This window comes from Deltaproteobacteria bacterium (assembly GCA_019310525.1).
In the GTDB taxonomy this organism is placed as follows: Bacteria; Desulfobacterota; DSM-4660; order Desulfatiglandales; family HGW-15; genus JAFDEE01.
In genome coordinates this window covers 1-48,460 of record JAFDEE010000035.1, presented here as the reverse complement: position 1 = coordinate 48,460, position 48,460 = coordinate 1, and the positions used below count along the sequence as shown (strand labels likewise).

At 54.0% G+C, this 48,460-nt stretch carries 45 protein-coding genes and 1 other RNA gene; 26 read left to right on the top strand and 20 right to left on the bottom strand.

The genetic code is table 11. The annotated features are described in order from the left end of the window. Positions 1 to 834 precede the first annotated feature (834 nt). Positions 835 to 1,503, bottom strand: coding sequence for a GntR family transcriptional regulator (locus JRF57_08490; protein MBW2303733.1), 669 nt, complete (start codon positions 1,501 to 1,503; stop codon positions 835 to 837). Positions 1,504 to 2,106: 603 nt separating this feature from the next. On the opposite strand from JRF57_08490, the gene pepD reads away from it, so the two are divergent. The 9 genes from pepD (at position 2,107) to JRF57_08445 (ending at position 12,461) form a co-directional block, all read left to right on the top strand. Continuing rightward, positions 2,107 to 3,576, top strand: a complete 1,470-nt coding sequence (gene pepD / locus JRF57_08485) for a beta-Ala-His dipeptidase (GenBank protein MBW2303732.1) — start codon at positions 2,107 to 2,109, stop codon at positions 3,574 to 3,576. A 15-nt stretch (positions 3,577 to 3,591) separates the two neighbouring features. Continuing rightward, a complete protein-coding gene (locus JRF57_08480) occupies positions 3,592 to 4,293 on the top strand; it encodes an aspartate/glutamate racemase family protein (GenBank protein ID MBW2303731.1) in 702 nt (233 codons plus the stop codon). A 292-nt stretch (positions 4,294 to 4,585) separates the two neighbouring features. Then, positions 4,586 to 5,650, top strand: coding sequence for a hypothetical protein (locus JRF57_08475; GenBank protein MBW2303730.1), 1,065 nt, complete (start codon positions 4,586 to 4,588; stop codon positions 5,648 to 5,650). Positions 5,651 to 5,725: 75 nt separating this feature from the next. Beyond that, positions 5,726 to 7,315 (top strand): ABC transporter substrate-binding protein, encoded by a 1,590-nt coding sequence (locus JRF57_08470; protein ID MBW2303729.1) that lies wholly within the window; start codon positions 5,726 to 5,728, stop codon positions 7,313 to 7,315. Between the two features lie 99 nt (positions 7,316 to 7,414). Beyond that, positions 7,415 to 8,434, top strand: coding sequence for an ABC transporter permease (locus tag JRF57_08465; GenBank protein MBW2303728.1), 1,020 nt, complete (start codon positions 7,415 to 7,417; stop codon positions 8,432 to 8,434). A gap of 6 nt (positions 8,435 to 8,440) precedes the next feature. Further along, positions 8,441 to 9,316, top strand: coding sequence for an ABC transporter permease (locus tag JRF57_08460; protein MBW2303727.1), 876 nt, complete (start codon positions 8,441 to 8,443; stop codon positions 9,314 to 9,316). 328 nt (positions 9,317 to 9,644) lie between these two features. Then, a complete protein-coding gene (locus JRF57_08455) occupies positions 9,645 to 10,622 on the top strand; it encodes an ABC transporter ATP-binding protein (protein ID MBW2303726.1) in 978 nt (325 codons plus the stop codon). Beyond that, the gene (locus tag JRF57_08450; GenBank protein ID MBW2303725.1) at positions 10,615 to 11,583 is read left to right on the top strand and encodes a dipeptide ABC transporter ATP-binding protein; all 969 of its coding nucleotides are present in this window, start codon (positions 10,615 to 10,617) and stop codon (positions 11,581 to 11,583) included. The genes JRF57_08455 and JRF57_08450 overlap by 8 nt, the downstream gene beginning before the upstream one ends. Positions 11,584 to 11,681: 98 nt before the next feature. Beyond that, positions 11,682 to 12,461, top strand: a complete 780-nt coding sequence (locus tag JRF57_08445; protein MBW2303724.1) for a hydantoin racemase — start codon at positions 11,682 to 11,684, stop codon at positions 12,459 to 12,461. A gap of 35 nt (positions 12,462 to 12,496) precedes the next feature. Here the strand turns inward: JRF57_08445 and JRF57_08440 are convergent, their stop codons facing one another. Together JRF57_08440 and JRF57_08435 are read right to left on the bottom strand one after the other, a co-directional pair. Beyond that, a complete protein-coding gene (locus JRF57_08440) occupies positions 12,497 to 12,847 on the bottom strand; it encodes a DsrE family protein (GenBank protein MBW2303723.1) in 351 nt (116 codons plus the stop codon). A gap of 36 nt (positions 12,848 to 12,883) precedes the next feature. Further along, positions 12,884 to 13,885: a 3'(2'),5'-bisphosphate nucleotidase gene (locus JRF57_08435; GenBank protein ID MBW2303722.1), complete on the bottom strand. Its 1,002-nt coding sequence runs from the start codon at positions 13,883 to 13,885 to the stop codon at positions 12,884 to 12,886. A 795-nt stretch (positions 13,886 to 14,680) separates the two neighbouring features. Here JRF57_08435 and JRF57_08430 point away from each other — a divergent pair. The 3 genes from JRF57_08430 to asnS all read left to right on the top strand — a co-directional run bounded on the left by JRF57_08430 (position 14,681) and on the right by asnS (position 18,075). Further along, the gene (locus JRF57_08430) at positions 14,681 to 15,448 is read left to right on the top strand and encodes an AAA family ATPase (protein MBW2303721.1); all 768 of its coding nucleotides are present in this window, start codon (positions 14,681 to 14,683) and stop codon (positions 15,446 to 15,448) included. Between the two features lie 148 nt (positions 15,449 to 15,596). Next, positions 15,597 to 16,682 (top strand): 3-phosphoserine/phosphohydroxythreonine transaminase, encoded by a 1,086-nt coding sequence (gene serC, locus JRF57_08425; GenBank protein MBW2303720.1) that lies wholly within the window; start codon positions 15,597 to 15,599, stop codon positions 16,680 to 16,682. Between the two features lies 1 nt (position 16,683). Beyond that, the gene (gene asnS, locus JRF57_08420; protein ID MBW2303719.1) at positions 16,684 to 18,075 is read left to right on the top strand and encodes an asparagine--tRNA ligase; all 1,392 of its coding nucleotides are present in this window, start codon (positions 16,684 to 16,686) and stop codon (positions 18,073 to 18,075) included. Between the two features lie 29 nt (positions 18,076 to 18,104). Here asnS and JRF57_08415 read toward each other — a convergent pair whose 3' ends face one another. Together JRF57_08415 and JRF57_08410 are read right to left on the bottom strand one after the other, a co-directional pair. Beyond that, positions 18,105 to 18,473 (bottom strand): hypothetical protein, encoded by a 369-nt coding sequence (locus JRF57_08415; protein MBW2303718.1) that lies wholly within the window; start codon positions 18,471 to 18,473, stop codon positions 18,105 to 18,107. A gap of 891 nt (positions 18,474 to 19,364) precedes the next feature. After that, on the bottom strand, positions 19,365 to 21,101 hold the full coding sequence (locus tag JRF57_08410) for an aldehyde ferredoxin oxidoreductase (protein ID MBW2303717.1): 1,737 nt from the start codon (positions 21,099 to 21,101) through the stop codon (positions 19,365 to 19,367). 242 nt (positions 21,102 to 21,343) lie between these two features. Here JRF57_08410 and JRF57_08405 point away from each other — a divergent pair, with 242 nt between their 5' ends. Genes JRF57_08405 through JRF57_08390 form a run of 4 tightly spaced genes read left to right on the top strand, consistent with a single transcriptional unit; the run spans position 21,344 to position 23,576 of the window. After that, a complete protein-coding gene (locus tag JRF57_08405) occupies positions 21,344 to 21,583 on the top strand; it encodes a MoaD/ThiS family protein (GenBank protein MBW2303716.1) in 240 nt (79 codons plus the stop codon). Position 21,584: 1 nt separating this feature from the next. After that, the gene (locus tag JRF57_08400; GenBank protein ID MBW2303715.1) at positions 21,585 to 21,911 is read left to right on the top strand and encodes a MoaD/ThiS family protein; all 327 of its coding nucleotides are present in this window, start codon (positions 21,585 to 21,587) and stop codon (positions 21,909 to 21,911) included. A 5-nt stretch (positions 21,912 to 21,916) separates the two neighbouring features. Continuing rightward, positions 21,917 to 22,828 carry a HesA/MoeB/ThiF family protein gene (locus JRF57_08395; GenBank protein ID MBW2303714.1) on the top strand — a complete coding sequence of 304 codons (912 nt, stop codon included), beginning with the start codon at positions 21,917 to 21,919 and terminating at the stop codon, positions 22,826 to 22,828. Beyond that, positions 22,797 to 23,576 carry a 2-phosphosulfolactate phosphatase gene (locus JRF57_08390; GenBank protein ID MBW2303713.1) on the top strand — a complete coding sequence of 260 codons (780 nt, stop codon included), beginning with the start codon at positions 22,797 to 22,799 and terminating at the stop codon, positions 23,574 to 23,576. The genes JRF57_08395 and JRF57_08390 overlap by 32 nt, the downstream gene beginning before the upstream one ends. Here JRF57_08390 and JRF57_08385 read toward each other — a convergent pair. From JRF57_08385 to JRF57_08375, 3 genes are read right to left on the bottom strand one after another with little or no spacing between them, the layout of a single operon-like run. Beyond that, positions 23,551 to 24,927 (bottom strand): sigma-54-dependent Fis family transcriptional regulator, encoded by a 1,377-nt coding sequence (locus tag JRF57_08385; protein MBW2303712.1) that lies wholly within the window; start codon positions 24,925 to 24,927, stop codon positions 23,551 to 23,553. The genes JRF57_08390 and JRF57_08385 overlap by 26 nt on opposite strands. A gap of 12 nt (positions 24,928 to 24,939) precedes the next feature. Further along, on the bottom strand, positions 24,940 to 26,487 hold the full coding sequence (locus tag JRF57_08380; protein ID MBW2303711.1) for a HAMP domain-containing protein: 1,548 nt from the start codon (positions 26,485 to 26,487) through the stop codon (positions 24,940 to 24,942). Positions 26,488 to 26,493: 6 nt separating this feature from the next. Further along, positions 26,494 to 27,264, bottom strand: coding sequence for a prepilin peptidase (locus JRF57_08375; GenBank protein ID MBW2303710.1), 771 nt, complete (start codon positions 27,262 to 27,264; stop codon positions 26,494 to 26,496). Positions 27,265 to 27,574: 310 nt separating this feature from the next. Here JRF57_08375 and JRF57_08370 point away from each other — a divergent pair, with 310 nt between their 5' ends. Continuing rightward, the gene (locus JRF57_08370; GenBank protein ID MBW2303709.1) at positions 27,575 to 28,165 is read left to right on the top strand and encodes a threonylcarbamoyl-AMP synthase; all 591 of its coding nucleotides are present in this window, start codon (positions 27,575 to 27,577) and stop codon (positions 28,163 to 28,165) included. 86 nt (positions 28,166 to 28,251) lie between these two features. On the opposite strand, the gene sppA is transcribed toward JRF57_08370, so the two are convergent. From sppA to JRF57_08355, 3 genes are all read right to left on the bottom strand, one after another. After that, complete coding sequence (gene sppA / locus JRF57_08365) at positions 28,252 to 29,151, bottom strand: signal peptide peptidase SppA (GenBank protein ID MBW2303708.1); 900 nt, start codon at positions 29,149 to 29,151, stop codon at positions 28,252 to 28,254. 69 nt (positions 29,152 to 29,220) lie between these two features. Next, positions 29,221 to 31,164 carry a 30S ribosomal protein S1 gene (locus tag JRF57_08360; GenBank protein ID MBW2303707.1) on the bottom strand — a complete coding sequence of 648 codons (1,944 nt, stop codon included), beginning with the start codon at positions 31,162 to 31,164 and terminating at the stop codon, positions 29,221 to 29,223. Between the two features lie 137 nt (positions 31,165 to 31,301). Then, entirely contained in the window at positions 31,302 to 31,982 is a 681-nt protein-coding gene (locus JRF57_08355) for a (d)CMP kinase (protein MBW2303706.1), read from the bottom strand. A 705-nt stretch (positions 31,983 to 32,687) separates the two neighbouring features. Between JRF57_08355 and JRF57_08350 the strand changes: the two genes are divergently transcribed. The 3 genes from JRF57_08350 (at position 32,688) to pgeF (ending at position 34,137) form a co-directional block, all read left to right on the top strand. Further along, positions 32,688 to 32,963, top strand: coding sequence for an integration host factor subunit beta (locus JRF57_08350; protein MBW2303705.1), 276 nt, complete (start codon positions 32,688 to 32,690; stop codon positions 32,961 to 32,963). Positions 32,964 to 32,984: 21 nt separating this feature from the next. Further along, positions 32,985 to 33,245: signal recognition particle sRNA large type (gene ffs, locus JRF57_08345), an RNA gene on the top strand. Positions 33,246 to 33,390: 145 nt separating this feature from the next. Further along, positions 33,391 to 34,137, top strand: coding sequence for a peptidoglycan editing factor PgeF (gene pgeF / locus JRF57_08340; GenBank protein ID MBW2303704.1), 747 nt, complete (start codon positions 33,391 to 33,393; stop codon positions 34,135 to 34,137). Positions 34,138 to 34,585: 448 nt separating this feature from the next. Here pgeF and JRF57_08335 read toward each other — a convergent pair whose 3' ends face one another. The 5 genes from JRF57_08335 to JRF57_08315 all read right to left on the bottom strand — a co-directional run bounded on the left by JRF57_08335 (position 34,586) and on the right by JRF57_08315 (position 40,397). Then, positions 34,586 to 35,890 (bottom strand): TRAP transporter large permease, encoded by a 1,305-nt coding sequence (locus tag JRF57_08335; GenBank protein MBW2303703.1) that lies wholly within the window; start codon positions 35,888 to 35,890, stop codon positions 34,586 to 34,588. After that, complete coding sequence (locus JRF57_08330) at positions 35,887 to 36,393, bottom strand: TRAP transporter small permease (GenBank protein ID MBW2303702.1); 507 nt, start codon at positions 36,391 to 36,393, stop codon at positions 35,887 to 35,889. Before JRF57_08330 ends, JRF57_08335 begins: the two co-directional genes overlap by 4 nt. A 79-nt stretch (positions 36,394 to 36,472) precedes the next feature. Beyond that, positions 36,473 to 37,504, bottom strand: coding sequence for a TRAP transporter substrate-binding protein (locus tag JRF57_08325; protein ID MBW2303701.1), 1,032 nt, complete (start codon positions 37,502 to 37,504; stop codon positions 36,473 to 36,475). An 885-nt stretch (positions 37,505 to 38,389) separates the two neighbouring features. After that, positions 38,390 to 39,109, bottom strand: coding sequence for a FadR family transcriptional regulator (locus JRF57_08320; protein ID MBW2303700.1), 720 nt, complete (start codon positions 39,107 to 39,109; stop codon positions 38,390 to 38,392). A 100-nt stretch (positions 39,110 to 39,209) separates the two neighbouring features. Then, positions 39,210 to 40,397 carry a reductive dehalogenase gene (locus JRF57_08315; protein MBW2303699.1) on the bottom strand — a complete coding sequence of 396 codons (1,188 nt, stop codon included), beginning with the start codon at positions 40,395 to 40,397 and terminating at the stop codon, positions 39,210 to 39,212. Positions 40,398 to 40,643: 246 nt separating this feature from the next. Between JRF57_08315 and JRF57_08310 the strand changes: the two genes are divergently transcribed. From JRF57_08310 to recJ, 5 genes are read left to right on the top strand one after another with little or no spacing between them, the layout of a single operon-like run. Next, positions 40,644 to 40,808 carry a zinc ribbon domain-containing protein gene (locus tag JRF57_08310; protein MBW2303698.1) on the top strand — a complete coding sequence of 55 codons (165 nt, stop codon included), beginning with the start codon at positions 40,644 to 40,646 and terminating at the stop codon, positions 40,806 to 40,808. Between the two features lie 5 nt (positions 40,809 to 40,813). After that, a complete protein-coding gene (locus tag JRF57_08305) occupies positions 40,814 to 41,110 on the top strand; it encodes a hypothetical protein (protein ID MBW2303697.1) in 297 nt (98 codons plus the stop codon). Next, positions 41,098 to 41,469 (top strand): 6-carboxytetrahydropterin synthase QueD, encoded by a 372-nt coding sequence (gene queD, locus JRF57_08300; GenBank protein ID MBW2303696.1) that lies wholly within the window; start codon positions 41,098 to 41,100, stop codon positions 41,467 to 41,469. The genes JRF57_08305 and queD overlap by 13 nt, the downstream gene beginning before the upstream one ends. 25 nt (positions 41,470 to 41,494) lie before the next feature. Next, a complete protein-coding gene (gene kdsB / locus JRF57_08295) occupies positions 41,495 to 42,238 on the top strand; it encodes a 3-deoxy-manno-octulosonate cytidylyltransferase (protein MBW2303695.1) in 744 nt (247 codons plus the stop codon). Between the two features lie 7 nt (positions 42,239 to 42,245). Next, positions 42,246 to 43,988, top strand: a complete 1,743-nt coding sequence (gene recJ, locus JRF57_08290; protein MBW2303694.1) for a single-stranded-DNA-specific exonuclease RecJ — start codon at positions 42,246 to 42,248, stop codon at positions 43,986 to 43,988. Positions 43,989 to 44,059: 71 nt separating this feature from the next. Here the strand turns inward: recJ and JRF57_08285 are convergent, their stop codons facing one another. Genes JRF57_08285 through hflK form a run of 3 tightly spaced genes read right to left on the bottom strand, consistent with a single transcriptional unit; the run spans position 44,060 to position 46,562 of the window. Next, positions 44,060 to 44,542: an amino acid-binding protein gene (locus tag JRF57_08285; GenBank protein MBW2303693.1), complete on the bottom strand. Its 483-nt coding sequence runs from the start codon at positions 44,540 to 44,542 to the stop codon at positions 44,060 to 44,062. A gap of 41 nt (positions 44,543 to 44,583) precedes the next feature. Next, positions 44,584 to 45,525 carry a protease modulator HflC gene (hflC, locus tag JRF57_08280; GenBank protein MBW2303692.1) on the bottom strand — a complete coding sequence of 314 codons (942 nt, stop codon included), beginning with the start codon at positions 45,523 to 45,525 and terminating at the stop codon, positions 44,584 to 44,586. Next, entirely contained in the window at positions 45,522 to 46,562 is a 1,041-nt protein-coding gene (gene hflK, locus JRF57_08275) for an FtsH protease activity modulator HflK (GenBank protein ID MBW2303691.1), read from the bottom strand. The genes hflC and hflK overlap by 4 nt, the downstream gene beginning before the upstream one ends. A gap of 490 nt (positions 46,563 to 47,052) precedes the next feature. On the opposite strand from hflK, the gene JRF57_08270 reads away from it, so the two are divergent. Next, complete coding sequence (locus JRF57_08270; protein MBW2303690.1) at positions 47,053 to 47,361, top strand: DUF721 domain-containing protein; 309 nt, start codon at positions 47,053 to 47,055, stop codon at positions 47,359 to 47,361. Positions 47,362 to 47,412: 51 nt separating this feature from the next. On the opposite strand, the gene JRF57_08265 is transcribed toward JRF57_08270, so the two are convergent. Beyond that, positions 47,413 to 48,144 (bottom strand): methyltransferase, encoded by a 732-nt coding sequence (locus JRF57_08265; protein ID MBW2303689.1) that lies wholly within the window; start codon positions 48,142 to 48,144, stop codon positions 47,413 to 47,415. Positions 48,145 to 48,460 lie beyond the last annotated feature (316 nt).

Here is a 48,460-nt window from a genome sequence, read left to right as displayed (position 1 = left end):
CATTCCCGCTATAATTCTGGCAGGGAGAGCGAAAGAGCCAAAATAGGCAGTGCTTGCCCGCCAGAATTATAGCGGGAATGTTAGCTTAGTGTCCATCCATAAATAGGCAATTTTGTTCAAGGTCAAGGAAGGCGAAGATTTTAACCACAGGAATACATTAAAGTATTTCGAGGATTAAAATCTGAGCCTGACGCAGAGATTGGGGAAAAGGGCCATTTATGGATGGACACTAGCTTAGATCGAAGGGGCATGGAGATCTTTTCCTCGTTCCCGAGTCTCACGGCCTGGTTATTTCAAGGGGTTAGGGACGGGGGAGTTCTGCCCCCTCCGCCGATCTCCCGCTTTTACAAGCGGGAGCCGGGGTTTCCCCCATCCCTAACCCCCTGAAATAACGAAGGCCTCCCAACAGGTCACTTCCGAAAAGATCTCCACGCCCCTTCTCCCGGTGGTGCGGACGATGGTTCTATGTAAAACTCTTAGGCCCTTCGACTCGTTGCCCCCCTTGAATTTACTTGAGGCGGGGGCTCGGGGATCTTTTCCGGGAGCCTCCGAACGAAAGAAAAGGCGCCAGCGGCCCTTCAGAAGCCAGTATTGAACCCAAATCAAACTACTATCGGCTGAAGCTGGATAACTTTATGGGCCAAGGGGTCAAGTGAAAATCATTTCCCCTTAAATTCCGATTTCTCACTCGAACCCTGGACCCCTTGGATCCTTGAACCCTATTATAAAACAATCGAGCTAAAGTCTTCGCCTGAAGGCCCAAGGTTCTCCCATTCCCGGAATGGGACATTAAAAAGCCACCCACAAATTTTCATAAGGAGCCTTATTTGCTTTCTACTCGCCCCGGATTCGGTGCTGCTCCCGCAACTTCTGCACGTATTGCAGCAAGAGCCCCCTTCCCGTCTCCAGGTGGCGTCTGGCGACAAACTCCGCCAGGGCGGCGTTCTTGGCCTTGATGGCCTCGATGATTTCAGGATGCTGGAGGAGCGTCTGTTGGAGCTGGTCCGGGATCATGGGAGAAAGGGTATAACGCCCCAGCAGGATGGACAGGTGGCGGAAGTTGTTCCAGATCTGTAAGACATACGGATTGCCGGAAGACTCTGCAATCGTCCGGTGGAACTGGTGGTTCAACTGGTGCACCAAGTCGTAGTTCTTGGTGGCCGCTGCCCTTTCGATCATGAATTGGTATTCCTCGAGCCGCTGGACCTGCTCGGATGTGATTTTGGAACAGGCAAGCCGGCTCGCGACTCCCTCGACCATGATCAGCACATCGTATATATTGTAGATATCCTCGACAGTCAGTTCTTTGACCCTGGCTCCCTGGTGAGCGGTGATCTCGACAAGGCATTCCTGCTCCAATTCCTTCAGGGCCTCACGGACAGGGGTTCTGCTAACATTGAACCTTCTGCAAAGTTCTATTTCCTTTAAACGTTCCCCACCGCGATACTCTCCCCTGACAATGGCTTCCCTCAACCTCACCACCACGTTATCCTTCAGGCCCATCTTTTGAAACCGCCTCCCTTCCTGTTTCCACCCCCGGCAAAACGGATGAAAGACCCGGGTTGTGAAGATACCGGATCTCTTTCAGATTCCTTGACCTTGATCAAAATTGAACGTTTTTTCAACTCGAATCTAGAGGGGCCAAGGGTTTAGGGTTCAAAGGAAAACCATTTTACCTCAAATCCTTTTTTCTCTCTCGACCCCCTGAACACCTTGGATCCTTGAACCATGTTAAAAAAAGGTCGAATTGAAGCCTTCGCCTGAAGGCCGAAGATTCCTCCCATTCCCCGAAAAGGAGAATAACAAGGAGGCGAAAATTTGTATACAAAAAATATGATAACATAATTCCCAAAGCAATGCGATTGCCATGAACGGCGATTTCTTCATCAGCCTGCATCACAAAACTCTTTGAATTTCTTGGTTATTTTACCATGCGCCTTCCTTGCAACCATTTCATAAAAAAGCCTTGACAAGGTTAGACTCCTTATATAGCATGTATACAATATTAGGCCGGGTACCGTAGGCAGGTCCCTTTTGGGGCGATCCCCCGGACTCTATCCTGTCAAGTGCATTCCTTCGTATTTTCTTAAACGAGAGACTCCAGCCATGGAAACCATTCTCAAAGGTCTTGAACCGCAAGCCTTTTGGCGCCATTTCTACCGCATTTCCCGGATCCCCCGTTGTTCTGGAGGAGAAGAGAAGGTCCGCGAATATGTCATGAAACAGGCCTCCAGATTGGGATTGCATCACCGGATGGATCAGGCCGGCAACCTGGTAGTGTTGAAACCCCCGGTGGGCCCGGCCAAGGACTCTCCTGTAGTTGTCCTACAAAGCCATCTGGACATGGTCTGCGAAAAGGAACCGGGTCTTGCCTTTGACTTCAAAACGGATCCTATAGAATGGATGCGGGAGGGAAACTGGCTCAAGGCCAAGGGTACCACCCTTGGTGCAGACAACGGTGTGGGCGTGGCCGTCTCACTGGCCCTGATGGAAACGGCAGATCATCCACACGGGCCCTTGGAATGCCTGTTCACTGTAGGGGAGGAAACCGGACTTATCGGTGCCCAGGGAATCTCTCCGGACCTGATCTCCGGAAGAATCCTCATCAATCTGGATTGCGAGGATATCCGAACCTTTTACATAGGAAGCGCGGGCAGCAGGTCCACGTTTATCAACCTTGTCCCGGAATGGGAGGAGGCCCCTCCCGGGCTGCTTGGGATCAAACTGATCGTGGAAGGACTGAAAGGGGGTCATTCCGGGCTGGACATCCACAGGGGCCGAGCCAACGCCATCAAACTGCTGGGAAGGGGCCTTCACGCCATCCGGTACGGTGATGCAACCGAATTTCGACTGGGGGCCATTCAGGGAGGATTCTCCCTGAACGCCATTCCCCGCCGGGCCGAAGCGGAAGGGGGGATCCCGGTGAGCGGCTTGGAGAGCATAAAAAGTGCTGTTTCTGCAATTACCGAAATCCTGCAAACCGAGTATCAACAGGCCGAGCCGGACTTAGGGATCAGGATTGAAACGGGCGGTGCCCTTGATGGGAAAAAGGTTTTCACCCTGAATTTTGAAGAGAAGCTCATCAATCTCATCATGGCAATTCCTCAAGGTGCTGTTTCCTGGGATCCCCAAAATCCGGAAATGGTCACAACCTCCACCAACCTGGGGGCGATCGGTATGTCCGGGGAGCGGTTGACCCTGGGGACCAAACAGCGAAGCTTCGTGGATTCGGAAATGGAGGCTCTCAGCGACACGGTTCGGGCCTGCGCTACTCTGGCCGGTGGGGAGACGGAAACGGGTGTCGGTTATCCCGGATGGAAACCCCGGCCTGATTCCCCCCTCCTTCAACGGGCGAAGAAGATTTACTCCAGGGTCTTCGGGCGGGAGCCGACCGTTGCATCAATCCATGCCGGACTGGAGTGTGGAGTGCTTTGCAGCAAATTCAAGGGACTGGACGCCATCAGTCTGGGGGCTACGATCCGAAACGCCCATTCCCCGGAAGAATCCCTTGAGATCACATCGGTCCTGGAACTCTGGTCCTTTTTAACCTCCCTTCTCCGGGACCTGGGGGAGTGAGAAAGGAAGGGCCCCGTGAAAATAAGGGTAATCATTCCAGTCTCCACGAAAAAGTGGAACCAAAGCGTGGAGGCCGCGGCCCGGCGCTGGCTCAGGCCGAAAATAGAGGTCGAAATCCGCAACCTTGCTCACGGTCCCGAGGCGATCCAGTCTGAATATGACGAGGCCAGGGGGGCCGCCCATGTCCTGCCTCTGGTGAAAGGGGCGGAGGAAGAAGGTTTCCAGGCCGTGATCATCTGGTGCTTCTCGGACCCCGGCCTGGCCGGTTCCCGTGAGATCGCCCGGATCCCGGTCCTCGGCATCGGCGAAACTTCCCAAGTGTTCGCCCTGACCCTGGCCGAGAAGATTGGGATTCTCACGACCCTGGATCAATCGGTCAATCGCATCCGACGCAAGATCGCCGCACGGGGCTTGGGTGACCGCATCCCGGTGATCCGGCCCTTGAATCTTCCGGTACTTGAATACGACCAGATTTCCAAGGTCGAGGAGCGGGTGCTGGAACGGGCCTTAGACATGCTGGGAAAAGACGGAATCGAGGCAATGATCCTGGGTTGCGGCGCCCTGCCGGACATGCGGGCGAAGCTCGAGGACCGCCTGGGGATTCCCGTGATCGATCCCGGCCCGGTGACCCTTAAGCAGGCGGAACTGATGCTGGATCTTGGTTACCGGCACAGCAAGCGAGCCTTCATGGAACCCCTGCCGGTCCCGGAACGCTGATGCCTCCAGGATTCCCGCACCTCCCGATCCAGGATACCCTGAACACGAGACCTTTGAAAAATGTTCAATTTTGTTCAGAGTCAAGCCTCGGGCCCGGAGGGATTACAACTCGGAGGCAACGGTAAACAGGGTTCCGGATGTTCTCAGGAGCGCCTGCTTGAAGAATAAATCCTATTTTGGGCATTAACAGGGTGATGAAAAACGTAGCGAGCGCAGCTTGTCACGCCGTAGCCGTGAGAGAGGCGGAAAATCGGGCAAAAGTGGGCGTTTTTTCAAAGGAAGGAGGTTATTGATGGAATTAACCCTTGGAACTGAAGTTAGGGACGAATACCTGAGCTGGGAAGTGGAGGCCGGGGCCCGGAAGCTCGTGGAGCAGATAATGCTGGTAAAACCCGGTGAGAACGTAGTCATCACCGCCGATACCAGTACGGACATGAGGGTGGTTCAGGCCACGGCCAGGGCCGCCATGGCCACCGGGGCCGTCCCGGTTGTCATCGTCCATCCCACCCAGAGCGAAGGATACCAGGAGCCACCGGCCCCGGTGGCAGGGGCCATCGCCCGGGCGGATGTCTGGATCGAATTCGCCGTCGGGCTGATCTTCCTGTCCAACGCTTACTCGAAGGCCATTGAGAACGGCGCCCGGTATATCTGCCTGACCGGCATGGACGCCGTCATGCTGGTGAATACCATTTACCGGGTGGATATCCACAAACTGATCGCCCTCGGGGAGCGATTGAAGGAGATGATCATGTCGGCTGACAAGGTGGAAATCTACAGCCCGGCCGGTACCGAGCTTACGGCCTATAACAAGGGCCGAAAGGCACGCCAATCGGGAAAACTGGCCGATACACCCGGCGAACCCGTCATGCTGGGAGGACAGGTATCCTGGTGCCCGATGGAGGAAACGATCAACGGCAGGCTCGCCTTCGACGGGGCCCTCTATCCTCCGACAGATCTGGGAATCCTCCGGGAGCCCGTCCATTTGACCCTGGAGGAGGGGGTGGTCACCAAGGTGGAGGGCGGTCCGGAGGCCAGGCGTTTTGAAAAGTGGCTGGCGGGATTCAATGACCCCAACATGTACAGGTTGGCCCATTACTCCCTTGGCTTCAATCCCGGCGTGACCAAGGTTACCGGCCGGATCGTGGAGGACGAGAGGGTCTTCGGCTGCATCGAGATGGGTATCGGATCCCAGGGGGCCCAGATCATGGGGAAGACTTGGAAGGCCGCCGCCCACACCGACGGCATTGTTCTCAACCCGACCATCGTCTTCGATGGCAAGACCATCGAAGAAGAAGGCCGTTATGTCCATCCGGACCTCGTTGACGCCTGCCGTGCACTTGGAGTGGCGGGTTATTAAGAGGTGCCCCGGGCCGACCTCGGCCCGGGAGCGGGGCCCATGATTCAGGAACCGATACAAAAGAGGAGGGGGAAAATGCGTTTTTCAATCAAATCGACGGCTCTAGCCCTGACCCTCACGATTCTCTTGGGAGTCGGGGTGGCAATCCCATCGGTCAAGGCGAAAGATACCCTAAGGGTAGCCTTTATAACCGATGCCCGAACCTTCGATCCCGCGACCATAACCCGCGACTACACAGGGTATGCGGCCGTTGGAGCGATGTATGATTTTCTGGTCCAGTACGAAAGAGTCCCTCAGCCCGACGGCACCGTCAAGGTAGACACCACCAAGGTGGTGCCCATGCTTGCCGAGCGATGGGAACACAACGCAGACATGTCCGAATGGACCTTTTATCTCCGGAAAGACGCAGTCTTTCATTCCGGAAACCCGGTCAATGCCCAGGCGGTGAAATACACCTTCACCAGGTACCGGAAAACGAAACTGGCGGCAAAGACCGTGCTGTGGCTGGCAAAAATCACCGAGAAGGGAATGGAGGTCCTGGATGAGCACACCATCCGCTTCAAGCTGGAAGGGCCCAACCCCCTTTTGCTGGACTACCTGCAGATGCTGAACCTGGGGATACAGGACCCCAAAACGGTCGAGGCCCATGGCGGAGTAATGGAGGGGAAGATAAACGAGTGGGTGGCCAGAAACGATTGCGGATCAGGGCCCTTCAAACTGGTATCATACAAGCCGGGGGTGGAGATAGTCTTCGAGCGTTTCGAAAGGTACTGGGGGCCCAAGCCGAAGATAAAGAAGGTGATTTACCAGATCATTCCCGAAGAATCGACCAGGGCGATGTTGCTGGAGCGGGGAAAAACAGACATCATGTGGTGGATCCCCTCCAAGGACTACGCGCTGCTGTCAAAGAAGAAAAACCTGAAGGTCATCGGCCGACCGACCATCAAGATCAACTACATCGACATGAACCGCAACCATCCCCCCTTCAACAACCCTCTGGTCCGAAAGGCCCTGGCCTACTCCTTCCCCTATAAGTCGGTCATCAACAACGTCCTTTACGGCAGGGCCATCCAGATGACCAGCCCAGCTTCCCAGGGGAGCCCCGGGCACACGTCCGAATTTTTCCATTACAAGCAGGATCTGAAAAAGGCCAAGGAACTGTTGGCCAAGGCCGGATACAAGGACGGCCTTTCCTTCTCCTTCCAGATCGGAGAGGGCCGAATCCCCAACAACAAGGAAGTGGCCGTGACTTGGCAGGCGGAATTGTCCAAGATTGGGGTGAAAATGGATATCAATGTTCTGCCCCAGGCGGTGTTCCTCGACAAGCTCAAGAACGGGAAAGTCCCTATATTCATGGTCGCATGGACCTCCTTCGTGACAGATCCCTGGTACCAATTCGGGTTCCTGCTGGGTTCCAAGAGCTTCTGCAACTATGCCAGGATCAAGGATCCCCAACTGGACGCATGGATCGAGCAGGCCTCGACCATGGTGGACAAGAAAGCCCGGTACGCCCTGGCCAGGAAAGTACAAAAGTACGTGATCGACAATGACCTCTGGATCTTCATGTTCCAGCCCATAGCCGACACGGCCATGAACAAACGGGTCAAGGGTTTCTGTCTGAATCCGGACGATCAGTTCCACGTTCGAACCATTTATTTCGAGTAGAAACCGAAGGATGCGGAGCACCTTCCCCCCCTCCCCCGGGGTGGAAGGTGCTCTTTAATAGTAAGGATTTCGCTGTTAGAAACGGGTTCCAATCGATTCATGAGCCTGGGTCGATATATCCTGCGGCGCCTGGTATATACCGTTCCCACGGTATTCGGCGCGCTGCTGCTCATGTTCATCGTGACACGGGTATTGCCGGGTGACCCCGTACTGATGATTCTCGGCCCGGCCCATTCCTCTCCAGAGAACGTTGAAGCCTTGAGCCGGATGATGGGCCTGGACCGTCCCCTCCCGATCCAATTCTTGACCTACGTGGGACATGTGCTCAGAGGCGATCTGGGGTACTCCTGGCGGGCAGGGAGCCCGGTGAGCAAGGAACTCCTGCGCCGCTTTCCTGCGACCTTCGAACTGACCACCTTCGCCTTTCTGCTGATGGTGGTCATCAGTCTGCCCCTCGGCATCATCGCAGGTTACTACCGGAACCGATTACCTGACCACATGATCAGCATCTTTACAGTAATCGGTGTATCCATGCCCATCTTTTGGTTCGGGCTTCTGCTGATCTACTTCTTCTTTTACCTCCTCAACCTGGCCCCGCCCCCCATGGGGAGGCTTTCACCCGAATTAGGCTATCCCCCGACCGTAACAGGCCTGCTGCTGATCGACACCCTGTTGGCCGGGGATCTAAAGGCCTTCCTGGGCGCGTTGAAGCAACTGATTCTACCAGGGCTCACCCTTTCCTTTTTCAACTGGGCAATCATTGTTCGGACCCTCAAGGCCGACCTGATCGAAACCCTCGAGGAAGACTATATCCGGACGGCCAAGGCTATGGGTGTCGGTCTGAGATCTGTTCTCTTCCGCCACGCCCTCCGAAATGCCCTTCTTCCGACCGTGACCATGGCCGGGGCCATTTACGGAGGTCTCCTAGGCGGATCCGTCTTGACGGAGGTGATCTTCGCCTGGCCGGGAGTGGGATCCTTCGCCGTGGAATCGATCCAATACCTGGACTATGCGGGACTTCAGGGATTTATCCTCTTCTACGTGCTCATCTTCGCAGTGATCAACCTGATCGTGGATATCTCATATCGATTGATCGATCCCAGAGTACAATTGGAGTAATGGGCCATGAAACCGAGTGAAGAAAGTCCGATAGATACCAATTCTCTCCGCTATAAATTTCGCCTGTTCATGAAGAACAAGCCGGCAATCGCAGGTTTGGCGATCCTGGCCGTGGTCTTCGTTCTGGTCCTCTTCGGAGAAGCCCTGGCCCCCCACGATCCCCTGGGGACCTGCTTCAAGGAAAAACTCATGGGCCCTACCCTGTCCCATCCCTTTGGGACCGACAATTACGGCCGGGACATCATGAGCCGGATATTCGCCGGTGCGCGCTATACCCTGCTTTCCGCCCTGGTGGCAGTGATGGTCGGGATCCTCGCGGGTACGCCGCTGGGACTCGTTTCGGGCTACTTCGGACGGGGAATCGACATGGTCTTCATGCGGGTGGCCGACGTGCTGCTGGCGTTTCCTCCCCTGATCCTCGCCATGGCGATCGTTTCGGGATTGGGACCTTCCCTGCTCAACGCAGCCCTGGCCATCGGTATCTCCTACATCCCCATCTTCGCCCGGATGGCCCGCAGCCGGGCTATCCAGGTGAAGCGCATGGATTACATACAAGCGGCCTATGCCCTGGGTTCCGGGCATCTCAGGATCATCCTGACCGATGTGCTGCCCAACTGCATGACTCCCCTGATCGTCCAGGGAACCATCTATACTGGTTACGGAGTCCTATGGGTGGCCAGTCTGAGCTTCATCGGCCTTGGCGCCAAGTTACCCACCCCCGAATGGGGCCTTATGATCGCCGAGGGGAGGCAATACATCATAAACGGCCAATGGTGGACCACCGTCTTCCCGGGTCTGTTCATCATGTTGGGGGTTGCCGGCTGTACCTTGATCGGCGACGGGTTAAGGGAGGTGTTCAATCCCAAGCTGCGATTGAAGTGAAGGATTCAACGCTCCGATGTCGGGAAAACGACAAATACCTGGATCTTGCAAGCGTCGAGTTTGCCGAAGATGCGAGGCATCGACCGCGCAGCTATACTCTCCTACCGCGAGCGGTCGATAAAGAAGCAGATCCCGGGTAAAATCGACGCTCCCGAAGGGTAAACAATCTTGAAATATTACTCTTTATTCTGTTCTCACCCATCGGGCAGAACTTCCATCCCCCTCTGGTTATGACCTAACAGGGGGAATTTCAATGAATTTTTTAACGGGTTCAAGATTGTTTATGCAAGATTCAGGAATTACATTATTTTCTTCTTCTCTTTAAAAAATGGTTGAGCCACTTCTGGAAGTAAAAAATCTACATACCCGATTCAATACCGATGAGGGAACGGCCCTCGCGGTGAAGGGGCTGGACTTGACCATCCAAGAGGGTGAAACCTTCGGGTTGGTTGGGGAGTCCGGGTGCGGCAAGAGCGTAACCGCTCTTTCCGTGATCCGGCTCATTCCGGATCCTCCCGGGCGCATCCTGAAGGGCCGTGTCCTGTTCAGGGGCCAGGATTTGCTTCGGCTGAGTGAAGCGAAAATGCGAAGGATCCGGGGGCGTTCCATTTCCATGATTTTCCAGGAGCCTATGACCTCCCTGAACCCGGTTTTCACGATCGGCGCCCAGATGACGGAAATCATCAGGATTCACCGGGGGGTCTCGAAGGCCGAGGCAAAGGAAACGGCCCTGGAGATGCTAATTAAGGTCGGCATACCGGACCCTTCCAGAAAATTCGGGGAATACCCCCACCAGATCAGCGGGGGCATGCGCCAGAGGGTCATGATCGCCATGGCCCTCTCCAGTCGTCCCTCCCTCCTTATTGCCGACGAACCCACCACAGCCCTGGACGTGACCATACAGGCCCAGATCCTCGACCTGCTCATTGAGCTCAAGGAGGAGATGGGCGCAGCTGTTCTCCTGATTACCCACGATCTTGGAGTTATTGCCGAAATGGCCAGCCGGGTGGCGGTGATGTACACGGGCCAAGTAGTGGAGGAAGCGAAGGTCAAGGCCCTTTTCAGAAATCCTTTTCATCCTTATACCCAAGGGTTGATGGCCTCCATTCCCAGTATCACGAAGCCAATCCAAAAGGACAAGCACCTGGAGGTCATCCCGGGCCTGGTCCCCAGCCTTTTTCACCTTCCGGAAGGCTGCACTTTCCGGGAACGGTGTCCCCGGGCCTTAAAAAAATGCCGTGAGGAGCCGCCCCCCCTGATCCGAATCCAGGAAGGCCATGGAGTGCGATGTTGGCTCTATGAATAGAGATGCGTTACTGAAGATAGAAGAACTGAAAAAATACTTCCCCATAGGCGGAGGATTTTTCAGGAAGCCGAAACACTTCGTAAAGGCCGTAGACGGTGTATCTCTCACCATCCGCCGAGGAGAGACCTTCGGACTGGTGGGAGAGTCCGGGTGCGGCAAGACCACCATCGGCCGCTGCATCCTCAGGCTCGAGGAACCCACCGGTGGACGGATCCTCTTCGAGGGTCGAGATATAGCGGGGTTGAATCGCTCGGAAATGCGAACGATTCGTCGGGATATGCAAATCATCTTCCAGGACCCTTACTCATCCCTGAACCCCAGGAAAACCGTGGGCAGGATCATCGGCGAGGCTTTCGCTGTACATGGACTTTACTCCAGGGATGAGAGAAAAAAAAGAAGGGAGGAATTAGCAGCCCTCGTGGGCCTTCGGCCCGAGCACGTTTATCGCTACCCCCACGAGTTTTCCGGTGGACAGCGTCAGAGGGTCTGTGTGGCCCGGGCCCTGGCCTTGAGCCCCAAACTGATCATCGCCGACGAACCGGTTTCAGCCCTTGACGTTTCCATCCAGGCCCAAATCCTCAATCTTCTCTTAGATCTTCAGTCGCGCTTCTCCCTCACCTACCTCTTCATCTCCCATGACTTGAGCGTGGTCCGCCACATCTGCGATCGGGTGGCCGTCATGTACCTCGGTCGGATCGTGGAACTGGCCGACCGAAACGCCCTGTTCACCCGCCCCGGGCACCCCTATACCCGAGCGCTACTCTCCGCTGTTCCAAAACCCGACCCATTCGTCCCCAGAAAGCCCCGCGGGATCAGGGGCGAGGTGCCCAGCCAGGTAAACCCGCCCGGCGGGTGTGCCTTTCATCCGCGTTGTTCCGATGCCCTCCCACAATGTTCGGAAATCCGGCCTGAGCTGATCGAGATCGAGCCGGGGCACTGGGCGGCATGCCACAGGGTATAAGGGGGAGTATCCACAGATTCAAGATTGTTTATGCAAAATTTGGGTTCGAAGGCCTCTATGAATCTACTACGAAGGAGCCGTGAAAGGAGGCGTAAAGCATGCCTAAGAGTGTGTTATGGATCAGGGCGGTCGGGACAGACGAACTCGACACGACCATCAAGGAATTTCTTGACAGAGAAAAGGCCCGGGATGTGGAGATCAAAACCGTCTCCCTCAGCCGGGGACCCCTCCACCTAGAATACCGCTTCTATGAAGCCCTGGTATTGCCAGACGTCCTGCATTGGATCAAGCGGGCGGATCAGGAAGGATATGATGGGGCGGTGGTCGGTTGTTACTATGACGTGGGGCTTTTAGAAGGCAGGGAGATCGCCGAAAGGCTGGTCATGACCGGTCCGGCCGAGGCCTCCATGCACATCGGCGCCACCTTGGGGCATTCATTTTCGATTATTCTCGGCCGCCGCAAATGGATCCCCCGGATGCTGGAAGTAGTGCATCGTTACGGCTTTACAACAAAGCTCTGCTCTCTGAAGGCCATAGATTTCGGTGCTCCCGACCTGCAAAGCGACCCTGAAGAAACCCAGCGCCGCTTCAAGGAAGCGGCGCTGGAAGCGATTGAGAGGGACGGTGCCGAGGTCATCCTACTGGGTTGCACCATGGGATTCGGCTTCTACCGGGCACTTCAGGCCGACCTTGGCGTTCCTGTGATCGATCCCTTGCTCGCTCCCTTGAAGTACCTGGAACTCCTGATGGACTTGAAGGCCCGGTTCAAATGGGGTCCTAGCAGGATAGGCCTCTACCAACCCCCCCAAAAGGAGGAAATCGAAGGATGGGATCTGGAGGGGCAGTACGGGTGGAAGGACGGCCGCAACGGGAGCTAGCCGACCCCCGTCCCCTCACGAAGTCTTGAGGCCCTCTAAAAATTGAAGACCTTGGACTCAGCGGCCAAATCGATCAGGTGCGGACCGCCGTCCAGGACCATGTTGGAGAAAAACTTGGACTCGTCAACCTGACGAGCCTTTGCGCAGGGGATTCAAACTCCGATGGGGACCTCGTTTTCCACTAGGTAGGGGAAATAGTCGTTGGGGCAGTCACCGGTGAGGGTCTTGATATTCATATCCCTCTCAGAGTCTGCCCACATAACTCCCCCATCGATAAAAAACAGATTGACCCGATGTCCCTTTGAATGGGCGATCTTTGCGAACTGAAAACACCGGGTCGCCTTTTCATTGTCATCATGACTCAGGACAAACAAGAAATCGGCCATTTTACCCCTCCCCTCTCAAAAAGTTACTGATCAATCTTATTCCTTCTGCCCCGGCAACCCTTCCAGGGCCTCCAGCACGGTATCGTGAAGTCTGCCGTTGCTTGCCAAAATTCCCCTGTTTTTCTCCAGCTTCTTACCCCTGGAAAAGTCCAGCCGAAGACCGTCCAAATCGGTCACCTTCCCGCCAGCCTCCTCCACGATAACAGCACCTGCAGCATGATCCCAAATATTCTCTGCATATTCCTTCCCTACCGGCACCCGGAGATAGATAGTGGCCTCCCCTCTGGCCACAAGGCCGTATTTCCCCTGGCCGTCCATCCGGAGGGGCTCCCTGGTGACTCCGAGCATTTTTGCGAGCCGGGCGCTGTCTTTATGGGAAGAATGTTCCGATTCGAAGGACTCGGCAAAGAGGGCCCCAGAGGGCCGCTCCTCCAGTGATACAGTGATCCGTTGCTCTCTCTCCTCATCCAGGGGACGCATAAAGGCCCCTTCCCCCTTGGCTGCAAAGAAAAGGCACCCCTGTCCAGGATGCCCCCCCGGGTTATCGAGAACCAACGGAAGATTCGGACATCCCAACACCCCTAGGGTGACTTCCCCGTCTTCCACGAGAGCCAGCGCCACCGCATACTGGGCACCTCTTAAAAACCCTTTCGTTCCATCCACGGGGTCCAGGACCCAGAATCGTCCGGAAGGCCCACCCGAGGCATTTCCTCGATCGATGGCCGCCAGGATCTCTTCCTCATCCAGTTCCGGAACGATTCGACGCACGTGTTGGATAACGGATTCCTTGAGGGCCCCGTTCTCCCTCCTGAGAAGTTGATCCGAACTTTCCTCTCCCATCAGGGGATCAGCCGGGAACGCCATACTCAGATGGTGGGACACCAGGGCCTGTCCCCCGAAATCGGCTACCGTTACCGGGGATCCATCCGTTTTGTTTACTTTTTGCCGGGACATGTGTTCCGATTGGACGTTGCGGCAAAGTCTGCAGGCTTTCAGGACGGCCCGGACGGCCACTTCCCGTTCAAGTTCACGGCTCATGGTCTCAGCTCCAATCTATTAAAGTTCCGAATGCTTGGTGTGCTTCACGTTTCAGGGAGGATCAATCCGGCGAAACGAGGCTCAGGTCGAATCTTCGAGATCCCGAAACTCTCCAGGAGAGAGAGCCCCCGGCACATTGCTTACTCAGAGCCCCTCTCCTTGTCAAGTTAAATCAGGTGCCCCGAGTTCCCTAAGGCGGCCTCAGGTCCATGGAATGCGATCGCGATTTTCATGTAATCTTATTTTCCTCTTGATGAATTACAATGAATTCCTTTATAAGGAAGCTTCGTACCGAGCCCTTTCAAGTGGCCATACCGGAATCAAAACAATCCGGCTTCGATTCAGGCCTCGTCCCACTCCATGTCGAGGCAGGTCGTGGCCTGTTTCCGGCCGGTTTCCCGGCTTGAGCCAGACCGTAGAGAGAGACCTTTGAAAAATGTTCCATTTTGTTCAAGGCCAAGGAAGGCGAAAATTTTAACCATCCCGCTTTAGAATGCCAAGCGGGACAGGCATCCATACATTGGAGTATTTCGAGGATTAAAATTTGTTCGCCCGGTAGCGACGACACCCCACCCAACGGGTGGGTCCCCGGTTTGAGCCTGACCTGTCTGCCGTGCCTGCCTGTCCCCTTGGAACGGCAGTAGGCCCGGCACAGGCAGGCGCGGAGATTGGGCAAAAGGGAGCGTTTTTCAAAGGTCTCAGAGATTGAGGGAAAGGGCCATTTATGGATGGACACGGGTTGACATTATAGGATTCTTTCACTTGTCCATTCTCAGAAGCGCTTTGGGGGAGACCATGAAAATCGCTATCAGCGGCAAGGGGGGTGTGGGGAAAACCACCTTTGCCAGTTTCCTGATCAAGGCATTGGCTGACAGGGGCACGAAGGTGTTGGCCATTGACGCGGACCCGGACGCCAATCTCGCCCAGGCCCTGGGTTTTCAGGGCCGGGAAGATATCGTACCTATCTCCGAGATGAAGGCATTGATCGAGGAAAGGACGGAGGCCAAGGTCGGATCCATGGGCTCCTTTTTCAAACTAAATCCCAAGGTGGACGACCTGCCAGAGAAACTTTCGATCAGGATCAACGGCATACGACTGATGGTCCTGGGAGGAGTAAAAAAGGGCGGTGCTGGATGTATATGTCCTGAGAGCACACTCCTTAAGAGTCTGGTTCGCCACTTGGTCCTTGCCCGGGATGAGGCCGTAGTCCTGGACATGGAGGCAGGGCTGGAGCACTTGGGCCGTGGCACGGCCATGGCGGTGGATAGGCTGATCGTCGTTGTCGAACCGGGGAGGCGCAGCATCGAGACGGCAAATCATATTCGGTCCCTGGCCGGGGACATCGGGCTGAAGAAGGTGAGCCTGGTAGGAAACAAGATACGGAAGGATGAAGACCGGGACTTTTTGCTCCGGCACATGCCGGGCTTCGAGTTTATCGGATTCATCCCCTTCGGAGAAGGCATCATCGAGGCCGACCTCCAGGGCCGTCCGCCCTTTGAAAAGGAGAGCAGCACACTGGCGGTGGTAAACGAGATGATCGAAAAACTGGAGCAGGATGGATAAAAACGCCCCCTGCCCTTTTAAGGTCTTCTCCGTGATTCCGTGTAATCTTTTCTGATCCGAAAAAACGGCGTAACCCCCGAATCGAGTGCGTGGTCTTGATCGGGCTTTTTTCAGATGAAACAAAAAAACCTTCAAGGAGGACATATCCATGGGAAAGAGAATTCACAATTTTAACGCCGGACCCGCTGCACTCCCTTTACCAGTCCTTGAGGAGATCCAGGAAGAATTTCTCGATTTCAAGGGCTCGGGAATGTCCATCACAGAGATCAGCCACAGGTCGAAATGGTTCGATGATGTCATAAATGACGCCGTTGAACGAACCAAGAGACTGCTCGGGCTGGGAGAAGATTTTCACGTGCTCTTCATCCAGGGGGGTGCCAGCTTACAGTTTTGTATGATTCCCATGAATCTGGCCCTGGAAGGGAGGCCCGTGGACTACATAGATACGGGAACCTGGTCCACCAAGGCCATCAAGGAGGCAAGAATCCAGGGGAAGGACGTCCGGGTGATCGCCTCCTCGGAAGATAAAAACTTCTCCTATATCCCGAAGGAGTACCGGGTGGACGAAGATGCCGCCTATCTCCATTTTACTTCCAACAACACCATCAAGGGGACCCAGTGGAGCACCTTTCCTGAGGCGGGAGACGTACCCCTGATTTGCGACATGTCCTCCGATATCATGAGCCGTCCCTTCGACGCCAAGCCTTTCGGCCTGATCTATGCCGGGGCCCAGAAGAACATCGGTCCTGCGGGCACCGCTCTGGTTATTATCCGAAAGGACATGCTTGAAAGGGTCCCTGAGGGGATCCCCACCATGTTGAAATACACCACCTTCTCCGAAAAAAACTCCATGTACAATACGCCTTCCTGTTTTACGATCTACGTCATCGACCTGGTCCTGAAATGGCTGGAGGAGACCATCGGCGGCCTGGCCGAGATGGAACGGGTCAACCGGGAGAAAGGGAAGCTCATATATGACTTCATCGACAAGTCCGATTTTTACAGGGGCACGGCGGAACCCGACAGCCGGTCCCTGATGAACGTAACATTCCGGTGCCCCACCGAAGAGCTGGAAACCAAGTTCGTTGCCGAGGCCCTGAAAGAAGGCCTCGGGGGGCTTAAAGGGCATCGATCCGTCGGGGGTTGCCGGGCGTCCATCTATAACGCCACGGGCATCGATGCAGTGAAGGCCCTTGTCGATTTCATGGGCGAATTCGAAAGGAGAGAGGGTTAACTTGAGAAGGGAAAAAATCGCCGCAATTTTGGCCTCGGATAGGGTCGACTTCAGGGCCACCGTGATGGGCTGGGTCAGGACCAAGCGAGACTCCAAGGGCGGATTCACGTTTATCGAGTTGAATGACGGCTCATGCCTGAGCAATCTCCAGATTATTGCGGACGAAAAATTGCCAAATTACACGGGAGAAGTTCTCAAGCTCAATACGGGATGTTCCATCCGGGTTACGGGGATGCTCGTGGCCTCTCCCGGTAAGGGGCAAAAGGTGGAAATGCGGGCTGAAGAGATCCAGGTTCTGGGTTGGGCGGACCCCGCTAAATACCCCCTTCAGAAAAAACGGCACTCTTTTGAGTTCCTGCGCACTATTGCACACCTTAGGCCCCGCACCAATACCTTCGGGGCCGTGGCCAGGGTTCGAAATACGATGAGCATGGCCATCCACACCTTTTTCCAGGAGCGGGATTTTCTTTATATCCACACTCCCATCATTACAGGGAGCGATTGCGAAGGGGCCGGGGAGATGTTCAAGGTGACGACATTTGACCTCCGGGATGTGCCTTGCAGGGACGGGGAAGTGGATTTTCAACAGGATTTTTTTTCCGCCCCGGCGAATCTGACCGTAAGCGGGCAGCTCGAAGCGGAGGTCTACGCCCTGGCCTTGGGAGATGTCTATACCTTCGGCCCCACCTTCAGGGCGGAAAACTCAAACACCTCGCGGCACCTCGCGGAGTTCTGGATGGTGGAGCCTGAAATGGCCTTTTGCGAACTGGATGGAAACATCGAGCTGGCCGTTTCTCTCCTGAAGCACATCTTCCGTGACGTGCTTGAACGGTGCCCAGAAGACATGGCCTTTTTCAACCGCTTCATCGATCCTACCACCCTTGAAACCCTTGAAGGAATCGTTGCCAAGGATTTCGATGTCATTACTTACACCGAGGCCGTGGATCTCCTGGGCAAGGCCAAGGTGAAATTCGAGTTTCCTGTCTTCTGGGGATGCGACTTACAATCGGAACACGAGAGGTATCTCTGCGAAAAGGTTTTCAACCGCCCCATCGTTCTCATCGACTATCCGAAGGAGATCAAGGCCTTTTACATGAAACTCAACCCGGACGGCAAGACCGTCCGGGCCATGGACGTCCTGGTGCCAAAGATCGGTGAGATTATCGGTGGGAGCCAGAGGGAGGATGATTACGATACGCTTCTTGAAAGAATAAAGGAAGCAGGGCTGAACCCTGATGATTACTGGTGGTACCTGGACCTGAGGAAGTTCGGCACCGCCCCCCATTCCGGCTTCGGTCTGGGTTTCGAGCGGTTGATCCAGTTCGTGACAGGGATGGCCAATATCCGGGACGTAATCCCCTTTCCCAGGACCCCCGGCAACGTGAGTTTTTAAAAGATCCAACCGCTGAAGGACCGGATCTTTTAATGAAACCGCCGTTCCCCTCCGCCCTCAAGGATGGAAAGCCCGATCAGGTAGTGCCCCTTGAAACGGCCTTCCTCTTCCTTGGTGATATGCCTGATCTCCGTATCCAGGTAAAGTGTGGGTCGTCCACTGTTCCCGGTGTAATACTTGAGCGGGAGTACGTCTCCCACCTTCAACGCTCCTAGAATTTCTGAATTCTCCTTCACGAGAACACACATAGATCCCGGAACGGTATTCCAGATTCGGAACTGGTGAAGGCACTGCAGCCCCTGGATCGAGAACTCTACACTTTCAAATTTTTCTTCCTCATCAGTCCCGGCCCTGAATCCGTTTGGAGGGGATTTTCGTTCGGCGACATCCGTTTTCATTCACGCCTTCTCCCTGAGTAATGATGTGACCCCGGATGGATCCATCATGGTATCGCGACAGAATGGGGTTATGGTAAATTTTTGCAAGAATTATACCAATTACCAAAAACGCAAAACATCCTTTCCTTAATTCACCCTCCCGTGTTCCCCTTTCATCTTCTCTCTCAACATGAAAAACGAAACGGTCCCTTAATTCCCTGCCGTTCAGGGGCAGTGGGCAGCAAACACAGTGAAAGGGAAGTACTTTCAAAATGGAACCGGTTCTCTTCACCGTGCCTGGGGACCCTTTCGAGATCCAGCGGAAACGTCAAAATATTGACTCGACATGTATTTTTTTTCATACATGTCGAGTCCTTTTCCCTGAAGTTATTGTAACGTTTCTTACCTTCGTAAAAGCCGTGCCACCAGAAGTAGTCCGGTGTCATCATGGTTGCTCCCATGCGGGATCGACGCCCTTCATGGTGTCACATTTGCGGGGCTCTACTTCCAGGCGCTCGTCAAACACTTGGTCCGATCCATCAAGCCCTTGGCTCAAGCTCTTAGAACAGCAAGCCTTACCCCTGGACCCCTTGAATCCTTGAACCCTACTCAAAAAACCGATCGAACTAGTGCCCATCCATAAATAGGCAATTTTGTTCAAGGTCAAGGAAGGCGAAGATTTTAACCGCCCCGCTTGGGATACTAAGCGGGACAGGCAGGCGCAGAGATTGGGGAAAAGGGGCATTTATGGATGGGCACGAACTAAAGTCTTCGCCTGAAGGCCCAAGGTTCTCCCCTTCCCAGAATGGCACATTAAAGCATACTGACAGCGCCCGATGGGTGAAGGGAAAAGGGATGTTCCCGCCAGACACCCGGCGGGCGAGCCGCGCCAAACACATGCATAATTTGGGATTATTTCATAAAGTCATAAACGGCGTCCAGGTCCTGATCCGGGACATCAAAAACGTCGTTGTGAGGGGGCAATTTTTCCGTCTTGAAGAATTCCGGCAACCGGTCATCGGCCGACGTGAACCCTGCCCGGGCGTTGAAATCCCTTTCCATGGCCAGGACCTTCTTCCCTAGCCCCAGGAAATCGTCTCCACTCATTGTCAGCCCATACTTTGCATTAATCATGTCAACGATGGCGTTGTAAGCGTCGGGGTTCTCCGAAACGGGAAAGGCCACGAATACGCAGAGGCCGGCCGAGTCGACAGCCGCCGTCACGATCTGGAGATCCCTGGAGAGGGCCATCTGCCCTTCAGGTTTCAAAGGATCCACGTCCCCGCCGACCTTCATGACATTAGGCCCGATGGTGTAACCGGCCGTGTGATCCGCGCCCATGGTCGAAGTGGCGTAGGTCACGCCGATCCCCTTGATGGCCCGGGGATCATAGGCCGGGAGGGCCTGTCCCTTCACCACGGGAACCCGCCTCACCCCGAACGCCTTTCCAACCACGGCCGCCCCGGAGCCCAGTATGCGACCAAGGGGGCTCCCCTTTCCTATCTCGGCCAGCAATTCCTCGGCACCGGCCGCATCCCCGAAGGCCTTGATTCCCGCCTCCATGGCCACGGCCACGGCATTTCCCGTCTCGATGGTATCAAGTCCAATATCATCACATGCTCGGTCGATCCGCGCGATCGCATCCAGGTCGTCGATGCCGCAGTTGGGCCCCCATGCCCAAACCGTCTCGTATTCAGGCCACTTGGATACATAATTGCCTTCCTTATCATTAAAGATGCCCGAACAACGGATGACGCACCCGGTCATACAGCCGTGGCTCGTGTCACCATTCCGCTCAGTTGTGATCTTATTCAGGCTCTCACCTCCGACCTTATCGGCCCCTTCAAAGCGTCCTGAGCTGAAATTGCGTGTGGGAAGGCCACCTGCCTCGTTGATGATGTTTATAAGAATATCAGTCCCATAGTTGGTGAGCCCCTGGCTGGTCACCGGGTGTTCCTGGAGAGCCTTGGCGAACCGTTTCGCCGCGGCCTTGAAAGACTCGACGTCTGCGATGGGTGCCTGTGCGCCCTCCGATGGGTCAATGACGATCGCCTTGAGACCTTTCGAACCCATCACGGCTCCCATCCCGCCCCGGCCCGCATGCCTCGTCGGGCGCAGTTCCCGGTCCGTGAACGCCACAGTGGCGGCACTCAGCCTCCACTCCCCGGCCTGTCCGATGCTTACATACCCCGCCTGGTCACCGTATGTCTGCCTGAGCCTTTCCACTGTTTCGTAATTTCCAAGTCCCTTCAAGTCATCGGCCGGCGTCAACTCCGCCTTGTCTTTGGAGACATAAAGTTTGTAAAGACTTTCCTTTTCAGGGAGACCTTCTACCACGATCGCTGCGATGCCGAGCCGGGCGAGGTAGAGGCCCGCCTGACCGCCGGAGTTGGATTCTTTGATGGTTCCCGTCAAGGGGCTCTTGGCTCCCACCGAGATCCTCCCGGAATTGGCGCAATTGGTTCCACCAAGAAGACCCGGAGCCAGGACCAGCTTGTTACCTGGCCCGATGGCCGTACAGGTGGGATCCACTTCATTAGCGACGATGGCCGATGTTAAACCTCTTCCTCCAAGCCCCTGGTATTTTTCGGGTACGTCTTCGTATCGTGCGGAAAGATCGGACATGTTGACTCTCAGGATCTTAAACATGGCGGCCTCCTTTCAGAAAAATAAATGGAGATGAACAATAGCGGATTCAAGACATGATGCCACACCCGGGGTGCCCGGAGCAAGCAAAAACACAAAGAACTCAAGCAGTTATATCATTATTGACATATCTTTTTCCCCCTCTGTTGACTTGGGGAACCCTTTTAGGAAATAATCATTTTTAACGGGGCCGCCTGTTTAAACACGGACTTTCCGGCCCCGCCCTATTCCGGGGAGGCTAGGCAATGGCACTGAGGATTTTCTTGAGTTCTTCTCTTCGTAAATTCGTGCCAAGCTACGATCCCGATACGGGATTGGATTTGACTGTAGAGAAGGGCGCGAGCGTGGCTGAGGTTTGCGGAATACTGGGGATTCCCGCTGACTCCGTCAAAGTCATCATGGTGGACGGACGGAGCAAATCCCTGGACCACACCTTGACCGGGAATGAAAGGGTAGCCCTTTTTCCCCCTGTAGGAGGGGGTTAGGATGAAGGAACAGGCATCACCCGATCTGCTTGAAATCCGGGTCTTCGGCTCCCTTAGACGGCACCTGGAAAGGCAGGATTTCCCCTTTGAGCTGGAACGAAGCCTCTCTTCAGCGGGCGGGATCGCCCGGGACATCGCCCGAAGCCTCGGTCTGCCTCCCGGCGAAATCGAGGCCGTCTTCCGTAACGGACGGGTGATCAATATTCACGACCGGGTCTTTCCAGGGGACAGGGTGGCCTTTTTCCCGAAAGGGACCCCGGGGCCCTATCGGGTCTTTCTCGGGATGATCAGGGAGAACATCAAACGGGCCGGAAAGGAGAAATCCTAAGAGAAATGGAAAAGGGGAATAGTAAACGGCGAACAGAAGACATCCGGCGTCTTCTTGAGGAGCGGGCCCGTGGAATCATACATCCGGGGGGCAGGGAAATCAAGGTCATCGGAGAACAGGATGCGCTGGATATCGCAGAAAAGTGCGGTCTCGGAATCCCAGGGGTTTTCCTCGCGGCCCTCGAACAGAGGATCTGCCCCCGCAGGTATATTCGAAACCTGGAAAGCCTTTCCGTCAAGGACCAGTGGATCCTAGCCCGCAGCCGTGCGGCCGTCATCGGGGCAGGGGGTCTTGGCGGCCAGGTCATCCTGATCCTCGCCAGGATCGGGGTCGGAAATCTGGTGGTAGCGGATGGGGATCGCTTTGATGAAACCAATCTGAACCGCCAGGCCCTCTGTACGGTGGAAGCCTTAGGTCGGTTCAAGTCCCAGGTAGCCGAGGAGGTGGTTCAAAAAGTGAATCCCGGGGTGACCGTCATCCCCCACCAGACTCGACTGGACGCCTCCACTGCCCCGGAGATCCTTCGGGGATCGGATGTGGTGGTGGATGCCCTGGACACGATCAGCGACCGATTTATCCTGGAACGGGCGGCCAGGGAACTCGGCATTCCCCTGGTACATGGGGCCGTGGCGGGGTTCGAGGGGCGGCTGATGACCATCTTCCCTGAAGATTCCGGGATGGCCTCATTGTACGGGGTCGAGGATGGAGGGGAAGAGGGCAGGACCACCCCGGAGGCCCTTTTAGGTGTCCCGGCGCCCACCCCCGCCCTCCTTGCCACGCTTCAGGCCATGGAAACCATAAAAATCCTGCTCGGAAGAGGCCCCTTGATGAGAAACAGAATGCTATACGCAGACCTGGATGGCGGCAGTTTGGAGACGTTCTCCTTTGATGAAGAAAACCGGGATACGAGGTCCTGAATCGGTGGTAAAAAGGATGAAGGTCATCAGGAAACGTTTCGCGGAGGGGGCGGGGGAGGCTGAAGGCACAGTTGTGATTATCGACGTCTTCAGGGCCTTTTCCTGCGAACCCCTCTTTTTTCATTTCGGGGCCGAAAGAGTCTTCCTTGAAGCCCGACCTCGGGAGGCGATGCGGTTGAAAAGGGAGCACCCTGACTGGATCCTGGTAGGCGAGCAGAACGAAGTTCCTTTACCCGGCGCGGACCTTGGCAATTCCCCCTCGGAAGTGATTCTAAAAGGAGAGTCCTTTTTCCGTGGCCGGACCGTGCTTCACAGGACGACGGCCGGTGTGAGAGGGGTCTTCGCAGCCATCGACACGGCCGATGAGGTACTCCTTGGAAGTTACCTGACGGCTGCGGCCACTGCGGGGTATATCCACGAAATATCTCCCGGGGTCGTAACCCTCGTAGCCATGGGAGACCGGGCCGAGAGACCGGCCCCGGAGGATGACGCCTGTGCCGACTACATTGAACACCTGCTCACGGGACGCTCATATGACCCTCTTCAGGCCATCAAGGACATCCTCTATCAGCCTACCGCCCAGAAATTCATCCTTGGTACCCGGTCCTATCTGCCCCGGGAAGACCCGACCATCTGCCTCCAAAGGGATCTTTTCGATTTCGCACTGACCGCTCGCAGGGCGGATGAAAGGATTCGGGTCTTCCCGGTCAAAGGGAGAGGAATCAAGCGTCCAGCTTGTATTCTTTGATCTTCGCGTGGAGTATCGGCCGGCTGATTTCCAGGATCTTGGCCGCCCGGGAGCGGTTTCCTCCCGTCAGTTCCAAGGCCCTGCGTATGAGGTTTCGCTCCAGGACGCGGGAAGCCTTCTTGATGGACAGGGTCTGCTCCGGGTCTTCCGCCACTGGATATCCCTCGCCCGAGGTGATGGAGGAAGGTAGGTCATCCGGGGTGATCCACCGGCCCTTTGCAAGCAATACCGCTCGTTCCGTCACATTTTCCAACTCCCTGACGTTTCCCGGCCAGGAATATCCCATAAGAATGGGCATGGTCTGGGAAGAGGGCCCCTGGATATTCTTCCCGAGTTTCTTATTGAAAACATCGATGAAGTAACCGAAGAGCAAGGGAATATCACCACGCCTCTCCCTGAGTGGAGGCAGGTGGATGGTGAGGACATTGATCCTGTAAAAGAGATCCTCCCGAAACCGACCTTCCTTTACCTCTCTTTGTAGGTCCCTGGCCGTGGCCGCGATGACCCTGACATCCACCTTCTTTGAACGGGAGGAACCGAGAGGCATAATTTCCTGATCCTGGAGGACCCTGAGCAGCTTGACTTGAAGGGAAAGGGGCATATCCCCGATCTCGTCGAGAAAAAGGGTCCCGCCGTCCGCTTCTTCGAACCGGCCCGGCTTGTCCCGGACGGCGTCTGTGAAGGCCCCTTTCTTATACCCGAAGAGTTCGCTTTCCAGGAGAGTCTCCGGGATCCCTGCGCAATTGATGCTCACAAGGGAACGATCCGCCCTGGGACTGCTCGAATGGATGGCCTTGGCTATCAATTCCTTTCCGGTTCCGCTCTCCCCTGTGATGAGTACTGTGGTCTTGTGGTCGGAAACCTTGCGGACCAGTTCGAAGACCTCGGCCATGGCCTCGCTTCTCGCAATTATATTATTGAAAGAGTATTTCTTCTCGATCTCATGGATCCTGGTCTTGAGCTCCCGGTTCTCTTCTTTGAGCCTTTCTCGTTCCTCGGCCTTTTTCAAGGTGAGAAGCACTTCGTCCTGTTTGAAGGGTTTGGAGATATAATCATAGGCCCCTGACTTCATGGCCTCGATGGCGGTATCAATGGTCCCGTAAGCGGACATCATGATGTAGGTCTTTTCCGGGAACATCTCCCTGGCCTTCTCCAGGAAAGCCATTCCGTCCATTTTCGGCATCTTCAGGTCGCAAAGGACAAAATCGAAATCCATCCGCTCCATCCTTCGAATACCCTCAAGGCCGTCCGCGGCGGTCTCGGCCGCGTACCCGGCCTTGCTCAACATCGTTCTGAGCATGTGGCGCATGTTCTTTTCATCGTCGATTATGAGTACGCGTTTCTCTCCCATGCCCTTTCCCGTCTATTTCCCCTCGTGAAGGGGAATGGTGATCCTGATTCTCGTTCCCTCGCCCGGTCTGCTTTCCGCCTCCATGGTGCCCCCGAGCCCCTCGATGATGCTATAGGATACGGATAATCCCAGCCCCGTCCCCTTTCCCGGCTCTTTGGTAGTAAAAAAGGGATCGAAGATCCGGGAGAGATCTTCCGGGCCGATCCCAGGACCCGTGTCCTGAAAGACCAGCTCAATGGCACCATCCCTGCATTCGCTCCTGATCGTGAGGGACCCTGAATCTTCTCGTTCCCCGCCGGGATTTCCTTCAGCCATGGCGTCCGCGGCATTCATGATAACGTTGAGGAAGACTTGCTGCAACTGGTTGGAATCCGCGAAAACACGGTCTTTCCTGGCCTCGAGGTGGAGGTGGACCGTGACCTCCGACATCATGGGTTGGGGGGCGAGGATATCCAGGGTCTTCCGCAGAGAATCATGGACGGACACCACTTCCGGCTCCCCCTCCGACGGCCTGGAAAAATCCAGGAGTTTCCGGATGATGCCGTTGATCCTCGTGATCTCTTCTTCCATACGCTCCAGGTAGTCTTTCTTCTCTTCCTCGCTTACTTCTCCCTTCTCCAGCAATTCGATGTATCCGAGCACGATTCCAATAGGATTCCCGATCTCGTGGGCGATTCCGGCCGCCAGTTTTCCAACGGATGCAAACTTCTCGGAGCGGATGATTTCCTGTTGCGCCTGCCGCAGTTCTCTATTGGCCTTTTCCAGGGATTCCACATGCTGCTCGAGCTGGAGCTTGTTCTCCTCCAAACGCTTAATCATGTTGTTCAGGGCCTTGGACAATTCCCCGATTTCATTTCCGCTCTCATCTTCAATGGGTGGGATCCACTCGCCCTTCCCATATTCGGAAGTAATCTTGAGAAGTTTCCTGATCGGCCGGAGAACGATGCGGGAAAGGAGATATCCGCCCACCAGGAGGAGAATGAAACTGTCAAGAAGAACATACATGAGAATGACCCGCTGAGACGCCCTGAGCTGCCGGTACAGAGGCTCGAGGGATGATCTCAGGTGCAGGAACCCGAAAGGCTCCCGCGACAATGGAAATGGGGCGGTTATGGTAATGAATCTGGGAGCATGCCAGATAACCCCCCAGGTCTTCTCTTCAAAACGAAAGGAGGGGCCGTTCTTAGGAAAAGATTGGAAATCAGGAAGGGGCAGGTCCTGCCTCCTGATTCCGGGAGAGATTACACGACATATCTCTTTACCGTCGGAATCGAAAATAACAAAAGCAGCCTCACCCAGATCTTCGAGCAATTCCCTCGTCTCGCTTTCGAAGGATTCCTCTAGAGGCTCTCTAACTGCTCTTCCGTTTTCGTGCAGCCAGCGGGTCAAACGTTGCTCTATGGCATGGAAAACTATTCTGGAGGATTGGACCCTGGCCTGGATGAGGTCCCTTTCAGCGAACTTCACCATGACCACGTTGATCAGGAGCATGGCGGCCAGGATGAGAAAGATCAACTCGACAAGTATTCCGGTCCTCAGGCTGTAGAAGGATTTTCCCATAATCCATTAATTCCCTGACAGCATCCCGAGATACCAGATGAGGAGGGCTTCCCCGAAATAGAGATACATCAGGGAGCCGAGAGCGAGGAAGGGACCGAAGGGAATCCTGCTCCGCAACCCTTTACCCGATACAAGGAGCGAAAGCCCTCCAATAAGGATTCCGGCAAGGGAGGAGGTGAGAATAACGAAAGGGAGACTCCGCCATCCCAGCCAGGCTCCTATCATGGCCAGCAGTTTTACATCTCCACCTCCCATGCCTTCTTTTCCTGTGAGTTTTTTGAACAGCAAGGCAATGAGAAAAAGAAAACCTCCCCCCCCGATGACTCCGATAAGGGAATCCGACCAAGTCGTCCCGGTCCATCCCGGCAGGGAAGCCAGGAAACCTGCGGCTATACCCGGAAGGGAGATGATATCCGGGATGATCTTGTGGTGTAGATCAATAAAACTGATCACCACAAGGGATGATGAAAAGATCAGGAGGGTGCCGTAAGAAAAGCTCGGGCCGTAGCGGAGAAAAAGGGACAGGCTCAGGAGCCCTGTCACGAGTTCCACCACGGGATAGTGGATCGGGATGGGAGCACGGCAGGATCGACATTTCCCGCGGAGTAAGATATAACTCAGGACGGGAATATTGTCGTAGAATCGGATCCTATGGCCGCACTGCGGGCAACTGGAGGGCGGACGAACGATGGACCTTTCGCGGGGCAGGCGAAAGATGCATACATTCAAAAAGCTTCCCAGGACAAGGCCGAACAAGAAAGAGAATAGAGGAGCCATAGGACCCTGCACCATTTCATCCCCCAGCCTTACAATCGATTGAGAGGGGTTATTGATATCCGCAATCTTGCAAGCGTCGAGTTTACCAAATCAGCTTCGTTATAAGCCTTTGCAGTAGGCGGTTATTGTTACGCAACCGCAAGTTCAAGGAAGGCGAAAATTTCAACCACAGGAATACATTTAGTATTTTGAGGATTGAAATTTAAGCCTGACGCAGAAATTGGGCAAAAGGGGGCGTTTTTCAAAGGTCTCGTATCTTCGGCTAAATCGACTCTTGCAAGATTCTAGTGATATGATTATAAAGGGCATCATGATTTTATCCATCAACCCAGACAATCCCCAGAAACGCCTTATCAACCGGGTCTGTGAGGTTCTGGACCAAGGGGGGCTGATCGCCTATCCTACGGATACTTTTTACGGGATAGGGTGTGACATACGGAATACGAAGGGGATCCAGCTTATCCACCGATTGAAAAACCGCCCCCTCAAAAAGCCCTTCTCCTTTATCTGTGACAGCCTCAAGGAAATCAGCCGGTATGCCCAGGTGACCAATTATGCATACAAAACGATGAAAAAATTTCTTCCCGGCCCATACACCTTTATCCTGGAGGCCACCAAGCTCGTTCCCAAAATCATGCAAACCAAAAGAAAGACGGTAGGCATACGGGTCCCGGACAACAGGATCTGCTTGGCCATTGTGGGGGCTCTCGGACGGCCCATCATCAGCACCAGTGCCGGATACGACGATCCTTACGAAATCCAGGAAATTTACGGCCGGAACCTCCAGATAGTGGTCGATGGGGGTGGAGTCTACCCAAATGCTTCCAGCGTGATTTCCCTGATCGGAGATTATCCCGAAGTTATTCGTGTGGGGAAGGGTGATGTAAGCAGTTTTTTATGAAAATTTTTCCTTGTCTCAGGATGGACCTTTGATCCCGTCTTTCGTTCACCCCTTCTTCAAAAAGCGGGCCCTTGAAAAAGCCTCCATTAATAGGAAAGGGCGAACCTGTTGAATTCAATGCGGGAGCTAAAAGCATTCCGTATCGCCTGCTCAACTAGCTTGGAGGTGTCTTCCAGGAAAACCTCCCACAGCTTCTTCCGGGGCTTCCTTGGATATACGAGACTCACCTCACCTTTGATGCCGCACTCCCTTTTCGCCAACTCTACGGCATCCCTGAAGTTTCCAAGAGCATCCACAAGGCCCAGGGCCTTGGCCTTCTCTCCTGACAGGACACGCCCATCCGCGATCTCCCTGATCTTCTTCTTGGAAATCCCCCTGCCTTCAGCCACTGCAGTCACGAACTGCTCCTGAATCTCGGCAATGAGTCCTTGCAAGAGGGCTTTCTCCCTCTCGGTAAGCTTTCTGTGGGGAGAGCCTATATCCTTGAATTCCCCACTCTTGATCACCTCCATCCCCACCCCGAACTTCTCCAGAAGTTCCTTGACATTCAGGAACTCCATGATGACCCCGATGCTTCCCGTCAGAGTGCCGGGATTGGCCACGATCTTGTCGGCGGCCGATGCCACGTAGTATCCCCCCGAGGCCGCCATGCTACCCATGGAGGCGATGACCTTCTTGGTCTTTCTTGTTCTCCTGACCTCACGGTAGATCTCCTGGGAGGGAGCGACTCCTCCTCCTGGAGAATTGATCCTGAGTATTATGGCTTTGATCTGTTTCTCTTTCCTGAATTCGATGAGTTGGGTGAGGACAGGCTCTGGATCAAGGATAGCCCCTTGGATAGGAATCACTCCGATCTTGGGACCGAAGGAAAGTGCGGCCGGGGGACCGCTGAATCTCATGACGAGGATCATGACTCCGCCCAAGAAAAGGGTCACAAACCCCAGGATCAAAAGGGCGATAAGAACGGGGTGTCTCTTTTCTGCCATGATATTTCCAGGACTCTCAGGGATTCAAAGGACCGAATGTCTTCCTTGCAAAACAGATGAATCCGGAGATTACTCCTCGGCGTTTTCTTCTGTTTCTTTTTCTTTGGAATCCTCGGGTGTTTCGGTCTGGGCGGTTTCTTCTTCCTCGTCAATAGTGTCGGAGGTCTCTGGTTCCACGCCTTTCTCCTCCCCGCCCTTTTCCTTCTCGACCTGGTTCTGAAGGTCCATCATTCCCTTTCTCAGGAGTTCTCCCAGATTGGAAGTGGCCCCGTTGCGGTGGTCCATATAGCTCCTGTAAATTTCCTTCTCTTCGCTTTCCTCCAGTTTCCTGATGGAGAGGCCGATCTTCTTGTCCTTCCTCGAGACATTGATCACCTTGGCCTGAATCACGTCATCCACATTGAACCGGCTCAATGGATTGCCGCCCTTTTCTCTGGCAAGTTCCGAGACATGAATCAGCCCTTCAATCCCTTCCTCCAGTTCTACGAAAATCCCGAAATCGGTGATATTCGTGACCGTTCCAGTGACCCGGGTGCCGGGTCTGTATTTCTCAGGGACCTCGTCCCAGGGATCCGGAGTAAGCTGCTTAATCCCCAAAGAAAACCGTTCATTCTCCTTGTCGATATTGAGCACTACGGCCTGGACCTCCTGGCCCTTCTTGTAAAGCTCGGAAGGATGTTTGATCCTCTTGGTCCAGGAAATATCCGAGATGTGGACAAGGCCGTCGATCCCTTCGTCGATCCCGATGAAGATCCCAAAGTCCGTGATGTTTTTGATCCTTCCCTCGATGGTGGTCCCTACAGGATAACGCTCGCCTATAACATCCCATGGATTCGGCTCACACTGCTTAAGCCCGAGTGAGATCCTCTTCTTTCCGGCGTCAATGTTCAGTACCATTGCATCCGTGACATCTCCCACTTTAAGGACCTGGGAGGGATGCCTGATCTTTCTGGTCCAGGACATCTCGGACACATGTATCAGACCTTCGATACCCTCTTCGACTTCCACGAAGGCACCGTAATCGGCCAAGCTGACCACACGGCCCCGAATTCGGGTTCCAATGGGATATTTTTCTTCCGCCGTGGTCCAGGGATCCGGTTTGAGTTGCTTGAGACCGAGGGAGACCCTCTCAGTCTCCGGATCGAAATTCAGAACCTTGACCGTGATCTTGTCCCCTATCTGGTACATCTCAGAGGGATGGCCCACTCGGCCCCAGGACATGTCAGTGATATGAAGGAGACCGTCAATGCCTCCTAAATCGATAAAAAGGCCATATTCAGTGATGTTCTTGACGGTTCCGTCCAGGATAGCACCATTCTCGATCTTCTTGAGAGTTTTCTCCCTTAAAATGGCCCGTTCGGCCTCCAGAATGGCCCTTCGGGAAAGAACGATATTGGACCGCCGCTTGTTGTATTTCAGGATCTTGAAATCGTGGACCGTTCCGATATAGGAATCGAAATCCCGGATGGGTTTAAGGTTAATCTGAGACCCGGGCAAGAAGGCCGGTATGCCGATATCCACTGACATGCCGCCCTTTACGCGTGCAGTAATTTTTCCCCGGATAGTGCCGCCTTTCTCATAGATTTCCTGTATCTCATCCCAAATCTTGATCTTGGCGGCCTTTTCCTTTGAGAGGAGTATCCCTCCCTCTTCATCCTCCCGTTCCAGGAGGACATCCACCTTGTCTCCGACCTCAGCGCACAGGTTTCCTTCCGAGTCGAGAAATTCACTGATGGGAATCTGGCCTTCGGACTTGTAGCCGATGTCCACGAGAACAAATTCCTTGTCGATCTTGACAATCTCACCGGTTACAACACTCCCCTCCTGAATGCTCTTGAGGCTCTCCTCGTAAAGCTCCATGAAGCTTGTGGGTTCCTGGTCCCCCTTGCTTTCCTCGGGACCGGGTTCCCCTTTCGCCTCAACGGGAGGGGTTTCCTCGTTCCCGCGGAGATCCTGTTCCTCATCGACCTGGTCCTGGACCAAATTCCCCGTGTTGTTTGCCTGGTTCTCCATTAACCTCATTACCCCCTAAATGTTTTCTCCAAAATATCAGGAAAGATCTAAACTTTCCCCTAATAACAAACATTCATACAAAACACAATGTTTTCATCACGCTTTTTTCAATACAAATCGGGCCATCCCCTTCAGTCTCATGATCCACAGGGCCCTCTTTCCTCCATATTTTTCAACACCTGCTCCACCACCTCCACCGCGCTCCAATCACTCGTATCAATAATGACGGCATCTGCGGCAGGACGAAGGGGGGCGATGGAGCGAGTTCGGTCCCAGGTATCCCTCTTTTCCAGCTCGGCAAGCACCTCCTCTTCGCTCACCCTTTCCCCCCTCTCGAGGCGCTCCTTGTAACGCCTCCATGCCCTCACTTCAAGTGGAGCTGTTAGAAAAAACTTGTAATCCGCTTCAGGGAAGACGACTGTCCCCATATCTCTTCCCTCTGCCACCAATGACCCCGCCCTCCCGATCTTTCGCTGCAGTTCCACCATGGCCGCCCTTACCTCGCCGAGGGCGGACACTCTGGAAGCCCAAAGATCCATCTCGGGAGTTCGAATGGCCTGGGAGACGTCTTCATCTCCCAACAAAATCCGAAGTCCGTTACCGTCGTCCTGGAATCTTATATCAAGGTCCCGACAGATCCTTCCGATCTCTTTTTCCTCGTCAGGCTCCATCCCCAATCTTTTTGCCTGAAGCGCTACGGCCCGGTACATGGCCCCGGTATCGAGATACAACACCCCAAGTCTTTCAGCAAGTAATCGACTTACGGTACTCTTCCCGGAGCCCGCCGGGCCGTCAATGGTAACGATTTTTCTGGACATCGATTTCAGGTTTAAGGAACCGGCAAACGGAGCACGACCGGATCCCGTTCGGTTTTTATACCAAAGTATCAAGAAATATCAAGGTATTTCACGATAGAAACCCAAAAAATGCTGTTTCAGATGAGGCGGACAAGCCCTGGACATGCTCGACTCCTTCTCAAAAGGAAGGAATTGGGTCCGCTCGCCCTTGTCTGGAAAACACCCGCCACCATGAAATCATTAGTTTGTGTCCATCCATAAATAGGCAATTTTGTTCAAGGTCAAGGAAGGCGAAGATTTCAACCACCCCGCTTAGGATGACAAGCGGCAGAGGCACCATACATTGAAGTATTTCGAGGATTAAAATCTGAGCCTGACGCCGCTTGTCACGCCGTAGCCATAACGAAGGCGGAAGATTGGGGAAAAGGGCCATTTATGGATGGGCACTAGTTTTAATTCCAGCGTTTAAGCCTTGGTCCTGCAAGCAAGGGCTTTTATGCTGGATTAAAAAAGTTTGATATTTTAAGATGTTATCACTATCTTTACTCCTTGTGGGAACAGGCAGTACTGATCGAGCCCACTCAGGGAGGTTTATACTTGACTTACAGGCCAAAATTCATTATTTTCTTGAAATTTCAACCTGATCGGGATTCAAACCAGTTTTCCTGGCAGGATTGTTAACATCAACTCACATAGGAAATTCATCAGTTATAAGAGAGTAAACTCATGAACAAGTCCCAACTCATCGAGGCACTAGCCAAAGAAGAGAACCTTGCACTGAAGAAGGCCGAGGAAGTGGTCAACACTGTTTTCGGAGACATGGAAAAGGCGTTGGCCCGGGGCGAAAGGGTGGAGATCAGGGGTTTCGGGAGTTTCAAGATAAAAAATTACGAAGGCTACCAGGGACGGAACCCCAAAACGGGCGAAGTGATCAACGTGGCCGCCAAAAAACTCCCCTTCTTCAAGGTGGGCAAGGAACTTAAAGACAGGGTCGACATTTAGCATCGCCTGATGGGGCCTTGGTCGTGCTAGACGGGGAGCTAGCGGTGCCCTGTTACCCGAAATCCGCTTATGCGGGGTCGAAAGTCCTCCAGGAGAACGGCCCCCGGTCTTGCTTTTCCATTACCTGGGAGAGAAGGTGGACCTCACGTGACAGACGTTTGTGAACCCCGTCAGGTCCGGAAGGAAGCAGCGGTAAGCAAAGCCGGCTGTGTCGTGATGATATCTACCTTACTCTCCGGGCGATGAAAGCAGGAAACAGGTCGCTCGAATGGGGATGCACGGCCAAGGTCTTTTTTATTTTTATGGATCCAGCCGACTCTTTAAATTTCACCTCCAGCATCGCTAAGCCGTGAACTTGAAACAAGTGCCCCTCCCGCCCCTCCTCCAGCCCCCTCCCGGTTCAGAAGCAACGGAACCCCCTTCCAGGATTCCCTTGTTTCAATTCTCGGTCCTTTCCCCTTGTGAGGGATTGAACCATGCGGTTTTCACACGACACGGCGGTGTGAGCCGTCCCCCTTTTCATACCCTGAATACCGCCTTCGGAAACGGAGACGATCCCGGGCGGGTCCGGGAGAATCTCAGGAGGATCAAGGATATCCTGCATGCAAGGGCCCTCGCCTTCATGGACCAGGTACACGGTAAGGAAATCCTGGTCCTGAAAGGAAAAGCGACAAGGGCGCCACTTCCGGAACCTCTGCAGGGAGACGCCCTGATCACGGACGGTGAAGGAATCGCCCTGATGGTGAAACAGGCCGACTGCCAGGCCGTATTGCTCTATGATCCCTCCCGAAGGGTCATCGCCAATGTGCATTGCGGTTGGAGGGGTAACCGGCAAAACATCCTCGGGGCCGTGGTGGAAACAATGAGAAAGGAATTCGGGTGCAACCCGGCCGAAATCCTGGCTGGTATCGGGCCTTCCCTTGGGCCGTGCTGCGCCGAATTCGTAACCCATGAGGAGATCTTTCCAAAGGAATTCAGGCCCTTCATGGTCAGAGAGAATTATTTCAACCTTTGGGAAATCAGTCGGTTTCAACTCATCGAGGCGGGGCTTGAAGAAAACCACATCGAAGTGGCGGGACTCTGCACCAGATGCAGAACCGATCTATTCTTTTCCTACCGAGGGGAAGGAACCACAGGACGGTTCGCAACCCTGATAATGCTTAAAGACCTTTGAAAAAGGCCCATTTGTCACTCCTGCTCAAGAGGTTCAGTTACAGTTGAAATTCAAGTACCAAGGCTTGATGTTTTCGGTCCTTTTCTGCCTGGAAGGATAGTTCGAGCAAGGGCCGATGGCCCTTTTCTGAAATGACTTTCATGAGAAGGCATTTGTCAAGGGGTCAGTTGAAAATCATCTTTTCTCAAATCCCGATTTCTCACTCGAACCCTGGACCCCTTGAATCCTTGACCCTACTCAAAAAAACGATCCGACTAAAGTTTTCGCCTGAAGGCCCGAGGTTCCCCATTCCCAGATTGGGACATTAACAGGTCGTTGAAAAACGTAGCGAGCGCAGCTGAGGCAAGGCAAACGCAGGCGAAAAAAAAAGTGGAAACCGGGTCGTTGTTAAACCGGGTTTCCGCTTTTTTTCCTCGGGCGTATGGGATTTACACAGTCAGCCCCACTCTCAGCCCCCCATGGTCGTTGGAAGCCATAGGGCGATTCCAGGGAAAGCGCAGAGCAGTATGATGCACACAAGCATGGAAAACCAGAAGGGGATTACACCCTTGAATATGGTTTCCATCGGAACCTCTTTGGTGATCCCGCTGATGATAAACACGTTGATCCCAACCGGTGGAGTAATCAGGCTCATTTCCATGACCAATGTGATAATCACCCCGAACCAGATGGGATCGAAACCCATAGTGATGATCATGGGATAAACGATGGGTATGGTTAGGACCATGATGGCCAGCCCCTCCATGAAACACCCCAGGATGATATAGGCAAGGACCAGCAAGGCCAGCACTACGTATCGATTCAACCCGGCCCCCACGACCAGCCCGGAAAGCTGATCGGGTATCTGGCTGACAGTGAGGAAGTAGCCGAAAATGTGGGCCCCGATCAGGATGAGAAAGACCATGGCCGTGGTCAAGGTCGTCTGGGCGAGGGATCCCTTGAGGCTCTCCCAGTTGAGGCGTCCTTTCAAAATCGTAATGAGAAAAGCCCCGAAAGCCCCCACACCGGCTGCCTCCGTGGGGGTGAACCATCCCGCGTACAATCCCCCGATTACCAAGAGAAAGAGGCAAAGGATGCTCCATGTATCCTTGAGAGAATGGATCTTTTCCCTCATGCTGAATTTGGGACCCGGAGGGGCGAGATCCGGCTTCCACCGGGTCAGGAGGAAAATTGAGAAGATGAAGAGGCCTATGAGCAAGATCCCGGGAAGTACGCCGGCGATGAACAGGGTTCCGATGGATTGTTCCGTCAGGATACCGTAAATGATCATCACTGTGCTCGGTGGAATCAGAATCCCGAGGGTTCCCCCTGCCGCGATACATCCCGTGGCGAGAGCATCATCGTACTTGAACCGTTTCATCTCCGGCAGGGCCACCATTCCCATGGTCGCGGCTGATGCGAGGGAAGACCCCGAGATCGCGGCGAACCCGCCGCACGCCCCGATAGTGGCCATGGCCAGCCCCCCGGGCAGGAAACCGACCCAACGATACACCGTCTGGTAGATCTCCGTGCCCATGTTGGAGTAATTGGCGAACTGACCCATGAGGATGAAAAGGGGAATCACTGTCAGGCCGTAACTGGCCCCGATCTTGAACGGCTCCATTCCCAGGAGTGTAAATCCCGGTTTCATCGAGACCAGGATCCCGAATCCCAAGAAACCCACCAGGGCCATGCTGAGACCGATCTGCATCCGCATGGAAATCAATACCAGCAACAATATAATCCCCGCGACGCCTACTACGACCGGACTCATGACTTAACCACCTTTGACAACGAAGTGAAAAAGTTCACCAAAAGAGTGAAGGCCAGAATCCCGCAACCCAATGCCACCACATAGACAAAGGGGAATTTCGGGATCCAGAGATCCTGTGATACCTCTCCGGAAAGCCGCATCTTTTCGGCATAAAGAAATGTCGACCAGGTAATCAGCCCGCATAAAACAGATCCGGAAAGCTGGGTTATAGCGTTTACCACCCCCTGAACCCGCTTCCCGAACTTCGACAAGATGAGGTCGATCTGTACGTGACCATTCCGAACCTCGGTCTGTGCAAGGGAGAAAAAGATGAGGATCACCAGCAGGAATTCCGTGAGTTCGACAGCCCCGTGAATCGAATGGCTGAAGACCTTTCTCCCGAAAACATCCACCATTGTCAATACCATCATTACGAAAAGGGCGATCGAGGCAATCCGATTCATGACCCTGGAAACCGGATACACCCAGCCCTCGATCCATCGACTCAATCCCTTGTCTTTCATAACACGCGCAAGCCCTTTCCTTGCGGGAAGGGACCGTGAATCGGCCCCTTCCCGCTTTAATTACATAAGAAACACTCCATTACTTATTTCTCTCAGCAGAGGCATGGGCGGCATCCAGGAGTTCCTTGCCGGGAAGTCCCTTCTTGGCCATCTCCTTCACCCAGTCGGTCTTCATGACCGCAAGGTGTTTCACAAATGCCTGCTTTTCGCCATCGGAAAGCTCGATGAGTTTGATCTTGCTCCCTTGCTTGATCTTATCCACGACCTCCTGGTCTTCCTGGTCGTACACCTGGGCCGCGTGCAACCCCCACTGTCTTCCCGACGCCTCATCTATAGCCTTTCTTGCCTCGGCGGGAAGGGAATTAAACTTCTCTTTGTTCATCACCACGGCCATGGGGGATACATACATATTGACATGGGTCACATACTTGACCAGATCCCACAACCTGAAGTCGGGAATGGCGCTGAAGGGTGTCAACATCCCGTCAATGACCCCTTTCTGCAAGGATATAGTCAATTCCGAAATAGGCATGCCGACCGAGGTCGAGCCCATGAGCTTCAAGGCCTTGCTCATGTAAGCAGAAGGAGCACGCATCTTCATATCCTTCAGGTCGCTCACCTTCCTGATGGGCTTTGTTGCAGAATGTAACTGGCCGGCCCCGCATGAATAAAACCACAGCACCTTGTAATCCTTGAAATCCTCAGCGAGGTACTTGTCAAACAGGTCGTAGATCACTTTGGTGGCATGTGTAGCACTCTCGACCATGAAGGGAAGGTCCAGGACAGCCATTCTGGGGAATCGGCCCGTGGTATATGAAGGAATGATGAAGGCCATGTCGGTTATGCCCGCCTTGACCGCATCGGGCAGTTGTTTGGGTCCCCCGAGGGCGCCTCCGGGAAAGATTTTGATCTTGACCTGTCCACCAGTCAACTTTTCCACCTTCTCGGCAAAGGGGACGAAGGACTTGCGATGCTGAACATGCATCGGGGACATGAAGTGGGCCAGTTTCAGCTCGATGGTCTTCGCCATGACCTCCTGGGTCCGGCCTATCACCATCCCGCCTACGACCAGCACAATTAAAAGACCAATCACGAATGCCTTTCTCATCATTGCCCTCCTTTACTGTTAAATAATTTGCTTCCCATGGAGCAGGCTTTTACCCCGTTTCTTCCCTCTCACGAATCGTGAATCAAAACAACCTTTCCATCTCTCACCTCCCTCGCTTGAATCAATAAAAATATTTCGCCCGCCGAAATCTTAGGTCCGGGGACTGCCTCCTTGCCCAGGCCCACGGCATTACGGAACTGAAATACTCCCCCGATTCCCCTTTGTTTAGGCACACCGAGGGCTTGGACTTTACAACACTCGGACTCGGGAAATCAGTCGCTTACGGTTTGTGGCCTTGTTCTTTATCTCGATTTGGAATTCTTGGACAGTGGATATGCCAGCACACTCATAAATGGAGACCTTTGAAAAACCTTCAATTCTGTTCAAAGTCAGATGAAGATAAGAATTTCCACCACTGGAATAAATTAAGTATTTCGAGGATTGAAATTTCTTTGCACGCGACCTCAGGGCTTCACCCTTCGAGCAGCTCTCCGGTTTGAGCCTGACACAACTTGTCCGCCATAGCCGTGGCGAAGGCGGAAAGTTGAACAACGTCAGGCGGTTTGCAAAGGTCTCAAATGGTTCTTGTCACCAGGACTATCTTGGTGGTTTTGCAGGGTTTCCTTTCAATGGAGGTTTGCTCCATGGGAAAAATCCTTAATTTCGTGCCCATCCATAAATGGCCCTTTTCCCCAAGGAGCTTGATAATTCAGTTTAAACTTTTAATTAATTCATGATGCATGCCAATCCCACCGCCCCCTGCAAGTTCTCGGAAAAACGGGAGTTCAACCTTTTCAAACGCTCAGGTTGTATCACAAAAAATTGTCAACATGACAAAAATCTGCGGGCATGCGACAAAAAATTGTGTCCACCTGGCCCCAATATCCTTTACTCCTCAACGCCTTTCTTATGGGACCTGATCTTTTCCATTACATCCAGGATATCCTCCTTTATGAGCCTTGCAGCCTCCTCCGGCTCCTTCCTGGAAATGACCTCGAATATCTTCTGATGGACCCGGTAAAAATGCCTCTCAAGGGCAAGATCAAAGAAATCCAGGGTGCTCTCGATGAGAAGTTCGAATACGGCCTCAAGGAGAATGGAAAACAGCGGATTTCCCGATGCCCCTGCCAGGAGCAAATGAAAATTGAGGTTGTTCTTTTTTAACAGGACCGGATCATTCTGGTGGGCTTCACACTCCTTAAACAGGGCCTCCAGTTTTTCCAGGTCCTCCCGGCTGGCATGAAGGGCCGCCTCTCCGGCGACATGGGGTTCGATCAGCAAGCGGACGTCGAAGAGGTGTTCAATGGTCACCTCTCCTGAAGCGACCATGTACTTGAGGGACTTCCTGATGGGACGGCGGTAACCGTTGGAGACGAAAATGCCCCCCGCGGGGCCCTTTTTTATCTTGACCAAACCCGATATCTCCAGGATACGCAAGGCCTCTCTGACTACAGACCGGCTTACCTGGAATTCCTGTGCCAACTCTTGTTCAGAGGGAAGATTGGTTCCGATTTTCAGGTGCTGGTTGAAGATCCTTTCCTGGATCATCTCGGCGATTTGGTCAGAATAACGCCTTTTCTTTAGAGGTCTAAACATCGTTTCCGTCATGGTAGACATATTTCCCTTGAAGCGATTTCAAAGCCCATGGAATCATTGAAAAACACCCTCTTTTACCCTTACCCGTCCAGGTGGATCTTGTCAACCGGGACTATTTCGGGGGCTTATGATCTCCTCGGTATCCGGCCTTCTCAGGAACCCTCAAAACGCCGTCCACCTCTTCCAAATCCAACCACCACTTGTACTCCTTTTTCGGTTTGCCATACCCCAAAAGATCGTCACCCCACACAGCGAACCGGCGGGTCCAGGGAATATTTCTCATGCTCCACTGCACGAAGCGGTGAAAGGGAGTATAGGGTTTGTTCCAGGGACAGACGGCGACGCAGACCCCGCACCCGGACCCTGTCTTGTTTCCCACCCGTTGCCGGGTGCATTTTTCGACGTCGTTGGGCCATTTCTCGTATCCGTTGTACATGACCTTGTCCCCGAAGCTGATGGCCCCCGAAGGACAATAACGGGCACACTTTCCGCACTTGGAACAGAAATCCTGGAGCCCGAAATCGATCGGTTTGTCTACGGCAAGGGGGAGGTCTGTGGTCACCACGGAGGCCTTGAACCTGGGACCGAGGAATGGATTCAAAACGATGTCGCCGATCCTGCAAACCTCACCGAGCCCAGCCATCAACAGGATAGGAGGAACGACCACTTGGTAGTTCCGGGCATGATGGGCCCTGGCAGGGTACCCCAGTCTTCTTATATAATCTGCAAGAATACAGGCGATGAACCCTGAGGTGGAATAGGCCAGGAAGCTCATGGAATTACTGATCCAGTCATTCCCCACGGTCGCCCGGGCCGTTTTCCAATCCTGGTCGACCACGATTGCGATGGCATACTTGTGATTGAGTTCCACAGGTTCACCGGTCTGCATGCTATGGCTGTATACGGCATAGGGAGGCAATTCACAGATCCCGACGAGATCCGCCCTTAAAAAATAGGCCGTTTCCTTTATATGCCGGGCCATGATTTTTGGATCTTCCGGTAGAGGCGCTTTTTGGGCCGCGACCATCCCGTCCACGATTTCGCTCAAAACGAACTGCATGTTCACGAGAGAGGCGGAAAGGGGATGTTTGGATACGAAGCGATGCCGCTCCTTTGAAAGTTGGGGGCCGAAATCCCCCCTCAATGCCCTGTTAAATCCGCTCTCCCGCTCGTCCACCCTCTGTACCTGGTCCTCCCTGACGATCGTAGTCGGTCGATCCACCCTTTTCAGGATCTCCACGGGGTAAGGATCCAGTCGTTTTCCGTTGAATGCCCGCTGGTAAGTCGTCACAATGCCCATGGGATAATCCTCCACCTTATGTCAGACTTATTACATGTCTGCTTTTATGGTAACCAGGCCCATTTGTCAAGCAAAATTTTTTCTCCGGTCTCTCTTTTCGGGTCCATGTAATTCAAGGGATTGCTCACCGGACGCCGTATGGAGTCTGACTGCAGGCGGCCGATCTTTCCATAGGTATTGACAAAGGTGTGAAAATCAATATGATTTGGTCGACAAGAAATTTTATTTCTTGAAAGGAGACTTGCCATGCCTACCTATGATTTCAAATGTGAAAAATGCAACAAGAAGTTTTCAATGACCATGACTGTCTCCGAATATGAAAAGACCAAATTCAGGTGTCCAAAATGTAAAAGTGCCAAGGTTAAGCAGCAGATTACTCCTTTTCAGGTTCAGACCTCAAAAAAGAGCTAAAGCCAATGCATTGCCCCCATTGCCAAGAAGAAATATCAGGAAAGATTTGCCGGGAGTGCGGTCGGTCCGTTCCCTTAGTCGGCCGGTTTTGCATGTTTTGCGGTGCCAAGTTCGTGGAGACGGACGACCACCCGGCGGAGCAGTCGGACCCCTTTGATATAGAAAACAGGGTCCTGTGTCCCGACGGCACCTGCACGGGGATTATAGTTGATGGAAGGTGCACGGAGTGCGGGAAACCTTATTCGGCCGATCCGTCCGGGGAGTCCGGAGGGGAAGAGGAGGACCCCCGGTGTACGAATTGAAGATCGTCACCCATTTCGCGGCGGCCCACCAACTCAGGGAATTCGCCGGAAAGTGCGAAAAGTTGCACGGTCATAATTGGAAGGTTGAAGTAGCCGTATCGGGACACCAACTGGCCGAGAACGGACTCCTCCTGGATTTCAGGGAGATCAAAAAAGCCACCGATGAAGTGCTCGATGGCCTGGACCACGAATTCCTGAATGAACTGGAGGCCTTTCAGACCGTAAATCCCTCCTCGGAAAACATCGCCCGCTTCATTTTTGAAGCTCTGTCCCGAAAACTCAACAATGATCAAGTCAGGGTCTCCTGGGTCTCGGCGTGGGAATCGGAAACAGCCTGTGCCACTTACATGGAGCCCTGAGGCATTTCAGGCCCCCAAACGACCCATGAAAACAATAGTATTGATTCCTGCAAGGTACGGGTCCACCCGTTTTCCTGGAAAACCCCTGGCCCTCATACAGGGACTGCCCATGATCCAGCACGTGTATCAGCGGGCCCTTGCATGCGGGGAAGTGAATGAAATTTCCATTGCGACGGATGACGAGCGTATCATTCGTTGTGTCCAGGGTTTCGGCGGCCGAGCCATTTTGACCGGGAAAGGCCACCCCTCCGGAACGGATCGCATTGCCGAGGCTGCGGAAATTTTGGGGACAGCGGACGACGATATCATCGTCAACATCCAGGGAGATCAACCCCTCTTTCACCCATCCCTCATCCCGGCCCTTGTGGAGCCCTTGCGCCGGGACAGGGATCTCCCCATGAGCACCCTTAAATGCAGGATTGAGGATCCGGAAGAACTCTCAAACCCCAACCACGTCAAGGTCGTAACCGACAGTAAGGGACACGCCCTCTATTTTTCCAGATCACCGATCCCTTTTTTCCGGGACGATACTTCACATTGGGAACATTACAAGCACATAGGCATTTACGCCTATCGCATGTCCTTCCTAAGGACCTTTACCCGGCTCCCGGTAGGCCGCCTGGAATCCGCCGAGAAATTGGAGCAACTCCGAGCCCTGGAGTATGGGTACAGGATCAAGGTGGTGGAGACCGCCCACGACTCAATCGAAGTTGATACACCCGCGGACATCGGCAAGGTGGAAAAGCTCATGTCCCATTCGGATTCCTAGCCGCAAGATGACCAAGATCTGGAAACTCCGACCACTCTCCCCATTGGCCCCCCTGTTGGCGCAACGCATGGATCTCCCTCTCCCGGCGGCCCAGGTCCTCATCAACCGCGGCATCTCTGAGGAAGCATCCGCCAGAGATTTTCTCAATCCCAGGCTCTCGGAGATCACAGACCCGAGCCTGCTCGTCGACATGGACCGGGCCGTTGAAAGGATCATTTATGCGATTGAGCACCGACAGCGGATCACCATTTACGGAGATTACGACGCCGATGGTCTGACGGCCACCGCACTCCTCCTCAACCTTTTCTCCAGGCTTGGCATTCCCGTCTCTTATTATGTCCCTGACCGTCTCGAGGAGGGACACGGGCTGAACAGGGAAGCAATCCGCAAGATTTCCATGGCCGGGGCCGGAGTGGTGATCACCGTGGATTGCGGTACAGGAGACAGGGAGGAGATTGAACTTGCCGAGAGGCTTGATCTCCACATGGTGATCACGGATCATCACCAGGTTCCCGATGATTTTCAGATCGAGTGCCCCTTTGTCAATCCCCATCGAAACGGCTCTTCCTCTCCCTTCGGGCCCCTCTGCGGGGTCGGAGTAGCCTTTTTCCTCGCGATCGCCCTGAGAAGAAAGCTCAGAAAATGCGGCTGGTTCAAACATCGCGCGGAACCGGACCTGCGGGCTTTCCTTGACCTGGTCGCCCTGGGGACTATCGCAGACATGGTCCCTCTGGTGGGCCTGAACAGGGTCCTGACCAAGACAGGAATCGAGAGGATGAAAACCTTCCACCGACCCGGTTTCGAGGCCCTCAGGGAGATCACCGGCATAGATCCCTCTTCCCTTGGATCCGACGACCTTGCCTTCAAGTTCGCCCCGCGTATCAATGCATCGGGAAGGTTGGGGGATGCCGGGAGCGGCATCCGGCTCCTCACGACCGACCGGCTCTCCGTTGCCCGCGAACTGGCAAGGCACCTGAGCAAATTGAATTCCATGAGGCAGGATTTGGAACGGGCCATTTTTGAGGAAATCGAAGAGAAATATATTTCCACTTCAGATCTCAAGGGCCGAAAAACACTCCTCTTTTCGGGTAAGGGTTGGCACAAGGGGGTCCTGGGTATTGTCGCCTCACGGCTCATGGAAAAATATCACCGGCCCGTCCTGCTCCTTTCCTTGCAGGACGGTATGGCGACAGGGTCCGCCAGGAGTATTGAAGGCTTCAGTCTCCACCGGGCCCTCGCCCGCGTCAGCCACCTGCTGGATCATTACGGGGGACACGACAGGGCCGCCGGGTTGACCCTCAAGACCTCCAACATCAGGACCCTCTCGGAGGAAATAGAGCGCATGGCCTGGGAAAGCCTTGGAGATTCAGAGCCGGCCCCATGCCTGGAAATCGATGCGGAAGTCCCGCTCCATGCCCTGGATCTCGAAACGGTGAAACGGTTGGAGGATCTGTCTCCTTTTGGTTCAGGGAATCCCTCACCCTTGTTTTACAGTCCCGGCCTGACCGTTCTTGAATCCGCCATCGTGGGAGAACGACACCTGAAGCTGAAGGTCGGGCAGGCAGGTGAAATCAGGGAGGCCATCGGTTTCGGACTCGCCCCCTATCATCCCCTGGACATCGGCACCTCCATACACCTGGTCCATACTCCTGGAATCCACTATTGGCAGGGACGCGGGAGGGTTCAATTGCGGGTGGTCGATCTTGAGATCGGGAATGGAGATGCAAAAAGGCTGGTGCGGAAACCTTGAAAAGGTGGATATACCCCCCCAGGTGGGGCAGGCCGAACCCGGGGGGTGAAGATTTATTTTCAGGCTGAAGATCAGTCCTTGAAGATCTGAGCGGCGGACTCGATGTCTTCGGGTGAGAATACGAAAAGAGACTTCTCTTCATGGGGCATGGCCGACCCGTAAACGTAGTTGATATTTATACCTTCCTCTCCGAACTTACGGGCCATTTCAGCCAGGGTGCCGGGCCTGTTTTCGATTTCCAGGGCGATCACCGGCATCAGGTCGAATATATAGCCTCCCTTGGACAAAAGGTCCACCGCTTTGTCCGTGTTGTTGACCAAAAGCCGTATCAGGGCGTAATCGGCCGAGTCTTTCTGCATGGACCCGTAAGAGGCCGCGGGTGCTATTCGCTTGAGGGATTTTCCCCTGGCCTTGAAGAGTTCCCACACATAGGCTGATGCATCCTGGATGGTCAGGGCGTCGATATTGATCCCCTCCTCCGCCAGAGTGCTCGCCAAGCTCCCCAATTCGCCCGGGGCGTTTCGCAAAAAAAGCTGGATCTCCGTCCTAACCATAATCTCCTCCCTCTCGGACGGGACACCGGAGGATACGGTTTCTATTGCTCCTTCTCTTGATATCCCTTGAAATACTTCAAGAATTCCGAATTCGTCGTCATGATCATCGAGGAATCCTTGTTCATGGCCTCCTTGTAAATCTTCAGCGTCTGCAAGAAGGAGTAAAACTCCGGATCCTTGCCGAAGGCCTGTGCGTAGATCATTGCCGCCTCTGCATCGGCCTTTCCTTTGATTTCCTGGGCCTTCCTGTAAGCCCCTGAGGTGATCCGCTTCAGCTCCTTCTCCATCTCACCTTCTATCTTCCGGGCCTCTCCCTGTCCCTCGGAACGGAACTTCTCTGCGATCTGTTTCCTTTCCGCGATCATCCTGCCATAGACAGACCTCTGGACCTCCTCCACGTAATTGAGCCGCTTGATTTTCACGTCCACGAGTTGGATGCCGAATTTCTCCAACTTGGGCTGGGCCTCGTTCAGGATCCCCCGGACGATCTTCTCCCTCCCGGTTGTCACCTTCCCAAGAAGACCCTTTTTCTCCATATCGCTGGCTCCGATTTCGAATTCCAGCTTGCGGTTGCTTTTCCTGACCGTCTCGATCAGGGGATAAGAAGTGATAAAGTTTCGGACGGCCGAGTCCAGGATATCGTCCAGGCGGGCCAGGGCGCCCCCCACATTGGTGACGGTCTCAAAGAACTTCAAGGGATCCACGATCTTCCACCGGGCGAAGGTGTCAACGAAGATGAAGGTCTTGTCCAAAGTCGGGATCTGGCCCGGATCTCCATCCCACTCCAGGAGTTGTTTCGGGAAAAAGTTGGCCTTCTGGATAATGGGGACTTTGAATTTCAACCCGGGCTCTGTGATGGGCCTCCCCACCGCCTTACCGAACTGAGTGATAACGACCTGTTCCCTCTCGTCCACCACATAGACGGAGCTCGAAAAGACGATAATGGCAATGACGACCGGAATGATCAGGACTTTGGTTTTCATTGCTCGCCTCCTTTTCCCTGACCCAAATTGAGCAAGGGAAGCAGGTTCTTCAGATCTGAATCGATGATGAATTTCTTCCCTAATTTGGGGAAGATGTCCCGGAGCGATTCCAGGTAAAGGCGTCTCTTGGTAACATCCTTGGCCTTCCGGTATTCTTCGTAAAGGGCCAGAAACCTCGCCGCATCTCCCTTTGCCCGGTTCACGCGGTCAAGTGCGAACCCTTCAGCCTCTTTGATGGTCTTCTCGGCCCGTCCCAGAGCCTGGGGGATGGCCCTGTTGTATTCCTCCCGGGCCTGGTAGATCATCTTCTCCTTGTCCTGAACGGCCTGGTTCACCTCGTTCCATGAAGGTTGAACGGGCTCGGGCACGTTTGTTCTCTTCATCTCTATGGTCGCGATGCTGATCCCCGTCTCCGCCTCGTCAAGCTCCTTCTGGAGGTGCGCCCTCGCTTCGGTCGCGATTTCCGCCCGCCTGTTGATGACCTCATCGATACTTCGATCTCCTACCACGAGGCGCATGCTGGATTCGGCAAGATCCCGGAGGGTCGCCCGGACGTCCCGAACCTTGAAGAGATACTTGTAAGGGTCCTTTATGCGATACTGAACAATCCAGGGCACGACAGCAACGTTAAGATCCCCGGTGAGCATCAGGGACTCGTTGAGATATGCGGAACCCGCAGCGTATTGGGTGCGCACCCCTGCCCGGATGGTCCTGAAACCGAACTCTTCTTTGTAGACGAAGAGCACCTTGACCTTGGTCACCTTCTCGATGCCCCGGGGGAGTTTAAAATTCAGCCCCGGGGGAGTGGTTCGCACATACTTTCCAAAACGCTGAACGATTCCCACTTCGTCTACTTTTACGGTAAAAAAGCAGGAAGAACCGATGTAGATGAGGATGAGAGCCAGGATGATAGCCCATATTGGCGGGATCTTTCCCCTCATCCCCCTGAATTTGTGCATGATTTCATCCATCTGGGGCGGTGTGGACCCGCCGCCCGGTCTCTTTTGCTGTTGCAGCTTCTCCCAATCCCAAGCCATAAGCACACCTGTAATTTTATGAGGTATTACTTGAATCTTGCAAGCGTCGAGTTTGCCAAAGATTCAGGGCATCGACCGCGCAGCTGTACTCTCCTGCCGCAAGCGGCCGATAACGAAGCAGATCCAGGGTAAAATCGACGCTCAATTGCGGCGTCAGGCTCAAATTTCAATCCTCAAAATACTAAATGTATTCCTGCGGTTGAAATTTTCGCCTTCCTTGAACTTGACCAAAATTGAGCATTTTTCAAAGGTCTCGAAGGGTAAACGATCTTAAAATATTACTTTTTATTTTGTTCTCTCCGATCGACTGAACTCCACCTTACCCAGTTATGACCTATTAGGGGGAATTTCAATGAATTTTTACGGGTTCAAGATTGTTTATGCAAGATTTAGATATTATGTTAGCATAGTATGAATATTGGTTATCCGTCAAGAAATAACCCATCATCGTGGTTCCTGAGCAGGATCATAAAACAGGAGGTTTTCATCTATGTCCGCGAGAAAAAATCCCTTCACATCCCTGAAGGATATCCTTACCCGCCTGATGGGAGAAGCCGATCTCCCCTTCAACCCCGCGGACGCCCTTATCTGGAAAAGATGGGAAGATATCGTAGGCTCTGTCATTGCGGAACATGCCCGGCCTGTTTGGATCAAGGGTGGAAAGTTGAAAGTCAAGGTATCGGATCCCATCTGGCTCCAGGAATTGGGGTTTATGGAAGAGCAAATCAAGGAAAAGATCAATACCCACCTGGGACGAAAGGCCGTAGAAAAGATCGAATTCAGGCTCGGAGACCCTTGAACCTGAATATTGTTAGCAATTCGTCCTCCTGCTGAGACGGGAGGAAGGCCTTCAAAAGGCCTTTCCAGGGATGGAAAACTCGCCCTGTCCGAAGAGCGGAGGCAGGATCCTGACCCCGACCCCACCTCCCGGGACGGCCTCTACCAGAACCAGCTTTGAGTCTGTTTCGGGTTCGGGATAGACCACCTGGATCCGCTTGGGTTCAAGGCCGAAGGCCCTCATCCTGACCAGCATGTCAACGAGCCGAAAGGCCGGATAGACCATGGCGAACCTTCCCCGCGGCCTGAGAAGCATCCTGGCGGCCTCCAGGATGTCGTCCAGGGAAAGCTTGATCTCATGTCGTGCTATGGCTCGCTCCCTGTCGGTGCTGATGCGCCCGCTGTCCCTTTTGCGGTAAGGAGGATTACACAGAACGATGTCGGCGGAGAGGGGCCTGATAGGGACGTGTCTGGCATCCCCGAGAACGACGGCCATCCTCTCGCCGTACCCGTTCAGCAGCGCATTTCTCCTGGCCTGGTCGGCGAGGTCCGGTTGGATTTCAACGCCCACGGCATAGGAGATGGAACGCGTAAGAAGAAGCATGAGCGGAATGACCCCGCAACCGGTCCCGAGGTCGACGATCACCTCGCCCGGCTTGGACGTTACGAATCCAGCAAGGAGAACAGCATCGATCGAAAACCGGTATCCATTTCTGGATTGGATCAGACGCAGGCGGCCATCCAGGAAGGCATCGACGGTTTCGTTCGGCTTCACGTCCACCCTGGAAATGGGAGTCGATTCCATTGGGCGGTCCTTTCGAAAAAAGTGGTAATCACCGGCACAGGGTTCCTCCCTCCAATATCCTTGCAGGGGATATCAGCTCCCCGGGGAAGAAGAAGCCTCCGGCTGAAGGCCGTAAACAGGCCAGCGTTTCCCCGGGTCCCTCTTTCCAGGGTTCTGTTTCCTACCAGATGGGTGGAGCCTGTCAAGAAAATTTGGAATCCTTGACACTCCCCCAGCCTCTTCTATAAGGTACGGGATCATTCGGGGAGGGGTTAAACCCACCTGCCTAATCCTTGCAGGAGAATAGCCCCTGAGAAAAATCGTCTTACTGAGAGAC

Coding starts and splice junctions, on each gene's coding strand:
- JRF57_08410 (MBW2303717.1), bottom strand. CDS start 21,101: ATGTTTAAGATCCTGAGAGTCAACATGTCCGATCTTTCCGCACGATAC.
- hflC (MBW2303692.1), bottom strand. CDS start 45,525: ATGAAAACCAAAGTCCTGATCATTCCGGTCGTCATTGCCATTATCGTC.
- JRF57_08460 (MBW2303727.1), top strand. CDS start 8,441: ATGAAACCGAGTGAAGAAAGTCCGATAGATACCAATTCTCTCCGCTAT.
- JRF57_08375 (MBW2303710.1), bottom strand. CDS start 27,264: ATGGCTCCTCTATTCTCTTTCTTGTTCGGCCTTGTCCTGGGAAGCTTT.
- JRF57_08395 (MBW2303714.1), top strand. CDS start 21,917: ATGGAAAAGGGGAATAGTAAACGGCGAACAGAAGACATCCGGCGTCTT.
- kdsB (MBW2303695.1), top strand. CDS start 41,495: ATGAAAACAATAGTATTGATTCCTGCAAGGTACGGGTCCACCCGTTTT.
- JRF57_08430 (MBW2303721.1), top strand. CDS start 14,681: ATGAAAATCGCTATCAGCGGCAAGGGGGGTGTGGGGAAAACCACCTTT.
- JRF57_08270 (MBW2303690.1), top strand. CDS start 47,053: ATGTCCGCGAGAAAAAATCCCTTCACATCCCTGAAGGATATCCTTACC.
- JRF57_08350 (MBW2303705.1), top strand. CDS start 32,688: ATGAACAAGTCCCAACTCATCGAGGCACTAGCCAAAGAAGAGAACCTT.
- JRF57_08455 (MBW2303726.1), top strand. CDS start 9,645: ATGGTTGAGCCACTTCTGGAAGTAAAAAATCTACATACCCGATTCAAT.
- JRF57_08285 (MBW2303693.1), bottom strand. CDS start 44,542: ATGGTTAGGACGGAGATCCAGCTTTTTTTGCGAAACGCCCCGGGCGAA.
- JRF57_08415 (MBW2303718.1), bottom strand. CDS start 18,473: ATGAAAACGGATGTCGCCGAACGAAAATCCCCTCCAAACGGATTCAGG.
- hflK (MBW2303691.1), bottom strand. CDS start 46,562: ATGGCTTGGGATTGGGAGAAGCTGCAACAGCAAAAGAGACCGGGCGGC.
- JRF57_08355 (MBW2303706.1), bottom strand. CDS start 31,982: ATGTCCAGAAAAATCGTTACCATTGACGGCCCGGCGGGCTCCGGGAAG.
- JRF57_08475 (MBW2303730.1), top strand. CDS start 4,586: ATGGAATTAACCCTTGGAACTGAAGTTAGGGACGAATACCTGAGCTGG.
- serC (MBW2303720.1), top strand. CDS start 15,597: ATGGGAAAGAGAATTCACAATTTTAACGCCGGACCCGCTGCACTCCCT.
- JRF57_08265 (MBW2303689.1), bottom strand. CDS start 48,144: ATGGAATCGACTCCCATTTCCAGGGTGGACGTGAAGCCGAACGAAACC.
- JRF57_08370 (MBW2303709.1), top strand. CDS start 27,575: ATGATTTTATCCATCAACCCAGACAATCCCCAGAAACGCCTTATCAAC.
- JRF57_08360 (MBW2303707.1), bottom strand. CDS start 31,164: ATGGAGAACCAGGCAAACAACACGGGGAATTTGGTCCAGGACCAGGTC.
- JRF57_08490 (MBW2303733.1), bottom strand. CDS start 1,503: ATGGGCCTGAAGGATAACGTGGTGGTGAGGTTGAGGGAAGCCATTGTC.
- JRF57_08315 (MBW2303699.1), bottom strand. CDS start 40,397: ATGGGCATTGTGACGACTTACCAGCGGGCATTCAACGGAAAACGACTG.
- JRF57_08325 (MBW2303701.1), bottom strand. CDS start 37,504: ATGATGAGAAAGGCATTCGTGATTGGTCTTTTAATTGTGCTGGTCGTA.
- JRF57_08465 (MBW2303728.1), top strand. CDS start 7,415: ATGAGCCTGGGTCGATATATCCTGCGGCGCCTGGTATATACCGTTCCC.
- sppA (MBW2303708.1), bottom strand. CDS start 29,151: ATGGCAGAAAAGAGACACCCCGTTCTTATCGCCCTTTTGATCCTGGGG.
- pepD (MBW2303732.1), top strand. CDS start 2,107: ATGGAAACCATTCTCAAAGGTCTTGAACCGCAAGCCTTTTGGCGCCAT.
- JRF57_08380 (MBW2303711.1), bottom strand. CDS start 26,487: ATGGGAAAATCCTTCTACAGCCTGAGGACCGGAATACTTGTCGAGTTG.
- JRF57_08470 (MBW2303729.1), top strand. CDS start 5,726: ATGCGTTTTTCAATCAAATCGACGGCTCTAGCCCTGACCCTCACGATT.
- JRF57_08320 (MBW2303700.1), bottom strand. CDS start 39,109: ATGACGGAAACGATGTTTAGACCTCTAAAGAAAAGGCGTTATTCTGAC.
- JRF57_08335 (MBW2303703.1), bottom strand. CDS start 35,890: ATGAGTCCGGTCGTAGTAGGCGTCGCGGGGATTATATTGTTGCTGGTA.
- JRF57_08400 (MBW2303715.1), top strand. CDS start 21,585: ATGAAGGAACAGGCATCACCCGATCTGCTTGAAATCCGGGTCTTCGGC.
- JRF57_08305 (MBW2303697.1), top strand. CDS start 40,814: ATGCATTGCCCCCATTGCCAAGAAGAAATATCAGGAAAGATTTGCCGG.
- JRF57_08445 (MBW2303724.1), top strand. CDS start 11,682: ATGCCTAAGAGTGTGTTATGGATCAGGGCGGTCGGGACAGACGAACTC.
- JRF57_08435 (MBW2303722.1), bottom strand. CDS start 13,885: ATGAGCCGTGAACTTGAACGGGAAGTGGCCGTCCGGGCCGTCCTGAAA.
- JRF57_08405 (MBW2303716.1), top strand. CDS start 21,344: ATGGCACTGAGGATTTTCTTGAGTTCTTCTCTTCGTAAATTCGTGCCA.
- JRF57_08330 (MBW2303702.1), bottom strand. CDS start 36,393: ATGAAAGACAAGGGATTGAGTCGATGGATCGAGGGCTGGGTGTATCCG.
- JRF57_08385 (MBW2303712.1), bottom strand. CDS start 24,927: ATGGGAGAGAAACGCGTACTCATAATCGACGATGAAAAGAACATGCGC.
- JRF57_08310 (MBW2303698.1), top strand. CDS start 40,644: ATGCCTACCTATGATTTCAAATGTGAAAAATGCAACAAGAAGTTTTCA.
- JRF57_08450 (MBW2303725.1), top strand. CDS start 10,615: ATGAATAGAGATGCGTTACTGAAGATAGAAGAACTGAAAAAATACTTC.
- recJ (MBW2303694.1), top strand. CDS start 42,246: ATGACCAAGATCTGGAAACTCCGACCACTCTCCCCATTGGCCCCCCTG.